The sequence below is a fragment of the Halobacillus sp. B23F22_1 genome, from assembly GCF_043497005.1.
In the GTDB taxonomy this organism is placed as follows: Bacteria; Bacillota; Bacilli; order Bacillales; family Halobacillaceae; genus Halobacillus_A.
This window is the reverse complement of record NZ_JBIEKE010000001.1, coordinates 1,325,747-1,383,417: the sequence shown is the minus strand read 5'-3', so window position 1 is coordinate 1,383,417 and position 57,671 is coordinate 1,325,747. Positions and strand designations below refer to the sequence as shown.

At 40.4% G+C, this 57,671-nt stretch carries 54 protein-coding genes and 1 tRNA gene (1 of these 55 cut by a window edge); 5 read left to right on the top strand and 50 right to left on the bottom strand.

Annotated elements, in window-relative coordinates; all coding sequences use genetic code 11:
* Both ptsP and ytzI read left to right on the top strand, forming a co-directional pair.
* Positions 1–1,465, top strand: partial view of a phosphoenolpyruvate--protein phosphotransferase gene (gene ptsP, locus ACGTNH_RS06970; protein WP_394585939.1) — the 3' portion only. Its footprint begins 254 nt before the window's first position; the window shows 1,465 of its 1,719 coding nt (coding positions 255–1,719); its start codon lies beyond the left edge, outside the window; it ends in the stop codon at positions 1,463–1,465.
* Positions 1,466–1,562: 97 nt separating this feature from the next.
* Positions 1,563–1,733: a YtzI protein gene (gene ytzI / locus ACGTNH_RS06965; protein ID WP_394585938.1), complete on the top strand. Its 171-nt coding sequence runs from the start codon at positions 1,563–1,565 to the stop codon at positions 1,731–1,733.
* A 5-nt stretch (positions 1,734–1,738) separates the two neighbouring features.
* Here the strand turns inward: ytzI and ACGTNH_RS06960 are convergent, their stop codons facing one another.
* The 11 genes from ACGTNH_RS06960 to ACGTNH_RS06910 form a co-directional block, all read right to left on the bottom strand.
* Positions 1,739–2,329, bottom strand: a complete 591-nt coding sequence (locus ACGTNH_RS06960) for a nitroreductase family protein (RefSeq protein ID WP_394585937.1) — start codon at positions 2,327–2,329, stop codon at positions 1,739–1,741.
* Positions 2,330–2,343: 14 nt separating this feature from the next.
* Positions 2,344–2,928 carry a YdcF family protein gene (locus ACGTNH_RS06955; protein WP_394585936.1) on the bottom strand — a complete coding sequence of 195 codons (585 nt, stop codon included), beginning with the start codon at positions 2,926–2,928 and terminating at the stop codon, positions 2,344–2,346.
* A 95-nt stretch (positions 2,929–3,023) separates the two neighbouring features.
* On the bottom strand, positions 3,024–4,310 hold the full coding sequence (eno, locus tag ACGTNH_RS06950; RefSeq protein ID WP_394585934.1) for a phosphopyruvate hydratase: 1,287 nt from the start codon (positions 4,308–4,310) through the stop codon (positions 3,024–3,026).
* 14 nt (positions 4,311–4,324) lie between these two features.
* Entirely contained in the window at positions 4,325–5,860 is a 1,536-nt protein-coding gene (gene gpmI / locus ACGTNH_RS06945) for a 2,3-bisphosphoglycerate-independent phosphoglycerate mutase (protein WP_394585933.1), read from the bottom strand.
* Positions 5,853–6,614, bottom strand: coding sequence for a triose-phosphate isomerase (gene tpiA / locus ACGTNH_RS06940; protein WP_394585932.1), 762 nt, complete (start codon positions 6,612–6,614; stop codon positions 5,853–5,855). The genes gpmI and tpiA overlap by 8 nt, the downstream gene beginning before the upstream one ends.
* A 20-nt stretch (positions 6,615–6,634) precedes the next feature.
* Complete coding sequence (locus tag ACGTNH_RS06935) at positions 6,635–7,816, bottom strand: phosphoglycerate kinase (protein ID WP_394585931.1); 1,182 nt, start codon at positions 7,814–7,816, stop codon at positions 6,635–6,637.
* A gap of 180 nt (positions 7,817–7,996) precedes the next feature.
* Complete coding sequence (gene gap / locus ACGTNH_RS06930) at positions 7,997–9,004, bottom strand: type I glyceraldehyde-3-phosphate dehydrogenase (protein WP_188378677.1); 1,008 nt, start codon at positions 9,002–9,004, stop codon at positions 7,997–7,999.
* A 35-nt stretch (positions 9,005–9,039) separates the two neighbouring features.
* Positions 9,040–10,068, bottom strand: a complete 1,029-nt coding sequence (locus ACGTNH_RS06925) for a sugar-binding transcriptional regulator (RefSeq protein WP_394585930.1) — start codon at positions 10,066–10,068, stop codon at positions 9,040–9,042.
* A gap of 153 nt (positions 10,069–10,221) precedes the next feature.
* On the bottom strand, positions 10,222–10,455 hold the full coding sequence (locus ACGTNH_RS06920) for a glutaredoxin family protein (protein ID WP_394585929.1): 234 nt from the start codon (positions 10,453–10,455) through the stop codon (positions 10,222–10,224).
* A gap of 577 nt (positions 10,456–11,032) precedes the next feature.
* Positions 11,033–11,260, bottom strand: coding sequence for a hypothetical protein (locus ACGTNH_RS06915; RefSeq protein ID WP_394585928.1), 228 nt, complete (start codon positions 11,258–11,260; stop codon positions 11,033–11,035).
* A gap of 248 nt (positions 11,261–11,508) precedes the next feature.
* Positions 11,509–11,584, bottom strand: a tRNA-Arg gene (locus ACGTNH_RS06910).
* A gap of 203 nt (positions 11,585–11,787) precedes the next feature.
* Between ACGTNH_RS06910 and clpP the strand changes: the two genes are divergently transcribed.
* The gene (clpP, locus tag ACGTNH_RS06905; protein WP_394585927.1) at positions 11,788–12,378 is read left to right on the top strand and encodes an ATP-dependent Clp endopeptidase proteolytic subunit ClpP; all 591 of its coding nucleotides are present in this window, start codon (positions 11,788–11,790) and stop codon (positions 12,376–12,378) included.
* 116 nt (positions 12,379–12,494) lie between these two features.
* On the opposite strand, the gene ACGTNH_RS06900 is transcribed toward clpP, so the two are convergent.
* The 33 genes from ACGTNH_RS06900 to ACGTNH_RS06740 all read right to left on the bottom strand — a co-directional run bounded on the left by ACGTNH_RS06900 (position 12,495) and on the right by ACGTNH_RS06740 (position 46,212).
* A complete protein-coding gene (locus ACGTNH_RS06900) occupies positions 12,495–12,749 on the bottom strand; it encodes an HPr family phosphocarrier protein (RefSeq protein ID WP_394585926.1) in 255 nt (84 codons plus the stop codon).
* A 129-nt stretch (positions 12,750–12,878) separates the two neighbouring features.
* Positions 12,879–13,835 carry a DNA-binding protein WhiA gene (gene whiA, locus ACGTNH_RS06895; protein WP_394585925.1) on the bottom strand — a complete coding sequence of 319 codons (957 nt, stop codon included), beginning with the start codon at positions 13,833–13,835 and terminating at the stop codon, positions 12,879–12,881.
* A gap of 21 nt (positions 13,836–13,856) precedes the next feature.
* Positions 13,857–14,810, bottom strand: a complete 954-nt coding sequence (gene mgfK, locus ACGTNH_RS06890) for a gluconeogenesis morphogenetic factor MgfK (protein WP_394585924.1) — start codon at positions 14,808–14,810, stop codon at positions 13,857–13,859.
* Positions 14,811–14,813: 3 nt separating this feature from the next.
* Complete coding sequence (gene rapZ, locus ACGTNH_RS06885; RefSeq protein WP_394585923.1) at positions 14,814–15,698, bottom strand: RNase adapter RapZ; 885 nt, start codon at positions 15,696–15,698, stop codon at positions 14,814–14,816.
* 16 nt (positions 15,699–15,714) lie between these two features.
* Positions 15,715–16,182 (bottom strand): 8-oxo-dGTP diphosphatase, encoded by a 468-nt coding sequence (locus ACGTNH_RS06880; protein WP_394585922.1) that lies wholly within the window; start codon positions 16,180–16,182, stop codon positions 15,715–15,717.
* Between the two features lie 233 nt (positions 16,183–16,415).
* Positions 16,416–17,366: a thioredoxin-disulfide reductase gene (trxB, locus tag ACGTNH_RS06875; protein WP_394585921.1), complete on the bottom strand. Its 951-nt coding sequence runs from the start codon at positions 17,364–17,366 to the stop codon at positions 16,416–16,418.
* An 80-nt stretch (positions 17,367–17,446) separates the two neighbouring features.
* Entirely contained in the window at positions 17,447–18,463 is a 1,017-nt protein-coding gene (locus ACGTNH_RS06870; protein WP_394585920.1) for a tetratricopeptide repeat protein, read from the bottom strand.
* A gap of 97 nt (positions 18,464–18,560) precedes the next feature.
* Positions 18,561–19,184 (bottom strand): bifunctional phosphoribosyl-AMP cyclohydrolase/phosphoribosyl-ATP diphosphatase HisIE, encoded by a 624-nt coding sequence (hisIE, locus tag ACGTNH_RS06865; protein WP_394585919.1) that lies wholly within the window; start codon positions 19,182–19,184, stop codon positions 18,561–18,563.
* Complete coding sequence (gene hisF / locus ACGTNH_RS06860) at positions 19,181–19,939, bottom strand: imidazole glycerol phosphate synthase subunit HisF (RefSeq protein WP_394585918.1); 759 nt, start codon at positions 19,937–19,939, stop codon at positions 19,181–19,183. The genes hisIE and hisF overlap by 4 nt, the downstream gene beginning before the upstream one ends.
* Positions 19,939–20,670: a 1-(5-phosphoribosyl)-5-[(5-phosphoribosylamino)methylideneamino]imidazole-4-carboxamide isomerase gene (hisA, locus tag ACGTNH_RS06855; RefSeq protein WP_394585916.1), complete on the bottom strand. Its 732-nt coding sequence runs from the start codon at positions 20,668–20,670 to the stop codon at positions 19,939–19,941. The genes hisF and hisA overlap by 1 nt, the downstream gene beginning before the upstream one ends.
* A 12-nt stretch (positions 20,671–20,682) precedes the next feature.
* Positions 20,683–21,312: an imidazole glycerol phosphate synthase subunit HisH gene (hisH, locus tag ACGTNH_RS06850; RefSeq protein WP_394585915.1), complete on the bottom strand. Its 630-nt coding sequence runs from the start codon at positions 21,310–21,312 to the stop codon at positions 20,683–20,685.
* Positions 21,313–21,906 (bottom strand): imidazoleglycerol-phosphate dehydratase HisB, encoded by a 594-nt coding sequence (gene hisB / locus ACGTNH_RS06845; protein WP_394585914.1) that lies wholly within the window; start codon positions 21,904–21,906, stop codon positions 21,313–21,315. It lies immediately after the preceding gene.
* Positions 21,903–23,177 (bottom strand): histidinol dehydrogenase, encoded by a 1,275-nt coding sequence (gene hisD, locus ACGTNH_RS06840; RefSeq protein WP_394585913.1) that lies wholly within the window; start codon positions 23,175–23,177, stop codon positions 21,903–21,905. Before hisD ends, hisB begins: the two co-directional genes overlap by 4 nt.
* Entirely contained in the window at positions 23,174–23,812 is a 639-nt protein-coding gene (gene hisG, locus ACGTNH_RS06835; RefSeq protein ID WP_394585912.1) for an ATP phosphoribosyltransferase, read from the bottom strand. Before hisG ends, hisD begins: the two co-directional genes overlap by 4 nt.
* Positions 23,805–24,989, bottom strand: a complete 1,185-nt coding sequence (locus ACGTNH_RS06830; RefSeq protein ID WP_394585911.1) for an ATP phosphoribosyltransferase regulatory subunit — start codon at positions 24,987–24,989, stop codon at positions 23,805–23,807. Before ACGTNH_RS06830 ends, hisG begins: the two co-directional genes overlap by 8 nt.
* 280 nt (positions 24,990–25,269) lie before the next feature.
* Positions 25,270–26,946 carry an acyl-CoA dehydrogenase family protein gene (locus tag ACGTNH_RS06825; RefSeq protein ID WP_394585910.1) on the bottom strand — a complete coding sequence of 559 codons (1,677 nt, stop codon included), beginning with the start codon at positions 26,944–26,946 and terminating at the stop codon, positions 25,270–25,272.
* A gap of 142 nt (positions 26,947–27,088) precedes the next feature.
* Positions 27,089–27,910, bottom strand: coding sequence for a hypothetical protein (locus tag ACGTNH_RS06820; protein WP_394585909.1), 822 nt, complete (start codon positions 27,908–27,910; stop codon positions 27,089–27,091).
* 89 nt (positions 27,911–27,999) lie between these two features.
* Positions 28,000–29,664, bottom strand: a complete 1,665-nt coding sequence (locus tag ACGTNH_RS06815; protein ID WP_394585908.1) for a glycerol-3-phosphate dehydrogenase/oxidase — start codon at positions 29,662–29,664, stop codon at positions 28,000–28,002.
* 221 nt (positions 29,665–29,885) lie between these two features.
* The gene (gene glpK / locus ACGTNH_RS06810; protein WP_394585907.1) at positions 29,886–31,385 is read right to left on the bottom strand and encodes a glycerol kinase GlpK; all 1,500 of its coding nucleotides are present in this window, start codon (positions 31,383–31,385) and stop codon (positions 29,886–29,888) included.
* A 26-nt stretch (positions 31,386–31,411) separates the two neighbouring features.
* Complete coding sequence (locus tag ACGTNH_RS06805) at positions 31,412–32,212, bottom strand: MIP/aquaporin family protein (RefSeq protein WP_394585906.1); 801 nt, start codon at positions 32,210–32,212, stop codon at positions 31,412–31,414.
* Between the two features lie 124 nt (positions 32,213–32,336).
* The gene (locus ACGTNH_RS06800) at positions 32,337–32,882 is read right to left on the bottom strand and encodes a glycerol-3-phosphate responsive antiterminator (RefSeq protein WP_394585905.1); all 546 of its coding nucleotides are present in this window, start codon (positions 32,880–32,882) and stop codon (positions 32,337–32,339) included.
* Positions 32,872–33,402: an acyltransferase gene (locus ACGTNH_RS06795; protein WP_394585904.1), complete on the bottom strand. Its 531-nt coding sequence runs from the start codon at positions 33,400–33,402 to the stop codon at positions 32,872–32,874. Before ACGTNH_RS06795 ends, ACGTNH_RS06800 begins: the two co-directional genes overlap by 11 nt.
* 4 nt (positions 33,403–33,406) lie before the next feature.
* Positions 33,407–34,045, bottom strand: a complete 639-nt coding sequence (gene ppaX, locus ACGTNH_RS06790; protein WP_394585903.1) for a pyrophosphatase PpaX — start codon at positions 34,043–34,045, stop codon at positions 33,407–33,409.
* The gene (locus tag ACGTNH_RS06785) at positions 34,035–34,979 is read right to left on the bottom strand and encodes a nucleoside recognition domain-containing protein (RefSeq protein ID WP_394585902.1); all 945 of its coding nucleotides are present in this window, start codon (positions 34,977–34,979) and stop codon (positions 34,035–34,037) included. Before ACGTNH_RS06785 ends, ppaX begins: the two co-directional genes overlap by 11 nt.
* Positions 34,980–34,992: 13 nt before the next feature.
* Positions 34,993–35,826 (bottom strand): prolipoprotein diacylglyceryl transferase, encoded by an 834-nt coding sequence (gene lgt, locus ACGTNH_RS06780; RefSeq protein WP_394585900.1) that lies wholly within the window; start codon positions 35,824–35,826, stop codon positions 34,993–34,995.
* Between the two features lie 13 nt (positions 35,827–35,839).
* Entirely contained in the window at positions 35,840–36,775 is a 936-nt protein-coding gene (hprK, locus tag ACGTNH_RS06775) for an HPr(Ser) kinase/phosphatase (protein WP_394585899.1), read from the bottom strand.
* A 109-nt stretch (positions 36,776–36,884) separates the two neighbouring features.
* Positions 36,885–37,229, bottom strand: coding sequence for a phage holin family protein (locus ACGTNH_RS06770; protein ID WP_394585898.1), 345 nt, complete (start codon positions 37,227–37,229; stop codon positions 36,885–36,887).
* A gap of 25 nt (positions 37,230–37,254) precedes the next feature.
* Positions 37,255–38,280 (bottom strand): DUF4097 family beta strand repeat-containing protein, encoded by a 1,026-nt coding sequence (locus ACGTNH_RS06765; protein WP_394585897.1) that lies wholly within the window; start codon positions 38,278–38,280, stop codon positions 37,255–37,257.
* A 128-nt stretch (positions 38,281–38,408) separates the two neighbouring features.
* Entirely contained in the window at positions 38,409–39,074 is a 666-nt protein-coding gene (gene bshB2 / locus ACGTNH_RS06760; RefSeq protein WP_394585896.1) for a bacillithiol biosynthesis deacetylase BshB2, read from the bottom strand.
* The gene (locus ACGTNH_RS06755; RefSeq protein WP_394585895.1) at positions 39,064–39,438 is read right to left on the bottom strand and encodes a YojF family protein; all 375 of its coding nucleotides are present in this window, start codon (positions 39,436–39,438) and stop codon (positions 39,064–39,066) included. Before ACGTNH_RS06755 ends, bshB2 begins: the two co-directional genes overlap by 11 nt.
* A 70-nt stretch (positions 39,439–39,508) precedes the next feature.
* Entirely contained in the window at positions 39,509–42,385 is a 2,877-nt protein-coding gene (gene uvrA, locus ACGTNH_RS06750) for an excinuclease ABC subunit UvrA (protein ID WP_394585894.1), read from the bottom strand.
* Between the two features lie 7 nt (positions 42,386–42,392).
* A complete protein-coding gene (gene uvrB, locus ACGTNH_RS06745; RefSeq protein WP_394585893.1) occupies positions 42,393–44,372 on the bottom strand; it encodes an excinuclease ABC subunit UvrB in 1,980 nt (659 codons plus the stop codon).
* Positions 44,373–44,628: 256 nt separating this feature from the next.
* Positions 44,629–46,212: a peptide chain release factor 3 gene (locus ACGTNH_RS06740; protein WP_394585892.1), complete on the bottom strand. Its 1,584-nt coding sequence runs from the start codon at positions 46,210–46,212 to the stop codon at positions 44,629–44,631.
* A gap of 298 nt (positions 46,213–46,510) precedes the next feature.
* On the opposite strand from ACGTNH_RS06740, the gene ACGTNH_RS06735 reads away from it, so the two are divergent.
* The gene (locus ACGTNH_RS06735) at positions 46,511–49,711 is read left to right on the top strand and encodes an SNF2 helicase associated domain-containing protein (RefSeq protein ID WP_394585891.1); all 3,201 of its coding nucleotides are present in this window, start codon (positions 46,511–46,513) and stop codon (positions 49,709–49,711) included.
* 46 nt (positions 49,712–49,757) lie between these two features.
* Here the strand turns inward: ACGTNH_RS06735 and ACGTNH_RS06730 are convergent, their stop codons facing one another.
* Positions 49,758–50,645 (bottom strand): COX15/CtaA family protein, encoded by an 888-nt coding sequence (locus ACGTNH_RS06730; protein ID WP_394585890.1) that lies wholly within the window; start codon positions 50,643–50,645, stop codon positions 49,758–49,760.
* A gap of 230 nt (positions 50,646–50,875) precedes the next feature.
* Here ACGTNH_RS06730 and ACGTNH_RS06725 point away from each other — a divergent pair, with 230 nt between their 5' ends.
* Entirely contained in the window at positions 50,876–51,526 is a 651-nt protein-coding gene (locus tag ACGTNH_RS06725; RefSeq protein WP_394585889.1) for a haloacid dehalogenase type II, read from the top strand.
* A gap of 328 nt (positions 51,527–51,854) precedes the next feature.
* Here the strand turns inward: ACGTNH_RS06725 and ACGTNH_RS06720 are convergent, their stop codons facing one another.
* From ACGTNH_RS06720 to ACGTNH_RS06700, 5 genes are all read right to left on the bottom strand, one after another.
* On the bottom strand, positions 51,855–52,700 hold the full coding sequence (locus tag ACGTNH_RS06720) for an ABC transporter ATP-binding protein (RefSeq protein WP_394585888.1): 846 nt from the start codon (positions 52,698–52,700) through the stop codon (positions 51,855–51,857).
* Between the two features lie 369 nt (positions 52,701–53,069).
* Entirely contained in the window at positions 53,070–54,251 is a 1,182-nt protein-coding gene (locus ACGTNH_RS06715; RefSeq protein WP_394585887.1) for a PDZ domain-containing protein, read from the bottom strand.
* Between the two features lie 87 nt (positions 54,252–54,338).
* Entirely contained in the window at positions 54,339–55,838 is a 1,500-nt protein-coding gene (locus tag ACGTNH_RS06710) for a S41 family peptidase (protein ID WP_394585886.1), read from the bottom strand.
* Positions 55,839–55,934: 96 nt separating this feature from the next.
* The gene (locus ACGTNH_RS06705) at positions 55,935–56,963 is read right to left on the bottom strand and encodes a CopD family protein (RefSeq protein ID WP_394585885.1); all 1,029 of its coding nucleotides are present in this window, start codon (positions 56,961–56,963) and stop codon (positions 55,935–55,937) included.
* Between the two features lie 116 nt (positions 56,964–57,079).
* Complete coding sequence (locus ACGTNH_RS06700) at positions 57,080–57,613, bottom strand: copper resistance CopC family protein (protein WP_394585884.1); 534 nt, start codon at positions 57,611–57,613, stop codon at positions 57,080–57,082.
* Positions 57,614–57,671 lie beyond the last annotated feature (58 nt).

Genomic DNA, 57,671 nt, shown 5'->3' with positions numbered 1-57,671 from the left:
TATTAAACCAATTGAAGACAAAATAAAAACAGATAACGTAAATGCAGAGGCAGCGTTAGACGAGACTGCAAATATGTTTATTGATATGTTTAAAGGGATGGACAATGAGTATATGCGTGAACGTGCGGCTGATATCCAGGATGTCACGAAACGCGTGATGGCTCACTTGCTTAATGTTACTTTTCCGGACCCTGCCCTCATCAACGAGGAAGTAGTTATCGTAGCAGATGACTTAACTCCTTCTGATACGGCACAACTTAACAAACAGTATGTAAAAGGATTTACGACCGACATCGGCGGACGTACTTCCCACTCTGCTATTATGGCTCGCTCTTTAGAAATTCCAGCTGTGGTTGGTACAAAAGAAGTGACAAGTCAAGCGGATAAAGATGTGTTGATCATCGTAGATGGAATTGATGGTGACGTTATTATTGATCCTTCTTCCGATGAAATTACAAAGTATGAACAGAAACAAGAAGAATTTGAAAAGAAAAAACAAGAATGGGCTAAGCTGAAAGATGAGACTACAGTTACGTCTGAAGGCGAACATGTAGAACTAGCTGCCAATATTGGTACTCCTGAAGATGTTGAAGGTGTATTAAATAATGGAGGCGAAGGCGTAGGCCTGTATCGTACAGAATTCCTTTATATGGGTAAAAATCAACTCCCAACAGAAGAAGAACAGTACGACGCTTATTCTTCTGTGCTAAAACAAATGGGAGACAAGCCCGTTGTCGTACGTACTTTAGACATTGGCGGGGACAAGGAATTAGACTATCTGGACCTTCCAAAAGAGATGAACCCGTTCTTAGGCTATCGAGCTATTCGTTTATGCCTTGAGCGTGATGACATTTTCCGCGTGCAGCTTCGGGCTCTTCTCCGAGCAAGTGTTCACGGCAACTTAAAAATCATGTTCCCAATGATTGCTACGTTAGAGGAATTTCGTGAAGCTAAAGCTATTCTAAACGAAGAGAAGCAGAAGCTTATCGACCAAGGGCAAGAAGTAGCTGAATCCTTTGAAGTAGGAATGATGGTTGAAATTCCGGCTACTGCCGTTATTGCCCGTCAATTTGCTAAAGAAGTTGATTTCTTTAGTATCGGTACAAATGATCTTATTCAATATACGATGGCAGCTGACCGTATGAACGAACAAGTTTCTTACTTATACCAGCCCTATAATCCTGCGATTCTAAGCTTAGTTAACAACGTTATTGAAGCAGCCCATGCTGAAGGAAAGTGGGCAGGAATGTGCGGAGAAATGGCGGGCGACGAAATCGCGATTCCTATTCTGCTAGGTTTAGGGTTGGATGAATTCAGCATGAGTGCCACATCGATTCTGCCGGCTCGCACACAGATTAAAGATCTTTCGAAGAAAGAACTGGCTTCTTTTAAAGATGAAATCCTTTCCATGGGTACATCAGAAGAAGTAGTTCAATTTGTAAAAGAAAAAACAAATCAGTCTTAAATAAAAGTTAGCGTAGCATGATACACTAACGATATAAAGAGAAGGAGGGTACATCCCTCCTTCTCTTTTAAAATCACCCGAAGAAAGAAGGAATAGCATGACTTTCACCATTGTAATGATTGTATGTATTGCTATAGTTTTGGGTATAGCGGGCGCTTTTTGGGCAGCCATATCAAAAGGTTATGACTACAAACATACAATTGATCCCCATCCTGACGATGCAAATAATAATGGAGAAAACCATACAAAAGAAGCTGAACACCAATAAAAGGCTCAGCTTCTTTTCGTAAAATGATCTTTTTGAAATACCAAAGGTACGGGATTCCTCGTTTTAGCTCCAGGTATGGAAGAAGGGTATCCCATCTGTAACACGCCTATTATCTTATGCCTCTTCTTATCGAGCCCTATATCGTCTATAAATGTCTCATCATGGATATAAGGACTAGACGTCCATAACACACCAATCCCCTTTTCCCAAGCTGCTAATTGTACATTTTGAATATAAGCGCATACTGCAGAAAAGTCTTCTTCATATCTATGCATATCTCGATCTTTCTCCATATATATCAGGGCATGATGAGGAATCTTCACCAGAAAATTTTTAATTCCCTCCATCATTTTAAAAGCTTTCTCTTTAGAATATCCCTCGGTAAACCCGCTTCTTTTATAACTTTTAATAACTTGTTCTGCAAAGTCCTCTCCCCCCTCTTTTTGAAATACCTTCACCATCCACGGCTGCTTCATCCGATGGGTGGGAGCCCAGCTCGCTAATTGAAAAATCTGCTTTAACTCTTCCTCTGTCACGATACTTTGTTGAAAATCGTGGATCGACCTTCTGCTTGTGATTGCTTCATAAAGCTCCAAATAAGACACCTCTATTAATCATTGAAAAGTTGAATAAATTGATCTGCTACATAATACATCCATTCTTCAAAGAAAAAAGGAAGTTTTGTTTCTAAAGATTGGTAAGCCGAATACCTAGTGGCCACTCCTTCTACAGCCATCCCTATGTCTTCAGCTAAACCCACCGCTCTTTTTAAATGATAGGTGTCGCTGACTAATAAGACAGATTGAATGTTTTGTTCCTGTATAATAACTTGGGTATTTTTTAAATTTTCTTCGGTCACCAGGGACTTGTCTTCTACAATAATGGCTTCTTCAGGAACTCCTTGTTCAACTGCATAATTCTTGCCTGCTTCCCCTTCAGAAGTCCTTGAACCATTTCCAGCTCCTCCAGTGACAATTAAATACTCCACCTGTTCTTTTTTATAAAGCTCAATACCTTGTTTCAGCCGCCCTTCAAAAACTGGACTAGGCGAACCATTCCACTGAGCAGCTCCTAAAACCACTGCTGCGTCTGCTTGAGCATCTAGGTTATCTTCTCCATAAGTCCAAATGGAGTATCCCGTATATCCTATATAAATAACTATACTCAATAAAATAAGTTGGATTGTTTTCTTCATGTTGTCATTCTCCCACATGTCTTCTATTTACAATCATACATGAAAAAACAAAAAAAAGCCTCCCTCGATTATACGAGAGAGACTTCATAAAGTAATTATTTATTAAGGTTGTAGAACGCTTGATTTCCAGCATAGTTTGCTGTTCCAAGCAGCTGGTCTTCAATACGCAGAAGCTGGTTATACTTCGCAACACGATCTGTACGTGATGGAGCACCAGTTTTAATTTGACCTGCGTTTGCAGCTACAGCGATATCTGCAATCGTGGCATCTTCAGTTTCACCAGAACGGTGGGAAATAACTGCCGTATACCCAGCACGTTTAGCCATTTCAATTGCTTCAAAGGTTTCAGTCAAGCTACCGATTTGGTTCACTTTAATCAAGATGGAGTTACCCACTCCCTCTTTAATCGCACGGCCTAACTTCTTAGTGTTAGTTACGAATAAGTCATCACCAACAAGCTGCACGCGGTCGCCAATGCGGTCAGTAAGAAGCTTTGTACCTTCCCAGTCATTTTCATCTAAGCCGTCTTCAATAGAAACGATCGGATACTTGTTCACAAGTTCTTCATACCAGTCCACCATTTCTTCAGAAGTACGCACAACACCTTCACCTTTAAGGTTATACTTACCGTCTTCATAGATTTCAGAAGAGGCTACGTCCATAGCAAGTCTAACTTCTTCATCTGGCTTGTATCCAGCTTCTTCAATCGCTTCAATAATAGTAGATAGAGCTTCTTCGTTTGAACCAAGATTTGGTGCAAATCCACCTTCGTCACCAACACCTGTGTTATATCCCTTAGATTTAAGCACTTTTTTCAAAGCATGGAAAATTTCCGCACCCATGCGAACGGCTTCTTTAAAAGTAGGAGCACCCACCGGCATAATCATAAATTCTTGAATATCTACGTTATTATCAGCGTGTTCTCCTCCATTTAAAATGTTCATCATTGGAGTTGGCAGTGTAGATGCTGTGAATCCTCCCAGATATTTGTAAAGAGGAAGATCTAGTACATCAGCTGCAGCGTGTGCTACGGCCATAGAGACACCAAGAATAGCGTTAGCTCCTAGTTCTCCTTTATTTTCAGTACCATCAAGTTCAATCATCATCTGATCAATAATGACTTGTTGAGTAACGTCCATTCCTAAAAGGTTAGGAGCAATTTTTTCATTTACGTTATCTACCGCTTTTTGAACACCTTTACCAAGGTAGCGATCTTTATCACCATCACGTAATTCTACTGCTTCATATTCGCCTGTAGAAGCACCACTTGGGACAAGGGCACTGCCGAAAGCTCCTGATTCTGTATAAACTTCAACTTCAACGGTTGGATTTCCACGAGAGTCTAATACTTCGCGTGCATAAACATCAGTAATATATGGCATAGTTTTTCTCTCCTTTATTTAATTAATGATTTTCCTGTCATCTCTTTAGGTTGTTGAACTTCTAATAGCTGTAACAGGGTAGGAGAAAGATCTCCTAAAATTCCACCTTCGCGTAATTCAACACCGTCTTTTGTTACAATTACCGGTACCGGATTGGTCGTGTGAGCGGTCATCGGATTCCCTTCTGAAGTCGTCACCTCATCAGAGTTTCCGTGATCTGCAGTAATGATGGTCTGTCCACCTTTTTCATGAATCTTATCAACAATCTTCCCTAAGCACTCATCCACGGTTTCAATCGCTTTGATCGTAGGCTCAAGCATTCCTGAATGACCTACCATATCCGGATTTGCAAAGTTTAAAATAATAGCATTGTGCTTCTCGGCGTCTAGTTCTTCTAACAAAGCATCGGTTACTTCGTATGCACTCATCTCTGGCTGCAGATCATAAGTGGCTACTTTAGGTGAATCAATAAGGATGCGCTCTTCCCCATCGAATTCCTCTTCACGACCGCCACTCATGAAGAAAGTAACATGTGGATATTTTTCAGTTTCAGCAATACGAAGCTGCTTCAATCCATTATTAGATAAAACTTCACCGATTGTGTTTTTTAAATCGTTTGGTGCAAAAGCTACTTTGCTGTTTACGGCATCACTGTATTGCGTCATGCCAACAAAATAAAGATTTTTTGGAGCTTCTTCACCACGCTCGAAATCTTCAAAATTATCATTGGCAAATGAGCGAGAGAGTTGAATTGCACGGTCAGGACGGAAATTATAGAACACAATGGCATCTTCATCTTCCATGTTACCAACCGCTTTACCATTTTCATCAGTTAAGACAAAAGGTTCTACAAATTCATCGTAAATTCCTTTTTCGTAAGATTCATCAATGGCTTGCAGTGGATCCATATAAGCAGGTCCTTTGCCATAAGCAATCGCATCATACGATTTCTTCACACGATCCCAGCGATTGTCCCGATCCATCGCAAAATAACGGCCTCCGATAGTAGCGAATTCCCCAAGTCCGATCTCATTCATTTTTTCCTGAGCTTCTTTAATATACTTTTTAGCTGATTGCTGATCTACGTCCCGACCATCCAAAAAGCCATGAACATAAACCTTCTCTACTCCATAATCTTTGGCCAGCTGAATAAGGGCATACATATGATTAATATGGCTGTGGATACCACCATCAGAAAGCAGTCCAAACACGTGAAAAGCTTTATTGTTGTCTTTAGCGTGCTGGACTGCTTTAACAAGTTCTTCATTCTTAGCAAACTCTTCTTCGCGAATCGACAGGTTAATTCGAGTTAAGCTTTGGTAAACTACTCGGCCTGCCCCAATGTTTAAATGCCCTACTTCGGAGTTACCCATTTGCCCTTCAGGTAAACCAACGGCTTCTCCACACGCTTTCAGCTGGGAATGAGGGTACTCATTCCAAAATCGGTCAAAATTAGGCGTATTAGCCTGCTTAACGGCATTTCCCATCTCCTCGTCACGAAGAGCGTATCCGTCAAGTATGATTAAAGCGGCTAAGTTCTGCTTACTCATGCTTACCTGCCTCCACTAATTTTAAGAAAGAATCAGCTTCAAGGCTCGCTCCGCCTACTAACGCTCCATCAATATCAGATTGTGTAAGAAGTTCATCTACGTTAGCTGGTTTTACGCTGCCGCCATACTGAAGACGTACTTCATCGGCTACTTCAGAACCATAGAAATCAATGAGTACACGGCGAATGTGCGTGCACACTTCATTTGCTTGCTCAGAAGTCGCTGTCCGTCCAGTGCCGATAGCCCAGATAGGTTCGTAAGCAACGATTACTTTAGAAGCCTGTTCATCTGATAAGCCTTCAAAAGCTTTTTTCACTTGACTTTCTACATGATCCATCGTTTGATTCGCTTCACGCTGTTCTAAAGATTCACCAACGCAGACAATAGGAGTTAAATTATGATTAAAAGCAGCGTGAACTTTTTTGTTTACTTCTTCATCTGTTTCTTTGAAAATTTCACGACGCTCGGAGTGTCCCAGCACGACATACTTAACTCCTAGTTCTTTCAACATCACAGGACTCACTTCACCTGTAAAAGCTCCACTTTCTTCAAAATGCATGTTTTGAGCACCAATTTCAAGAGAAGTTCCTTTTGTTTCTTCCACTAGCTTTTGTAAAAAAGGAAATGGGGCACAAACTACTGATTCAAACTGGTCTGAAGGTGGAACCTCGTTTTTTGCCGTTTGAATAAAATCTTCCGCTTCTGTGTGCGTTTTGTTCATTTTCCAGTTTCCTGCAATGACTTGTTTACGCATGATTTCATCACCTCTCCTAATTATTTATCGTTGAGTAATGCCACGCCTGGAAGTTCTTTACCTTCCATGAACTCCAGCGAGGCTCCGCCCCCTGTGGATACGTGATCCATGGCATCTGCATAGCCGAATTTCTCAACAGCAGCAGCTGAATCTCCGCCTCCAATTACAGTATAACCTTGAGTTTCAGAAAGTGCTTGAGCTACGTCTTTCGTTCCGTTAGCAAATGTTTCTAACTCAAAAACTCCCATTGGGCCATTCCAGATCACCAGCTTAGAATCATTAATGATCTTCGCGTACTTTTCACGCGTTTTCGGACCAATATCTAGAGCTTCCCAATCGGCTGGAATGTTGTCAATAGCTACTTCTTTTGTATTCGCTGAATCAGAAAAATCATCTGCAACGATGACATCCTCCGGCATGACAAAGTCCACACCTTTTTCTTCTGCTTTTTTCATATACTCTTTAGCTAAATCAATCTTGTCCTCTTCTAGTAAGGACTTACCGATTTCGTGACCTTGTGCTTTAACAAATGTATAAGCCAGTCCTCCACCAATAATTAAGTGATCGACTTTATCAATCAAGTTGTCAATTACGCCTATTTTATCTTTTACCTTAGCTCCACCAATGATCGCTGTAAAAGGACGGTCAGGATTAGAAAGGGCTTTTCCTAACACATTAATTTCTTTCTCTAATAGAAATCCAGCCACAGCAGGGATATGTTCGGCTACACCAGCTGTAGATGCATGGGCACGGTGAGCGGCTCCAAAAGCGTCATTCACATAGAGGTCAGCCATATCTGCAAAAGCTTTAGCTAAATCAGTATCGTTTTTCTCCTCACCAGGCTGGAAACGAACGTTCTCAATGAGCAGGATGTCTCCGTTTTCCATTTCAGAGAGGGCTTTGTTCACTTCGTCACCATACACCTCATCTGTCTTCGTTACTGTTTTGCCTACGTGCTCGCTTAAACGCTTAGCTACCGGATCGAGCCTTAGTTCCTCAACCACTTCACCTTTAGGTCGTCCAAGATGACTTGAAAGAATGACTTTTGCACCGTTACCAGTTAGATATTCAATGGTAGGGAGAGCCGCTTTAATTCTAGTATCATCTGTGACTTCTCCTCCGCTCATAGGGACGTTAAAGTCCACGCGGCAAAATACAGTTTTACCTTGTACTTCTACATCACGAATGGTTTGTTTATTCATAAATGACAACCTCCTCTTTTAATCAACTGCTTCCCTTATCCATTATGTACATTTCCACAATCAGCTTATATGGAAACGCATGAACAAGGATTTTGTTTTAAACATGGGTAAAGGAGGAGGACATGAGACCTCCTCCTTTTCCATAGATTTATCTAGTATGACCAATAAAAGGTATTTGTATTATAGGCCTTGCTTTTTAAGGAATGCAGCTAGATCTACACAACGATTAGAATAACCAAACTCGTTGTCATACCAAGAAACAACTTTAACCATGTTATTTTCAAGAGTAAGAGTAGACTGTCCGTCAATGACAGAAGAGTAAGTGCTGCCATTATAATCAGAAGAAACAAGAGCTTCGTCACTGTAACCAAGGATGCCTTTAAGTTCACCTTCAGCTTCAGCTTTAAGCGCTTCGTTTACTTGTTCAGCTGTAACATCTTGATCAAGTTCAGCCACTAAGTCAACGATAGAAACGTTTTTAGTTGGAACACGCATTGCCATACCAGTAAGGCGGCCTTCTAATTCAGGAAGAACTTTTGCTACTGCCTGGGCAGCACCTGTAGTTGTTGGAATGATATTTTCAGCAGCTGCACGAGCACGACGATAGTCTTTGTGTGGAAGATCAAGTATTTGCTGATCGTTCGTGTAAGAGTGAACTGTAGTCATCATACCGCGCTTAAGACCAAATTTGTCATTAAGAACTTTAGCGTATGGTGCTAGACAGTTTGTCGTACAAGACGCATTTGAAATAACATCATGCTCATCTTTGTTATAATCTTTTTCGTTAACACCCATCACAACTGTAAAGTCTTCACCTTTAGCTGGTGCAGAAATTACAACTTTCTTAGCTCCTGCTTCAAGGTGTTTTCTAGCGTCTTCACCTTGTGTGAAACGACCAGTAGATTCAATGACGACTTCTACGCCTAAGTCTCCCCATCCAAGCTGTGCGGGATCTTTCTCAGAAATTACTTTAATTTCTTTGCCGCCTACTACTAGGTTGTCCCCGTTAACAGTAACTTCTTGATCAAGTTTACCGTGAACAGTGTCATACTGCAGTAAGTGAGCCAGCATATTAGCATCTGTTAAATCGTTAACAGCTACTACTTCTACCTCTTCGTTATTTAGAGATGCACGGAAAACATTACGTCCAATACGGCCGAAACCGTTAATTCCTACTTTTACAGTCATTCAAAATTCCTCCTTGAATTTAATAAAAATTTATCTTAAAGGGACGAATCCCTTAAAAGCTCTTGAGCTGCTCCTTCATCTGTGATTAACACATTGCTCTGTCCTGGTTTGAAATAGGATTCAATAGCTTGAGCCTTCGTGTGACCGCCAGCTACAGCGATAATGTTTTTGGCATATTTCAAATCCTCAAGCTGCAACCCTACTGTTCGAACTTTATGAACAATTTCACCTTGTTGATTAAAATAATAGCCAAACGCCTCGCCTACTGCATGACTTTCTTGAATTTTTTCCATTTCACCTTTCGAAGTTTTCCTGCGTTCTGCCATTGTCACCGCATCACCTACACCATGTATGACAATATCAGCATTTCGAATCATATTGAGAATTTCTTTAATCGAAGGTTCTTCAATTATGGTCTTGTAGGAACTTTCACTTAAAGGGTCTGGAACGTATAAAAGACGATAATCCCCTCTTGCTTTATCAGCCATTTCAGCACAAATGGTGTTCGCTTGGTTTTCAACGCGTTCACCCAATCCGCCTCTGGCAGGGACGAACATACAATGTTCAGCATCTTTAAGCGGCGTCATTTTTTCCGCCACAGCTGCCATCGTCGTTCCACCCGTTATCGCAACAGTGTTATTCGACTTTAATTTACTTTGGAGAAATGTCACACAAGCTTTTCCCATTTCATGTTTTACCCAATCCAGCTCATCGCTATCCCCTGGAACTACTACGACATAATCTAAATTTAACTTTTCCCTTAAACGGTTTTCTAAAACCTTTATGCCCGTTACGTCTTTAATAAATGCAGAAAGCTGTTCAAGGATACTTTGACCCTCATAGGTTAAGTGCATCCCTCTAGATGTTATTTCTATAGCTCCCAGTTTATTTAGGTAATCCACTTCACTACGAACCGTTCGCTCAGCCAGTTCGATGTTTTCTGATAATGTCCTTCTTCCTACTGGCTGCATGAGCTGTATGTAGTGAAGCAATTGATAACGACGCTGCATGATTTCAAGAACATCAGGGAATAATCTTTTCTGTAGATCAATTAAAGCTCTCATCGTAATAGCTCCTTTAAAATTGGAAATACTTAGACCGGGGTAAATGCGTCCCAGGCAGTCATATTCTGTCCCACTAGGAGCAAAAAAATATTCTATTCACCTTTTATATTAACAGTGTGAAATTGGCGGCGCAAGTTATAAAATATCCTCAAATCAATGTAAACGCTCTCTTATAGCAGAAAGATCTATTTGACGATACTCAAGCTCTTGGCCATTAATATTCAGTACAGGGATTTCCACCAAATATTTTTGCTCCAGTTGTCTATTACCCTCTATATCGACTTCTTTAACATCAATTTCATAATTATTTTGTAAAATTTCAACTAGACTTCTGACTTCATCACACAAACAGCAATTCTGTTTTCCATAAAAAATGATTTTGTTCATTTCAAACCCCTTCTATAAATCATTTGTTTCTAGTGTAGCATGTATAAAAAAAGAAAAGCACGGGACAAAACTCAATAAAGCATTAAATAATCCGAATGATTTTGTAGAAATCATTCGGATTATTTATGTTAAAAAGAATTCAAACGATCGCTCCGTCAAATTCGCTTTCCGTGGGCACGGCCTCAGCTTCTTAAGAAAGCAATGAGCGCTTTCCTGCGGGATCTTCGCCTCGTGCAGTACTGAAGTGAACCCTAACATCGGACTCGCATAAAATTGTATTAAACGACTGCTTTCTCCGTGCCTTTGACCAGAATGAAAGCTTGAAACCTTCGTAATGTGAATACCCTTTTGCAAACACTGCTTTTATAAGGGCACAGCTTGAGTAAATGAATGCCCATGATCTATTTCGAAAAAGGATTTGAGGAAATGGCGAGACTCCTGCGGAAGATGAGAATCAGGTGTGAGCCCGGAGGGCTGATAAAACCCGAGGAGGCACACCATTCGCCCGCGGAAAGGGAGTCGTTTCCTCAAACCCTTTACACTCTATAAGATTTCTCTACAAGCTGAGAAGGACACGTTAAGATACGTGTCCTTCTTTGTCATAAAAACCATGTTCAATTTTATACTTTTTTGTATTCAAGAATTGAGATAGTTCTTCTTCGCTGTTAAGTCTTTCATGAGACCTTTTCAAAGAATCGAAATTGAAAGATAAATTTCGCTGATTCATCATATCATAGACATGTATTCTACGATCATCAGAAACTCTTTCAGTCGACATAATTTTAAATCGAAGAATGTTTGTCATAAAAACTCCTTTTTAGTTAAAAGCGTTCAGCAGTTCCTATTACATTCTCAACAGTAACACAGAATATCAAAATTATAAACCCTGCTACTATATTGAACAAACGAAAACAAGTAAGCCTTCATTGTTCAAACATTGTATAAGAAGTGTGTAACATATAACTTCCACAACGGGCACTACTATACAAGAATAGTAAATAACATAAAAAGAAAACCTGGCGCACAGCCAGGTGGAACTCCTTCTATAATAAGCGCGCCCGAGAGGATTCGAACCTCCGACTGACGTAGAACCGGAATCTACCGCTCTATCCAACTGAGCTACGGGCGCAAATAAAAGTGCAAAATCTATTATACTCACGAATGAGAAGAAAAGCAAGAAGCACATACGAATATTTATACGTTTATCCATGGTAATTTAGGGAAAGATGGTATAAGAAATATGTCAAAGGGTTTTGTTTGACCTTTTCTGACCTTAACTGTATTATAAAATTACATTCCATCATAAATGTATGATAATAAGGAGGAATTAGAATGAATTTAGTCCCTACAGTTATTGAACAAACGAACAGAGGAGAGCGTGCTTACGATATCTATTCACGCCTGCTTAAAGACCGTATTATTATGTTAGGTAGTCCGATTGACGACAATATCTCAAACTCTGTTGTGGCTCAACTGCTTTTCTTAGCCGCTGATGATCCTGACAAAGATATCTCTCTTTACATTAACTCACCCGGTGGTTCCATAACTTCCGGTATGGCGATTTATGATACAATGCAATTCATTAAGCCGGATGTTTCCACAATCTGCACAGGAATGGCTGCTTCCATGGGAGCTTTCTTATTAAATGCAGGTACTAAAGGGAAACGTTATGCACTTCCGAACAGTGAAGTTATGATTCATCAGCCTTTAGGCGGTACTCAAGGTCAAGCATCGGATATTGAAATTCATGCGAAACGCATTATCAAAATGCGTGAAAAGTTAAATCAAATCCTAGCTGAAAGAACCGGGCAGCCAATTGAAGTTATTGAGCGTGATACAGATCGGGACAATTTCATGTCAGCTCATGAAGCTGTGGAATATGGTTTAATTGATAAAGTAATGGAAAAAACGAACGAAAAATAATATGTATAATAAACCCCGCTGCCTAAAAGCAGCGGGTTTTTTTGAGAAAAAGCACACACAAAAATTATGAGATCGTTCCCCTTTTTAAATCTGTTCATTTTTTCACATAAGTAACCTTACGACTGCTTAACGAAATTAGTTAACTCTTTTAGGACTACTTCCTCATCTGAACCGTCCACGATTAACTTTATCTCTTCGCCTTGCCCTACAGCTAGACTCATTAACCCCATAATGCTTTTTGCGTTAATTCTTTTATTGTCTTTTTCAATAAATACGTCTGAAGTGTATCGGTTCGCCAGTTGGACAAATTGAGCCGCTGGTCTCGCTTGCAGTCCTGTAGTTAAATCGATTGTAATATTTTGTTCCTTCATCTATCATTTCTCCTTCCTAACATGCAATTAAGTATGGAAAGCGCATTCATGAATTTGAAATAAAGAACGCTACTCTTTAGAGTGCGTTCTTTATTGAAACTATTATAGCACGAATCAATGCGATTTACATTATTTTTGACTACTTTCTTGTATCTCTCCGCGTCGAACTTTATCAGCAAATTCATCAATTTTTCTTAAACGATGGTTAATTCCGGATTTACTGATTGGGGATCCAGACACAAGTTCGCCTAATTCTTTAAGCGATACTTCTTGATGGTCATAACGTAATCGGGCAATTTCCTGTAATTTATCTGGTAACGCCTCTAAACCGACCGTGCTTTTTATGAATTTTATGTTTTCGACTTGTCTGAAAGCAGCGCCGATCGTTTTATTTAAATTTGCCGTTTCACAATTCACCAGCCGGTTCACTGAATTTCTCATATCTCTAACAATTCGTACGTCTTCAAATTTAAATAGGGCTTGATGTGCACCTATATTACTTATAAGTTCTGTGATTTTTTCAGCTTCTTTCAAATACGTGATAAACCCTTTTTTACGTTCAAGAGTACGCGCATGGAGTCCGAAACTATTCATCAGCTTGCACAACGCTTCATTATGCTCATGATCAGAAGAATAGATCTCCAAATGATAAGAGGAAGTTTCCGGATTATTAACCGATCCACCTGCAAGAAACGCCCCTCTTAAGTATGCTCTTTTACAACAGGTAGTTTTTAAATACTTTTTCGGTATATCAGGGTTAATTGAAAGAGGACCTTTTAAAATTTCTAGATCATTTAGAACTTTTTCAGCATTATCTTTCATCCGGACGATGTACACATTATTCTTCTTGAGTCTCATTTTTTTTCGGACAAGCAATTCCACGGGATACGGATAAAGCTTCTTAATTAACGTATAAATTCTTCTGGCAATTGCAGCATTTTCCGTTTGGATATCCAATAGATAGCTTTGGTTAGATAGAGAGAAGGTTCCGTTCATCCGAACGAGCGCGGCAAGCTCAGATTCATTACAGCATTCATCCGCCTCTACATTGGTCAACTCTTTCTTTATCTCTGAAGCAAATGACATCACTGTTCACCCCCATTCTTTTTAAATCAATGAATACAGTAAATGAGCCAGTTTATTTGTATCATGACGAATCGTAGACTTATTACGATCTAAAATGTCTTCTTCTATAATCTCAATCCCCATCTTTTTCACACGATCGATATCATAGATGACGGGTTCTGCATTTTCTTCAGCGTAAATTCTCCTTACAGCAGGAGCAATCGGTTGATTATGAACAATAATGGAGTGAATCGTTCCTTTACCTACATGATCGTGCAACGCCTGCACGTGATCCCCGGCTGAATACCCCGATGTTTCTCCTTGCTGTGTCATTACATTACAAACATACGTCACTTTCGCTTTGGTAGTCCGTAATGCTTCTCTAATTTCTGGGACTATAATGTTCGGCATAATACTCGTGTATAAACTTCCCGGTGCAATAACTACTAAATCAGCTTCTTTAATCGCCATAGTTGCTTCAGGCAAAGGCTGGATGGGCAACGGACTGACAAATACACGTTTAATCTTTTTGTTTTGCTTAGGAATGTTTGATTCTCCTGAAACGATCGTACCATCTTCCATTTCTGCATGCAGATTCATCGAATGATTGGCAGTAGGATAAATATTACCACGGACATTTAGAACTTTAGATATCTCTTTTATTCCATTATAAAAATCCCCGGTCATGGAAGTCATAGCTGCCAGCAGCAGGTTACCCATAGAATGCCCAGATAGACCATTTCCATTTGCAAAGCGATGTTGAAACAAATCCAGAAGCATAGGCTCTGCGTCTGATAAAGCAGCAAGAACGTTACGAATATCTCCAGGAGCTGGTATTGCTAGTTCATTACGAAGTCTTCCAGAGCTTCCGCCATCATCTGCAACCGTAACTATGGCTGAAAGGTCAACAGGAAAATATTTAAGTCCCCGTAACAATACCGGCATCCCCGTTCCTCCGCCAATCACGACAACTCGCGGCTTTATTGAACGATTCATGAATTACAGACCCTTTCTTTTATCTATATCTCGATGGGTAACATGAGTTGTGAAGTCTTTTGAGAAATAATTAGAAAGATGTTCAGCTAACGTAACTGAACGATGCTGTCCACCCGTGCACCCAATAGCAACAACCAATTGACTTTTACCTTCTCTCCGATATTGAGGAAGCATAAACTGTAATAAATCCGTCAGTTTTTCCAGAAACTTTTGAGTATCCGACCATTTCAATACATAAGAAGATACTTCAGAATTCAAACCTGTCAAAGGCCGCATCTGCTCTACATAGTGTGGGTTAGGGAGAAAACGAACATCAAATACTAAATCAGCGTCGATTGGAACCCCATATTTAAAACCAAATGAAACCATTTGTACGGAGAACACTTGTTGTTCTTTTGCTTTATATTGATCTAAAATCCGATCCCTTAATTCTCGGGGTTTTAAACTGGTAGTATAGATGATGGTTTGAGCACGCCCTCGAAGCTCATCTAATAGTTTTCGTTCTTGGCGAATACCTTCCAGCGGCAGTCCTTCTTGTGCTAGAGGATGGGATCTCCTCGTTTCTTTATAACGAGATACCAGCGCTTGATCCTCAGCATCTAAGAACAAGACGTGAGCTTCCAGCCAGTCTTCTTTACTGACTTGATCAAGGGATTCAAATAAAGCATCAAAAAACTCTCTGCCACGTAAATCCATTACTAGAGCTACATTGCGAATATCATTTGTCGAATCCTTCATCAACTCTAGAAATTTCGGCAGCAGAGCCGGAGGTAAATTATCTACACAAAAGTACCCTAAATCCTCAAAGCTTTGAATGGCTACCGTCTTTCCTGCTCCTGACATTCCTGTAATGATCACTAACTGAGTGTTTTGCTCTTTTTCTAACATATTTTTCGCCCCCTGGTTACTTAGGTCGAGAAGGATCCATATCTTGATCGATTAATTTAAAATCAGTAGTATATACAAAAGTGCCATATATTTGATCTTCACTGTTTAAGATATGCTTAAAAATGTGACGATCTCCTTCAGCCATCGGCTTCTCTAAAACATCTTCCACATTTACCCACTCTAATTCCCCTTCCTCGCTGAACTCAAGAAGATCACCTTGAAAAGAAGTGGTTTGAAAAGTAAACATCATCCATTCTTGAACGGTTTCTCTGCCCTCTTTCATAATAAAAGTAAAAGAGCCTTTTAATTCAGGTTCAACAATATCTAATCCTGTTTCTTCCTTAAACTCTCTGATGACGGAATCTTTAATATTTTCTCCAGCTTCCATCTTTCCGCCAGGAACAACGTACCATCCTCGTCGCGGTTTTTTTAGCATTAACACTTGATTATTTATTCGTAAAATACAATTTGCAACACGTTGCACGATCTACTCACCTCATTAATCTCTCTCGACGACATCTTTATTTATTATACAATGAATACGTAAGGCGCCACAATGTTATGCTCCATGATATTTGGGCATAAAAAAAGTGCACAGGTGATAAACACCTGTGCCTAATAGAGATCTATCTATTAAAAGGGGGTCAATTAATCACTTTAAGTGTAACCCATAAATGTTTCGTTTGTGTTACAGAATCGTTAAGAAGCAGTTACTTTTTAGTTAACAACTTTTAACTCTTCCAACAGGTTTTCAATATAGTGTTGGACTGATTGTGCAGCAATACTTCCATCCCCTGTTGCTGTAACGATTTGACGCAGTTCTTTTTCACGGATATCCCCAGCTGCGAAAACACCAGGCACTTTAGTTTCCATGCGCTCATCCGTTTCGATATAGCCTTGCTCATTGGTAATTCCCAATGATTGAAATGGACCGCTGAGCGGGTTCATTCCAATATAGATGAACGTTCCGTTTGTTTTAAAGTCATATTCTTCATTCGTATTGTTGTTGTGCAGAGTAACACTGCCAACTTTGCCATTTTCTTCGTTAATCGTCTTCACTTCTGTATTCCAAATGAAGTTAATTTTATCGTTATCAAATGCTCGATCTTGAAGAATTTTTTGAGCTCGAAGCTCATCACGGCGGTGAACAATAGTAACTTTACTTGCAAATCGTGTTAAATAGACGCCTTCTTCAACAGCAGAATCTCCGCCACCTACTACAACTAATTCTTTATCGCGGAAGAATGCTCCATCACAAACAGCACAATAAGAAACGCCGCGGCCGCCCAATTCTTTTTCACCTTGGACACCTAATTCCTTATATTGCGCACCAGTGGTAATAATCACACTGCGGGCTTTGTATTCTTTTGCCCCAGCTTTTACAATCTTGTATTCTTTCCCATCTACGATTTCTTTAATATCTCCATAAGCATACTCAGCACCAAATTTTTTGGCATGTTCAAACATTTTATTAGAAAGATCAGGGCCGAGAATACTTTCAAATCCTGGGTAGTTCTCTACATCTTCTGTATTAGCCATTTGTCCGCCAGGCACCCCTCGCTCAATCATCAGAGTGTCCAGGTTCGCGCGTGACGTATAAACAGCAGCTGTCATCCCTGCCGGGCCAGCTCCTGCAATAATGACATCAAAAATACGATCTTCTGTCATGATGATCAACTCCTCACTTCACTCTACCTTAATTCTTCTCTTATCTTATTAAATTGTCGAAAAATCGTCCATTAATGTGCTTATTGATGAATCCACGGTCCGCCTTCTTCGCTTAAATGAGGAAATTGTTTACAGCCTTTCTCCCACAGCTGTAACGCACGAGAGGGCTTTCCTGTTTGATAAGAAGCGATACTGAACCATTTATAATAGCCTCTCCTGCCTACGACTATTTTATTTTTTAACCTACGAAAACGTTCAACGGCCTCTTTGTAATAACCTGCCCTCGTTAAAGTTTCAGCTACAGCTAACTTCTGCTGTTCGTGGAGGGGAAATACATTTCGAAGAGGCTCAATATGTTGAAAAGCGGCTTCACGCTGATCATTCAACAAATAAAAAGTTGCTAAATTGACGTGAGAATGTATATCTTTATCATCCGTTTCGAGCCATTTCTTTTCTAAATCAATTGCTTCCTCTTCATTTCCACTATTGAAAAGAGCATATGCATATTGATGTCTCGCTAACGTAAACTCAGGAAAAAGCTGCATCATTTCATGTAGAACAGGTATCGCTTCCTCCCATTCCTCATTCTCAAGGTGATAAAAAGCTGTTTCTTGATAAATGATCAACTCATCTTCATCTTCAAACGCATAATCATTTTCAGCTTCGTCCTCTTCTAATGAATCAAGCATTTCAATCAACTGAGATGCGGCTTCTTCAAAATCTCCCTCTTTTGCTCTTGCCATATACTTTTCTGCATATTTTTTAGCATCACTTAATAAGCCGAGATGCGCATAGTTATTAGCCATAAGATAATAACAATCGACATATTCCTCGCCAAAGTTCGCCACCACATCGCTTAGAACTTGGTTGGCGGCATGATAAGAGCCAACTTCCGTATAAACAACAGAAAGCTGGCAAGGATAGAGCGGTTCATCTGGTGATAATTCAATTGCTTTTTTTAACCATTTAACAGCCGAATCAAACCTTCTTTTTTTAAAGGCTTGAATGCCATATGAAAAATAGAAGTTACCCGTGGGTATAAACGGTATAATATTAGACTGTTTTTCTGTAATGGTTGGATTCGGTGATGTCGTCATGACTGTCCTCCTACTTCCATATCCGTACTCACTAATTATGCAGTATAACACAGAAAGTGATCTTGAAATAGGAGATTTTACTAATTTCTTAAGTTCCTTAGTTGTGGCGCTTTTCCAACACATCTAAAACTTGTTCCAAACTAACGCCTCGATCAGTCAATAGAAGAAGCAAATGGAATATTAGGTCGGCAGACTCCATCGATAATTCTTCTGAATCATCGTTTTTAGCAGCGATGATGACTTCACCTGCTTCTTCTCCAATTTTTTTAGCGATGCGATCGACACCTTCTTGAAAGAGCTGAGAGGTGTAAGAGCCTACAGGAAGGGTGGCTTTACGTTCAGCCAATACGTCACGGAGCTGGTCAATTATTGCATAAGGAGCTGGTTTGGGAGATGATTTTTCGTTGACAACAGATTCGCCAAAGCAGCTGTAATCGCCTTTATGACATGCAGGACCTGCAGGTGTTACTTGTACTAAAATTGCATCTTGATCACAATCATAGTGAAGGCTTTCTACTTTTTGAGTGTTTCCCGAAGTAGCACCTTTGTGCCACAACTCTTCGCGAGAACGACTATAAAAGACCGTTTCGCCTTTATCGAGGGTCATTTGTAAAGACTCTTTATTCATATAAGCTAAGGTAAGTACAGCTCTTGATTGAGCATCCTGGATAATAGCTGGAACTAACCCTTTTTCATCAAACTTAATTTCATCTATATTCATCGTACAATAACCCCTTTCGAACGCAGGTGATCCTTAACGTTCTCAATCGATGTCTCTTTATAATGGAAAATAGAAGCGGCTAAAGCCGCATCAGCATCTACTTTCTGGAAGACTTCAGTGAAATGTTCAGCCGAACCCGCTCCACCTGAAGCAATGACTGGAACAGTAACTACTTTTTGGACTGCTTGAAGAAGAGGTAAATCAAAGCCTGTTTTCTCACCATCTTGATTCATTGAAGTTAATAAAATCTCACCTGCACCTAATCGTACAGCTTCCTGTGCCCAGTCAGTTACAAGACGGTCTGTTGGTGTACGCCCTCCGTGTGTGTACACTCGCCATGTCCCTGCACCATCATCGTAGCGGGCATCTATTGCGACAACGATGCACTGAGCCCCAAAATAATCGGCACCTTCTTTAATCAACTCAGGCCTAAGCACAGCCGCTGAGTTTAAAGATACTTTATCCGCACCGTTACGAAGTGTTTCTTTCATATCTTCAAGCGTGCGAATACCCCCTCCAACAGTAAAAGGAATAGCTAATTCGGAAGCGACAGAACGAACGACATCGATCATGGTTTTTTTTCCTTCATGAGTAGCAGAAATATCTAGAAAAACAAGCTCATCGGCTCCTTGTTCATCATACACCTTTGCTAATTCTACAGGATCACCAGCATCTCTGATATCTACAAACTGTATGCCTTTAACTACACGCCCTTCTTTTACATCAAGACAAGGTATAATTCTTTTAGACAGCATTATCCTTCCTCCTCTTGAAGGGCTTCTGAAAGGTGAATCCTGTTCGTATATAAGGCTTTCCCAACAATAGAACCAATGATATTCTGTTCCTGATATTTTCTAAGTACTTTTAAGTCTTCAATTCCTTTGATTCCTCCGGAGGCAATGACATCTACACCCGTTTCTTTACCGAGTCTAACGATTTCCTCTACATTCGGTCCTTGCAGCATTCCATCTTTTGCTATATCTGTATAAACAAAAGTTCGGGCACCTGCTTCAGCCAGATCTTTCCCAAGGTCCACTGCTGTAGTTTCTGAACGCTCTAACCAGCCTTCAGTTGCTACATACCCGTCTCTGGCATCTAAACCAACAACAATTTGCTCTTTATATTTACTAAGAAGTTCTTTCGTTAAAGGTAAGTCCCGAATTGCTAATGAACCTATGATGACACGATCAATCCCGCGACTTAAATAATACTCAACGTCGGCTTCTGAACGGATGCCCCCGCCTATTTGCACTTTTACTTTGAGTTCTTTGGCTACTTTTACAACATGTTCTGCATTTTGCTTAGAACCTTCCTTCGCACCATCTAAGTCCACCATATGGATCCACGAAGCACCGCCCTCAGCAAACTCTTTTGCAACTTCAAACGGATTATCCCCGTATACAGTTTGCTTACTAAAGTCCCCTTGTTCCAACCTCACACATTGTCCATTTCTCATATCAATAGCTGGGAAGATTGTAAAGCTCATTCTGCATGCTCCTCACTGTTTAACCATTCTCTTACAAAAATTTTCTAATAATTGAATACCTGCACGTCCGCTTTTTTCAGGATGAAACTGGCTCGCCACTAGATTATTATTACCAACAATAGCGGGTACTGTTTTATGATAGTCTGCGGTAGCAAACAAAATATCTTCCGATTTTGTATCTACTACATAAGAGTGTACAAAATAAACATACTCTTCCCCGACATTCTGCATCAGGGAATGGCTCTTTCCATGCAGCTCCAGTTGATTCCAGCCCATGTGCGGCACCTTATATGTTTGTCCCTTTTCATCTTCACCGGAAAATCTTACTATTTTCCCAGGAAATAAACCGAGTCCATCTGTTAGTCCGCCTTCTTCACTTTGTTCAAATAACAGCTGCATGCCTAAACAAATCCCATAAATCGGAACTTGATTATCAACTTTCTGCTTAATAAAGTCGATGAATCCATGTTCTTTTAGAGCCTTCATCGCATCAGGGAAGGCACCGACTCCAGGTAAAATATATCCATCGCAGTTTAGGATTTCCTCCGGACGTTCTCCGATTGTATAAGGTACTTCCATCCGCTCCAATGCTTTTGAAACACTAAACAAATTCCCCATTCCATAGTCAATGATACCGATCATTTATAAACTTCCTTTCGTACTAGGCACTCCTTTAATTCTTGGATCTACTTGGGTTGCTTCATCTAATGCTCTTGCGAAAGCTTTAAACATAGCTTCAATAATATGATGGGTGTTATGACCATGATGCAGTACGATATGTAAGTTCATACGAGCTTCAACGGCCAGTTTCCAGAAGAATTCGTGAACGTTTTCCGTATCAAATGTACCTACCCGCCCTTTAGGAAGCTCAGCCCGCCATTCTAGATGGGGACGGTCACTTAGATCAACTGCTACAGTAACAAGAGTTTCATCCATAGGCAAAGTCATGGAACCGTAGCGTTTAATTCCATATTTATCACCTAGTGCTTCTCTTAATGCTTGGCCAAGTACTATGCCGATGTCTTCTGTAAGGTGGTGGTCATCTACTTCGACATCACCTTTACCGTTAACTGTTAAATCAAATAGTCCATGCTTAGTGAAAAGTTCAAGCATATGAGACACAAAAGGAACTTGCACATCAAGGGTTGATTTTCCTTCACCATCAATTGCAAACTCAAGCTCTATATCGGTTTCTCTCGTTTTTCTGCTTAGATTTGCCTTACGGGTATTTGTCATTCCCATCTTCCTTTCCGGATTTCAATTGCTCTCGCGTGTGCCTCCAACCCTTCAAGTCTTGCAAATTTTGCTATTTTATCACCGTGTTCCCGCAGGGCTTGGCCACTGTAAGAAATGACACTTGATTTTTTCACAAAGTCATCTACCGATAAGGGACTTGAAAAGCGAGCGGTTCCGCTTGTAGGTAATACATGGTTTGGACCAGCAAAGTAATCTCCTACGGGTTCACTGCTGTATGGTCCTAAGAAAATTGCTCCTGCATGTTTTACTTTTGCCATATCTTCAAATGGGTTCTCTGTTACAATTTCCAAATGCTCTGCTGCAATTTCATTAATCGTAGAAATCGCTTCTTCTTTAGTATGGCATAAAACGATCGCCCCATAATCTTCAATGCTGGACTTAGCTATTTCATAGCGGGGCAAAGTTTCCATCTGTGTGAAGACAGCCTGTTGCACATCTTTGGCCAGCTTTTCGCTTGTTGTCACAAGTACACTGGAAGAACGAGCATCGTGTTCCGCTTGCGACAGTAAATCTGCTGCTACTTCTTCTCCTCGCGCTGTATCATCAGCTAAGACCGCAATTTCACTTGGTCCTGCAATCATATCTATATCTACATCACCATAAACTTCACGTTTAGCCAGTGCTACAAATACATTACCTGGTCCAGTAATTTTATCTACGGCAGTCAGGGATTCTGTTCCATAAGCAAGAGCAGCAATGGCCTGTGCGCCTCCCACTTTATAAATTTCCGTAACGCCTAGAAGTCTGGCAGAAACTAAAACACCAGCCGGCACTCTGCCATCTGTTCCTGGGGGAGTAACCATGACGATACGTTCCACACCAGCAACTTGAGCCGGAATAACATTCATGAATACAGAAGAAGGATAGGCTGCCGTCCCCCCAGGGACATATATTCCGGCGGCATCCACAGGGGTAATTTTCTGCCCCAGGATTGAGCCGTCATTAGAAGTATGAAACCATGAATTGGATTGTTGCTTTTCATGAAATTCACGAATATTTGCAGCGGCCTCGCCTAATATTTTCACAAATTCTCCGTCTACCGATTCATAAGCTTCGTCAATCTCATCCTCTGTAATCTGCCACTGATCGAGTGAAACACCGTCAAATAATTCAGTAAATCTTTTAACGGCTGTGTTTCCCTCTGTCCGCACTTCTTGAATGATTTTTTTTACTGATTCACGTTGTTCCTCAGTACCTTGATCAAGCGTGCGTTTTAAATTGGTTACCTCATTTCTTTGAATGATTTTCATACACTTTCTGCCTCCACAGCTTTACTAAGTCCATCAACCATTTCGTCAATTTCTTTTCCTTTAAGACGGTAACTCACTGGATTAACAATAAGTCTTGAAGTTATGTCTGTTATCTTTTCATATTCTACAAGTCCATTTTCTTTTAACGTCCTTCCAGTAGAGACAATATCAACAATTCGATCGGTTAGTCCGATAATTGGGGCCAGTTCAATCGATCCATTTAGAGGGATAATTTCAATTTGCTCTCCCTGTTCACGGAAATAATCAGAAGCGATCTTAGGGTATTTTGTTGCAATCTTAGGTGCAATACGGCTAAGTGGCTGATTGGGAAGTCCAGCAACAGCTACGTAACAAGGACTGATTTTTAAATCTAGGACTTCATACACGTCCCGATCTTGTTCTAAAAGCACATCTTTCCCAGCTATTCCGATATCCGCCGCGCCATATTCAACATAAGTAACTACATCCATTGGCTTTGCCATCATCACTTGAATGTTCTGCTCTGGAAACTCAAGAATAAGCTTTCTAGATTCCTCTGCATCTGCAGATAAGTTATAACCCGCCTGCTGCATCAATTCAGCAGCTTCTTCATAAATACGACCTTTGGGCATAGCTATTATTAGAGGTTTACTCATTCCCTTCCCCCCCTTTAGAAGTAAGATCTTCAAATTCTTTTAACTGATCTTTAAATGCTTTAATATCAGGAATTTGATCAACATGCTGCAATAGGACGTGGAAGCCCTGCTGTCTTAGTTCACTTGCTCTCTTTATTCCTTGTGCATGTGTTTCTTCATCAACAATAATTCCCATTCGATTTTCTCCGTTTGAAAGATCACTCAGTGCCTCCACCAGTCGTTCTAAGTGAATCGCAAACCCAGTAGCTGAAGCATTCAACTGAAAAGATGGGAGTAATTTGTCATACCTACCACCGTTACATAGTAGTGCACCAAGATTAGGTGCGTACCCCTCAAATAAAATTCCAGTATAATAATTCATATGGCTGATCAAATTTAAATCAAAACGAATGTATTTTTCCACCCCATAATTACTAAGGAGCTTATAAAGCTGTTTCAACTCATTTACTGCCTGCATACATACTTGGTTACGCGCCAAGGATTTACTGGCTGTGAATACCTCTTCTCCTCCGCGGAGGTCCAGTAATGAAAGTAAAGCTTTTCGTTTATCTTGATTAAGTGCCAGCTGTTTCACTTCTTCTCGAAAACCTACATAATTTTTTCGATATAAATATTCCAGTAGCTGTTCTTTTGTTTCTTCATCATCCCCAAGTAAATCTTTAAAAAATGCTTTTACATAACCTATGTGCCCAATCGTAATGACAAAATTGTCTAATCCTGTTTGTTTTAAAGAGTCAACAAGAAGAGCAATTACTTCTGCATCTCCATATGAAGAATGATCACCTATTAACTCAGTACCTACTTGTTCAAACTGAGCAGGCTTTCCCCCTTCAGCTTGCTGAGCTCGAAATACCGGTCCGTCATATGCTAAGCGTAACGGATATTCTGCATCCTTCAGTTGAGAAGCTGCAACCCTGGCAATCGGTGCGGTCATATCAGGACGAAGAACAAGCGTATGCCCCTGCTGATCCAATAATTTAAACAACCGTTGTTCTTTTGTAGCGCTAACTTTTCCTACTGTTTCATGGTATTCAAGAAAAGGTGTATCCATAAAAGAATAGCCGTAAGATAAGATAGAGGTTTTTAGTTGTTCTCGAGCTTTTGATTTTTGGTTATAAAAAAAAGGAAGCGTATCGCGCATTCCTAGTGGTTTTTCAAACATAAGCCGTTTTGCCATGGTAGAATCCGTCCCTTCTCTCCGAAATCCTTTAGTCTGCTAATATGCTAACATGTTGAAGTCTAACCGTCAACGTTATAAAATTATTCTTCCCTATTTATAATAACAAAAACTCGTGGAACTTTTTCATCCGGGAAAGAGTCGGCCAAAACGATGAGTCCCACCACTTCCCATTCCCGGCTGTTCTTCAAAAAGAATTATTTTGGAGTCTGTAAAGAATTTCACCATCGCTCAAAAAATAATGTGCTAACAGAAAAGATCTTCGAACCAGAGTATTGCTTTACTCCGTTTGTTTTGGAGAATCAACCAGTGAAATGTCTAACACTTCTTCTACATATTTTAATGAGACAGGATCATCTATTCTCGTTTCATTAGGGAACGTATGAGCTATATAGACTTCCGCCACCATTCTTTTTCGTTGGTTTTCAGAAGCTCTAGCTAAGGCATGCACCCCTTCATAAAGATCTGCAAGCTTTTTAGCTATTGTTTTACTGTAGAAAGTTTGCTTATCTTGAGAAAGAGTGAGCACTTTGTCTATAAAACCTTTCGTCTCGTCTAATGATTTTTGTACCACCTGTTTCTCTTCAGGCAGAATACTTATTTTATCTAAATCACTTTCGAGCTGCGTGCAGAATAGAGTATGGGCATTATACTTTGTAAGCAGGCGGATCACTTCAAGGCCCAAAATGTTGGAGGTCCCTTCCCAGACGGTTAACACTTGGGCGTCGCGCAACAGCCTCGGAGTCACAAAGTCTTCTATATACCCATTGCCCCCATGCATTTCAATCGATTCATGGGCAAAATGTATCGATTGATCCGCAGTCTCCTTCTTTAAAATCGCTATAAGAAGTCGTAATAAGACTTGATCTTTCTTACTTACTTGTGATGGCATACGGGCCACACGATCAAAGGTTTCAATCATTTTAAATACGGCACTTGTCTCTACTTCCTGTTTGGCTCGCATGCGAACTAAAGTATCTTTCACCATAGGATAATGGATAAGAGAATGACCAAAGGCTTTTCGTTCAATTGCATAAGACTTTGCTTCCAAATACGCCCGACGCATAATTCCTATAGAAGCCACTGCATTACAAACCCTGGAGAGATTTAAGGCTTCCATCATATAATAAAAACCGTTTTCCGCTTCTCCAATTAAATGCCCCATTGCTCCATCGAACTCAACCTCTGCTGACGGCACGGCTCTGACCCCTAACTTATCTTTTAATCGCCTAATAGAGATCTTGTTTAATTCGCCATCTTCTGTCCGCCAGGGCACTAAAAATAAACTCAATCCTTTTGTACCTTGGTTTGCACCCTCTAATCGAGCCAGAACCATCGCCACACCGCACATGCCTGCGTTACTCGCAAAATATTTTTCTCCGTAAATACGATAGGCTCCATTTTCTTCTACAGCCTTCACTTCATTCGCTCCTACATCTGATCCCCCTTGCCGTTCTGTTAAAAAAGTAGCTCCCTCATAAAGCTCTAAATCCCCTGTAGCGGTGACGTGAGGAAGATATGATTCTTTGATTTTTTCGCTAGCGTAGTGATCAATTAAATAAGCTGCTGCCATCGTTAATGTAACGGGGCAGTAAAATCCTGGTTCAGCTTGAGAAAGCAAATAACCTTGAGCGAATGAGTAAAGGTAATTCCCTTTTCTATTAAGTTCAGGAATCGGCTTATGTAAATATCCTACAATTCCTTCTCGGTAAGTTTCTTCAACCGTTTTTTGATAGCCCTCATTCACCCAAACTTCTGAAATATCTTCTCCCATTTTATTGTATTTGATGAGTCTCGGCTGCCCTTCACGATCAGTATGGATCGCCCGCTGATCTATTTCCCCTGCACACATTCCGCCAAATATTTCAAGCTGTTGATTTGCCCAGTTAAACATTTGACGGTCCAATTTTTCACGTAACATAACTTGTAAATCATTGTCTTCTTTGTAAAAGTTCATTTAATCCCTCCTACGCCTGGTGCGTATGATATTGAACCAGTATTTATTTAAATTTTCTAACAATTAAATCTTATCATTAACCTTTATGTAAAGGTCAAGTTAATTTCCACATAAAAAAACTATGGCAAAAGAGCCATAGTCGCTAAACACTAGTATTGGTTTGAAGTAAAAAGAGAAAGGCAATTAATGATTGGGGTACATTTTTACGGTTTTTCCACTCGACTAGATAACCCGGCATACGATCGAAACGCTCGGCTGCTTCTGTTGGAATCGCATCGCGTTTAATGATTGCCCACAATTGGTCGTGATGATCTCTAATCTCAAAATGACCGATAAATGCATCTCCTTCTGCTTTCCAGCGCATTTTGCTGCCCTCAATGTATTGAAAAACGCTTCGCCCTGTGCCTTTTAGTTTCTCCTGGGTTGTATAAGCTAAGTAAGGCCCGTCTGGCCGTTGAACATAGCCTCTCCAAGTAAAACCTCCTTTTTTCACAATTTTATAGGCGTCCATTCCATCTTCATCTTTAAGAATATAGGAAACTGGGAATATTGATCCGCTAGAAAAAAAAGAAATAAACGGACGAAATATTTTCATATCTAAGTGGCGGTTTTGTTTAATTTCAGTGTAAACTTCTCCATCCATATCATATAAACATGCATGAAAAATTGATGCAGCTTGGTGACCAATATACATACGTTCGGGAAATCTTTCAAAAGCAGCATCGTTCTTGTCTCTTATAAAGCCAAGAGAACGATCTGCCAGAATTAAATCTTCCCACCCACTTCGAAACACTGCAATTCCCGCTAGTCCAAAAGCAATACTATAAATAGAATTAAATAAAAAAGCTTCAAATCCAATAAAAAAGATGGACCCGACAAAGAAAAGCATTACAGCTATTAGTATGCTTCCTGTGATTACCTGTCTCACTCCATCTTTTCTTATTAGTTCCTGTACACTAACCATTTTTCAGCCACCTTAACAAATTATGGATATATTTAGTGTATCGCAAAAAAACGAACCCCTCAATAAGGAGTTCGCTTAGAGCATATTATTTAAACTTTTACTGGTTCAACAGCTTCATTTAATAATTTATCCATTTCCTCGGTGTACGATGATTTTTGCGCATCTGTCCATTTCAATTCTTTAGCCATATAATCAATGACTGACTGTTTGTGCTCATGCACGTAAGAAATGTTGAAGAAGAGAGCGGCTGTACGGCGAACAAAGAAATCTACAGGTTTATACACGTTTTCATATTCTAATCCCATTTTCAGTTGAGCAAATACAACTCGATCAATAAGTGCTGCAGCAGCTTCTGTCTTGTTATCTTTAAATAATTGGTAAAGTGTATCGACATTTTTTCCATACAAATCCACTAGCTCTGACGCTTTTTCATTTGTTAAACCTAAAGATTCTCCAATTTTCACTCTTTCATCTTTAAAAGCTTTGAAGCCTTCAGAACCCTTTACTTCCCCACCTGAGATCGGCATATGCTTTGTTTCTGAATCTGAATAACGAATGCCATACTCTTCAGCCAATTGATCTCGAACGAGATCCACAGCGGTCTGTGACATTTTACGATACCCGGTCAGCTTACCACCTGCCATGGAAATCAAACCGGAATCAGATATAAATATTTCGTCTTTACGAGATATTTCTGATGGATCTTTACCATCTTCATGGATGAGAGGACGAACCCCTGCCCAGCTGGATTCTACATCCTCAGCTGTTACGTCTACAGATGGAAACATCATATAAATCGCATCTAAAATATAATCACGATCTACTGTAGTCATTGTAGGATGAGCAATTTCTTCCTCATAAGGTGTATCTGTCGTCCCAACATAAGTTTTGCCGTCGCGAGGAATAGCAAAAATCATTCGTCCATCTGGAGTATCAAAGTAAACCGCCTGTTGTAATGGGAAAACGGATTGATCAAAAACAAGGTGGACCCCTTTGGTTAACTGCAGGGTTTTCCCTTTTTTAGATCCATCGATTTCACGAAGTTCATCCACCCACGGACCTCCTGCGTTTACAACGCGTTTAGCATTAACTTTATACGTTTCCCCACTGACTGTATCTTCTACGACAGCTCCTTCAACTTTTCCTAAATCATTATAAATAAAGTCTTTTACTTTTGCATAATTAAGTGAAGCCGCACCATGTTCTACGGCTTTTTTCATAACTTCTAAAGTTAAACGGGCGTCATCTGTTTTATATTCAACGTAAATTCCTGAGCCTTTCAGTCCTTCTTTCTTCACTAATGGCTCACGATCGATCGTTTCTTTAGCACTAAGCATGGTACGTCTTTCTTTCTTTTTGACGCCAGCCAGATAATCATAGACTCTAAGTCCAAGACTCGTCGTAAATGGTCCGAAGTTACCTCCTTCGTGAAAAGGGAGCATCATATACTCAGGTGTCGTAACGTGTGGCCCATTCTCGTACACAATTTCTCGCTCTTTTCCTACTTCAGCTACCATTTTAACTTCAAATTGTTTTAAATATCTTAATCCGCCATGAACAAGCTTAGTCGATCGACTGGATGTGCCTGACGCATAATCCTGCATTTCAACAACAGCAGTTTTCATTCCACGGCTTGCAGCATCAAGAGCAATTCCTGAGCCCGTTATTCCGCCACCGATCACAAGCACGTCCCAGTCTTCTTGGGCGAGCTTATTGAATTGTTCGTTCCGGTTGTAGTTAGAAAATGTCTTCATGTTACCTCTCCTTTTTATTCAATCGGTTTTATTTAGGGCGTCTGATAACTTTATTCCCTATTCATACATTGTTTATGTGTAAGAATGAGCATTAAACGAAAAAAAGAGACCACGAACATCTTTGCAACGTCAATTACAAAGCATCGTGGTCTCTCCTCATCTCCGACCTAAATCTATTAACTTATCTTTAGTATATCAAACCATATTTTCAAAATCCATAGTTAAGAATCGTTTTTAAATACTTTTGTAGCCTCTACTGCTTTCTGCCACCCTTTGTAAAGCTTGTTGCTCTCTTCTTCATTCATTTCAGGATCAAATTCCTTGTCTAGTTTCCATTGTTTTGCAATTTCTTCTCGGTCATTCCAAAAACCAACGGCTAAGCCAGCGAGGTAAGCTGCGCCTAATGCTGTAGTTTCATTGACTCGTGGGCGTTCTACTGAAGTATTTAATAAATCACTCTGGAACTGCATAAGCAAGTTGTTCTTAACTGCTCCGCCGTCAACACGAAGCTTTTTTAATTCTAATCCAGAATCCTCAACCATAGCATCAACAACATCCTTCGCTTGATATGCGAGGGATTCTAATGTCGCTCGAATAAAATGAGCTTTTTTTGTTCCTCTTGTTAATCCGAAGACGGCGCCCCGGGCTTCACTATCCCAATATGGTGTACCTAAGCCTACAAAGGCGGGTACCACATAAACGCCTTCGGTCGTATCTACTTGACTAGCAATTTCTTCACTCTCGGCGGAAGACTCAATCATCTTCAATCCATCGCGGAGCCATTGAATCGCTGAACCGGACACGAAAATGCTCCCTTCCAGAGCATACTCAACTTTACCGTCAACTCCCCATGCAAGAGTAGTCAATAATCCGTTATCAGAACGAACCGCTTCTTCCCCGGTGTTCATGAGCATAAAGCCTCCGGTGCCATAAGTGTTCTTTGCCATTCCTTTTTCAAAACAAGCCTGACCGAACAATGCAGCCTGCTGGTCTCCTGCAATCCCTGCAATCGGAATTTGACTTCCGAAGAAATGATAATCAACGGTATGCCCATAAACTTCAGAAGAGGGCTTCACTTCTGGCAGCATACTTTCAGGAACTCCTAAAATGTCCAGCAGTTCTTTGTCCCATTTTAAATCATAAATGTTATACATTAAGGTTCTTGAGGCATTCGAATAATCCGTAACATGCTTCTTTTTGCCTGTTAACTTATAAACAAGCCACGTATCGATAGTTCCAAACATGAGATCGCCTTTGTCCGCTTTCTCCTTTGCACCATCTACATTGTCTAGAATCCATTTCACTTTAGTTCCAGCAAAATAAGGATCAAGCAGCAGCCCTGTTTTATCACGGAAGGTATCGTTATATCCCTGTTCACGAAGCTGATTACAAATAGATTGAGTTTGGCGTGACTGCCAAACGATCGCTTTATAAATAGGTTTCCCAGTGTGTCGATCCCAAACCACGGTTGTTTCTCTTTGGTTCGTTATTCCAATTCCTTCGATTTGGTCTGCTTCTACGTCAGCACGCATAAGTACATCGGCTATACAACCTAACACTGAAGTCCAAATTTCATTAGCGTCATGCTCTACCCAGCCTGGTTTAGGAAAGTACTGTTCAAATTCTTTTTGGGCTGTTTCTATAATAGCTCCTTCATGATCAAATAGAATAGCTCGAGAACTCGTTGTTCCCTGGTCAATCGATAAGATATATTTTTCCATAATTACGTCCTCCTCAACTATATTTATTACGCGCTTTGTTCTTTACTTAATTCAATCTTCATTGATGTTAGTAAAATTGCAGCAATGATAACCGTCATGATCCAAAATGGAAGATTTGGAGCTGCTTCGAAAACAGCTTGGTAAAATAACCCCCCATACACTCCGCCAATAACGGGGCCTAACACAGGAATCCATGAATAACCCCAGTTGGAATCTCCTTTTCCAGGGATAGGTAAAATAGCATGTGCTATTCGAGGCCCCAGGTCCCGGGCAGGGTTTATCGCATACCCCGTCGTTGAACCAAGTGACATACCAATGGCGACAATGAGCAATCCGACAATTAAAGGATTAAGACCATCTGTGAATTCGTTAGCTCCAATAAATAAAATACCCATTACTAGTATAAAAGTGCCTACTATTTCACTTACTAAATTTGATACGGGACTATCAATGGCAGGGTCAGTGGAGAAAATAGACAATTTCGCCATCGGATCCTCCGTTCCAGCCCAGTGAGGCAGGTAATGAAAAAACACAATTACCGCACCAACAAATGCTCCAGTCATTTGCGCAGCAATATACATAGGTACCTTTGCCCATTCGAAATCTCCAACAGTTGCCAATCCAAGGGTAACAGCTGGATTAATGTGTGCTCCTGTAACATCTCCTACTGCATACACACCCATAGCCACCGCCAGTCCCCAGGCAATCGTGATTAATACCCAGTTCCCGTCAGCTTTTGTATGCTTTAAATTTGCTCCAGCAATAACACCGCCACCGAGGATAATAAGAATCATCGTCCCAATTAACTCACCCATGAACTCTGTCATGTTATATATCCCCTTTCTGGCATACTCAATAAAAAACACACAAGTTAAAATAGCACGTTGCTACTTTTATTTGTGTGGATCTTGAATTTCTCACGAACGATTCATATTAGCCTTTCTTATATTATTAAAAATTCCAAAGCTCTGCCCGTGATGTAGATACTGCAGAAGCACCTGATTGTATAGCCTCTTTCGTTTCTATTTCCGTTCGAATTAATCCGCCTGCAATAACTGGAACTCCAATTTGATCCTTAATCTCTTTTATCATTCCCGGAACAATTCCAGGCAAAACTTCAACGTAATCCGGCTTTACTTTTTTTATAATCGAAACATTGTGCTCCACAGCTTGACTGTCAATAAGAAATAACCTCTGCACTGAAGTAAGCTTATACTTCTTAGCTTGTTGAATGACATGGGAACGCGTTGATATGACTCCATCTGGCTTTACTACTCTTCCAAGAAACTCCATACCATAGTCATCCGCCTTTAAACCTTGTATTAAATCTACGTGCACCCACACTTTTTTCCCAGCCTTTTGTCCTGCACGAACGACTTTATGAAGCAGACCCAGCCGACTTTCTAAGATAATAATATATTCAGTAGAGGTTTGAAGTAGTTTTTCAAAATCTTTCATATTTTTGACGGCAGGCAGTACCGTTTGATTAAGACTCACTAACTTCACCCTCCTTCTTCATTCGTTTTTCCATTTCTTCTTTCGTGTAAATTAAATTCATAGGGTTTCCTCCTACGAATGTGCCTGGTGGTACATCTTTATGGACGAGTGTTCCTGCAGAAATAACAGCGCCATCCCCAATTTTCACTCCAGGTAAAATAGTCGAATTCGCACCAATTAATACTTCGCTGCCGATTTCTACTTTACCTAGACGATATTCACGAATCAAATATTCGTGAGCAAGAATGGTGGTGTTATAACCTATCACCGAATTACGCCCTACTGAAATTTTTTCAGGAAACATAATATCTACCATTACCATTAGGGCAAATGCGGTTTGATCTCCCACCTTCATTCCTAAAAAACGACGGTACATTCCATTTTTCACTTGTAAAAATGGAGTGTACCTCGCTAATTGAATGACAATGAAATTTTTGACCACTTTTAAGAAAGGTACCGTTTTATAAATATGCCAGAGAGAATTTGCACCATGCACGTGGTATCGTTTTGTCCGCCGCATTGAGTTATCCTCCTACAATATCAAGCAGGTCGTTCATATGAGAGAGCATAAAATCCGGTTCAAGTTCTTCTAAAACTTCTCGTCCTTTAATCGTCCAGGCTACTCCAGCAGTAAGCGTTCCTGCGTTTTTACCACCTTCAATGTCATGCGTATTATCGCCGACCATAAGAGTTTGTTCTGGAAGCCCGTTTAATTGATTCATAGCCTTTAACACCGGTTCAGGATCAGGCTTGGCATGCTTTACGTCATCAAGTGTGACGACCACTTCAAATAAACCGTCGAGACCTGTTAATTCCAGTCCCATCTGTACAGTATGGCGCATTTTAGTTGTTACAATACCTAATCGATATCCTTCCGACTTTAGTTCCTTTATTGTATTTACCACTCCATCATAGGCAGTGACAAATTGATCGTGGTTGGCGACGTTATGCTCGCGGTAAGTAGTAACCATGGCCTCCACTTGACCCGCATTTACTTTTGCTAAGCTGTCACGTAAAGGAGGGCCTATAAAATTTAAAATCTCTTCTCGCGTATATGGACGGGCGGCATATTGCTTCACTGTATGAGTAAAGGAAGCAATAATCAATTCATTCGTGTCAATTAACGTACCATCCAAATCAAACAAAATTGTTTTAATACTCATGACTTAAGCTTCTCCTCTTCTCTCGCTGCGCTCTATTCCAGACGAATCCGACTGCAGCTGTTAATAAAATAGCTGTAAGTAAACGAATAGCAAGTAATGGCCAAATAGGAATCCCTAATGGAATAAAGATTAATGTATCTTCTACTACGGCATGACAAGATACTAAGAAGATCATAGCAAGAAACATATCCTTTTTTGAAACTCCATCTTCTTCCACTGCTTGAATCATTAAACCTGCTCCATAAGCAAGGCCAATGGTCAGGCCTGCAGCTAATGTCATGGAGGTGTTGCGCTCCATTCCGAGAAAACGTGTAGCTGGGGCAAGCCATTCCGAAAAGCGGTCAAGCCAGCCTTTTTCTCTTAGGTACTGCATAGCCACCATCAACGGAATTACGATCAAAGCCAGCTGAATAATTCCCATGGCAGCAGTTTGCAAGCCTTGCGATATAATTTCCACCCAGCCTTCTGGTACAGTTTGTCGTTCAGGTGCAAATCCATATTTCGCCTGCTCCTGTCCCCCGCTCCACGCTAAGTTAATAAAAAGCGCGGATAGGAAAGCTAAACCAATGCGAACACCAATAACAAGCCACCAGCTTACTCCAACTTTTTTAGCAACTGTTGATTCAATAATAAGGTTGTGAGAAAACGATAACATTACCGCTAAAATAAATACTTCTTTAACTGTAAAATCGAAAGAGATAATAGCAGCAATTCCAGCGTACAAGTTTAAAAAGTTGCCAAGTACTAAAGGAACGGCTGCCTCCCCGGAAAGACCAAGCAGTCCCATAACTGGCTCTAGCTGTTTCATCACCCAGGGTAATACGGGAGTGAACTGAAGGATGGTTACAATTAACGTAACTGGGAAGATGACCTTACCCAGTGTCCAGGTTAATTGCATCCCCTTTTTCAGTCCTTCAATAAAAATAGACTGCATACTTGATCCCTCCTTACTTCACTTTTTTGCCGTTATAATATTTATTAGCCAATCCAACTTTTCTGCGATAAATCATGACTGCGACGGCCACTACGATGAGTAATATAGAAATGAATTGGGCTGTACGTATTTCACCAAATAAATATAAGCTGTCCGTTCGTAATCCTTCTACATAGAAACGGCCTATCGAATACCAAATAATATAGCTTAGGAATACTTCTCCACGCCTAGGGTTGAATTTATGACGCAGAACGAGTAATAAAAAGAATCCTAAAATGTTCCACAATGATTCGTATAAAAAGGTTGGGTGATATACCGTCCCGTCTATACACATTTGCTGGTTAATAAAATTGGGCAGGTACTGCATATAATTATTATAAAATGATTCAGATACAGGTCCGCCGTGAGCTTCCTGGTTCATAAAGTTGCCCCATCGTCCAATAGCCTGACCTAGAATAATACTAGGTGCTGCTATATCAGCAATCATCCAAAAAGACAGCCCTTTAACCTTCGTGTAGAAATAAGCGGTGAGGAATGAACCAATTAATGCTCCGTGAATGGCAATACCGCCCTCCCATATAGCAAAAACCTTCCACCATGGCTCTCCTACATATCGATCCCACTCAAATATGACGTAGTAAAGCCTGGCACACAAAATAGCGATAGGAATTGCGTATACGACGATATCAACCATGTAATCTTTCTTAAGACCGAGCCTTTCTGTTTCTCTAGTTGCAATCAGCAGGCCCAAAAATGCTCCTGTGGCGATGATAACGCCGTACCAGTAGATAGATAGAGGGCCCAGCTGTAATAAGACTCGATCCAGCGATTCAGGTGTACAAGCCAAGTTAACTCTCTCCTTACTCTTCTATTGTTTGATCTTCATCGATCACTTTTGTCAACCGTTCTGAAAACTCTTCAGCTGCATTTACGCCCATTCGTTTTAATCGGAAGTTCATAGCAGCTACTTCTATAATTACTGCTAAGTTACGCCCTGGACGTACAGGTATGGTGGCCTTGGGAATCTCAGCATCCATAATTCTCATCGTTTCCTCTTCTAAGCCCAATCGATCGTATTGTTTCGTCTTATCCCATATTTCAAGGTTAATCACTAAGGTAATTCGCTTGAAACTTCTTACTGCCCCTGCGCCAAATAAGGTCATTACATTGATAATCCCTAATCCGCGGATCTCAAGTAAGTGTTCAATCAGCGGGGGGCTGTTTCCAATCAACGTATCATAATCTTCTTGTCGAATTTCAACGCTATCATCTGCGACAAGTCGGTGTCCCCTTTTTACAAGCTCTAACGCCGTTTCACTCTTACCTACACCACTTTGACCTGTAATGAGCACGCCTATACCATAAATATCAACTAACACTCCATGAATCGCTGTAAAAGGCGCAAACTTCGATTCTAAGAAGTTTGTTAAACGACTAATGACGCGTGTAGTCTTATAAGGAGAGCGCATGAGAGGAACAGCTGCCTCTTTTGCAGCAACAGCTAGCTCTTCAGGAATATCCATTCCCCTCGTAATTACTATTCCTGGAGTGATATCCGTGCATAACTGTTCAGCCCGATGTTTCCTTTGTTCATGAGTCAGCTCATTAAAATAGGATAGTTCTGTCTTTCCAAGCAATTGCAGGCGATCTTTAGGGTAAAATTTGAAGTACCCCGTCATTTCAACACCCGGGCGAGAAATATCGCTCATATGTATTTCACGATGCACCCCATCTTCACCTGCTACTAATTCCAGTTCGAACCGTTCCAACAAATGCTCTGTTCTTACCTTGCTCATGGTAAAACCTCCTCGAAATCGTAACTTCACTGTCCCTTATTGTAGCACGTTTTAATAAAATCTTGGACAGAAAAAATCCTGCAGGGTTTGGATCTCCTGCAGGGCTTCTTTAATCTTTTATCATTTTGTTTAACAACAGGTTAATAAAAGAAATTACCAACGCTGCTAAGATGGTCATTCCAAACCCATCAATTTCAAACATTGAGCCTAACAAACCATCTGTCATGGCTAAGGTAATTGCATTAACGACGAGCAAAAATAACCCTAGCGTTATTACTGTAATCGGTAAAGTTAAAAGTACTAATATCGGCCGTACAATAGCGTTTAAAATCGATAAGATTAAGGCCGCAATGAGTGCTCCGCCGAATCCCTCAATTTCTACAGAGGCAAAAACAAAACTTACAAAGATAATCGCAACTGCGTTGACCAATATATGGAGCAACCAATTTTTCAACAGAATCCCTTCCTTTTCCAGTAAATCAGGTTGTCGTATCTTTTACTGTCACAGATCCTGTTTTCGTATCTGCTTCAAAATGATACACCTGTTCAAAATGATCACGAGCTTCAAACACAAGCTCTTTACTGATCACTTCTTTTTTATTACTGAGAATTTTATAGTTTTCTATATCACAATGCAGACTTCCCATGGACGTGCTGATCTTTCCATCAATTCTCTTATTCTCTGGCAGACTGACATTTATCTGGCCCGTTGTCGTTTTAAAGAAACCGGTGTGAGCGGCTTCTCCATCATTATTGACTGTAATACTTCCAGTGACTGCTGAAGCATCCGCTTTGCCAAATTTACCGTCGAGTTTAACTGAGCCATTGATCGTGTCAGCTTCGCAAAAATCAAACTCACTTTCAGTAATCGTTACGGAGCCGTTACCCGTTTCCAGCTTACATGATTCACCTTTGGATCTTTTCACTCGTAAAGAACCATTAGTGGTTTTCAAATGAAAGTGATCTGACTGAATGTCATGAGAGGTAATCGTTCCATTGGATAATTTTGTTTTGATAAATTCATAACGTTTTTGAGGCAGATACAGTTTGACAAACGTTTTAATTTTCTTCGATGGATTTGCAAAACGTAAAATATTATTTGTCACATCAAACTGACCATCAGCTAAAAATTGTTCTTTAGCCTCCTTTTCATTCGTTGCCTGGTACACTTTGACATGACACTCTGCTTGAGCATAACTCTCTGACCAGGGCTCCAAATGCAAAGAACCATTTGCAATAGAAATATCTAAATCATGAAAAGGTTCACCTGACGTCTCAAGGTGGTATTGAAATTCAACGGCTTCACCAAATGAAAGATCAAAGTCAGCGTTTTTAATTTTTTCTAAAGCTTCACCAACGAAGTCTTTAAACCCGTATTTCTTCCCTGCTGATTTATCCTCTTCACCTTTAGAATATTCAACTGCTTTAAGAAGTTTCTCTCCTTCTTCTGCAGATATCGTTCCGGTCTCAATCATTTTAAGTATTTTCATTCTTTCTTCGCTCATAAACGAATCGCTCCTTTATCTTTGTTATTCCCTGGCTATAGCAGATAAAAACTATTATATTTATTAGATTTATAAAAAAAGACACCTCGATGATAAGCATTGTTCAACAAGGTGTCTTCATTCGTAGGTTAAGTTTGAAACGTCCAGCGGTAAAACCGTTCTGTTTTTAAACGCTGATACTGTTCTGAAGATTGATCATGACTCTCAATGAGTTTCATCATCCCGTCTGCCTGGGATAAATGAGCACGAATCGCTGCCACTTTTTCATCCCAATAGGGGGAGACATCAAAGATAAAATCAGGCTCACCCAAATTTTCTTCATGATGATTGCTGATAGCATGCATCCATATTTCCGGCCTATATCCCGGCTCAATCATCTCGACCGCCTTTACTACAGCGGCACCAAGTGCATCGTGATCCGGATGCACTCCATAACCTGGGTAATGGGTTATGATTGTTGTCGCGCCATAATCTAAAATACGGTCTTTAAGATGTTGGGCCAATTCATTTATTGGTTCAAACTCTAACGTTTTATCACGATAACCTAAGAGTTCAACATCGATATCAAGCTGTTTAGCAGCTTCTTGAAGCTCTTTTTGACGGTAAGTGTAAAGCGTCTCACGATTGGCAAATACAGGGCTGCCCATGTTTCGCCCCATTTCACCGAGGGTTCCACAGAGATAGGTAACAGGCACTCCTTCACTGCGAAACTTAGAAATGGTCCCTGAAGCACCGAACGATTCATCATCAGGGTGCGGGAAAATGACCAGTATTTGTTTTTGTTTAGCCTTCATCTTCTTCAGCCTCATGGGTAAAGGGTTTTTCGCTGATTTCCAAAGCAACCATCAAGCGGCCTTCCCGGTCATGTCCTGCCATGAGTAAGCGCCCATCATCATCAATTTCGAAATCACTGACGCCTTCAGCATAAACCCATCCCAGGTCCAGCTTTAAACCTACTCGATAGGATCCGCCTGTGCTTACAATTTTTCCATGTTGATACTTCACGTGTGCATTTCGAATAAATGCGCCTACATTATAAGCTTTCTCATCAAAATGGCTGGCATATGCCCCATTAGTTGTTTCTAAGTGAATATACACATCTTTATTCGCAAACTGATTAATGTATTCCTGTACGACAGATTGTTCAATTGCTTTCATTTTCAAAAATTCCTCCCGTTAAACGTCTCTTGTTTAACGATACTTAATTCGCAGAGCCGCGTCAAAGCATCTACTTGCTGGAAACTTTTTCTTTAGACTTCACTTTATCTTTCATTCGCTTCTGATCACGCTCTAGGATTGGTTTTAAATACTTGCCTGTGTATGAACTTTTTTCTTCAGCAACTTCCTCCGGTGTTCCTGTGGCTATGATTTGACCGCCCTTTTCCCCGCCTTCAGGGCCTAAGTCAATAATATGATCGGCTTCTTTAATCACGTCAAGGCTGTGTTCAATAATGAGAACCGAATCGCCGTTATCCACAAGCCGCTGCAACACGTTTAATAATCGAGAAATATCGTCTACATGAAGTCCTGTCGTTGGTTCGTCTAAAATATAAAATGACTTTCCATTAGAACGACGGTGCAGTTCACTCGCAAGCTTAACACGCTGCGCTTCACCTCCAGAGAGGGTAGTAGCCGGCTGACCAAGTTTAATATATTCAAGACCTACGTCAGCTACTGTTTGCAGCTTCCTTTTAATTTTAGGAATGTTCGCGAAGAAGTCCAATGCTTCCTCAATTGTCATTCCTAAAACTTCCGATATATTTTTGCCTTTATATTTTACTTCAAGCGTTTCCCGATTATAACGTTTCCCGTCACAAACTTCACACGGAACATAAACATCGGGCAGAAAATGCATCTCAATTTTGATGATGCCATCACCGCGACAAGCCTCACACCGGCCGCCTTTTACATTAAAGCTGAAACGACCTTTCTTGTAGCCGCGGATCTTCGCTTCATTAGTTTGAGCGAAAACATCTCTAATATCATCAAAAACACCTGTATAAGTGGCTGGATTAGAACGAGGCGTTCGGCCGATCGGAGACTGGTCAATATCGATTACCTTCTCTAATTGCTGAATACCCTGGATCTCTTTATGCTTCCCGGGCTTTTGTTTCCCATTGTGAAGTTTCATTGATAAAGATTTATACAAGATATCATTGATAAGCGTACTTTTTCCCGACCCTGAGACTCCAGTAACAGCTGTAAATAAACCAAGTGGAATTTTAGCATTTACTTTCTTTAAATTATTTTCTTCCGCTTGTTTAATAGTGAGATAACGTCCATCAGCCTTGCGTCGTTGTGCCGGCAAAGGAATAAACTTTTTACCAGATAAATATTGACCTGTTAGTGATTTATTGCTTCTCATCACCTGCTTTGGGGTACCTTGGGTAACAATTTCCCCACCATGCGCTCCTGCTCCAGGACCAATATCAATAAGGTAATCCGCTGCCAACATCGTATCTTCATCGTGTTCAACAACGATTAGAGTATTATCTAAATCACGCATTCTCTTAAGCGTATTTATTAAACGGTCATTATCTCTTTGATGAAGCCCAATGGATGGCTCATCAAGAACGTAAAGAACGCCAGTCAAAGCAGATCCAATTTGTGTAGCCAGACGAATTCGCTGAGCTTCGCCCCCAGATAGCGTTCCTGCCGACCGGGATAAGGTTAAATAATCAAGTCCGACATTTGCTAAAAAGCTTAATCGCTCGCATATCTCTTTTAAAATCATTTTCGCAATGGTTTGTTCTTTTTCCGTCAGTTCAAGGGACTCAAAAAATTCCTTTGCTTCTGTTACAGAGGCTTCCGTGGATTCCCCAATATGTTTTCCACCAACTAAGACAGCTAACGCTTCTTCATTTAAGCGGTTGCCTTTACATTTTGGACAAGGTTTCTGAGCCATATATTTTTCCATTTGTTCCCGTATATAATCAGACCCCGTTTCACGGTAGCGTCTTGAGATATTAGGAATAACACCTTCAAAGAAAATTTCATTTTCACGGACTTTTCCAAAATCGTTCTCATAACGAAACTGAACCTTCTCGTCCCCGCTGCCGTACAGCACACGATCCAGCTGTTCTTTTGGAAGCTCATTGACCGGTTTATTCATATCAATATCGTAGTGGTTAGCTACGCTTTGAAGAAGTTGAGGATAGTACTGCGAGCTAGTAGGCTCCCACGCGGCAATAGCATGCTCTTTCAAAGATAAGTTCCAGTCTGGAATCACAAGATCGAGATCAACCTCAAGCTGAGTACCAAGACCATCACAGCGGTTGCAAGCTCCATATGGACTGTTAAATGAAAACATGCGCGGTTCAAGTTCGCCTATTGAAAAACCGCAAATCGGACAGGCATGATGCTCACTAAACATGAGCTCTTCCCCATCAATAATGTCCACAAGTACGTGACCTGAGCCGAGGTTAAGAGCTGTTTCTAAAGAATCAGAAAGACGGCCTTCAACCCCCTCCTTTACTACTATACGGTCCACAACCACTTCAATCGAGTGCTTCTTATTTTTCTCAAGCTTTATTTCCTCGGAAATCTCTCGCATTTCGCCATCCACTCGAAGACGAATGTACCCTTCTTTTTGAAGCTGATCAAAAACTTTTACATGCTCCCCTTTGCGTCCTGAGACAACAGGAGCTAGTATTTGCATTTTCGTACGCTCTGGATATTCTTTGATTTGATCTACCATTTGCTGTACAGTTTGTGAACTGATTTCGATGCCGTGATTTGGGCAATTCGGCCGCCCCACCCGTGCGTAAAGAAGACGCAAATAGTCGTAAATCTCAGTGACTGTCCCCACTGTTGAGCGAGGATTTTTACTTGTCGTCTTCTGATCAATTGAAATTGCAGGTGATAATCCTTCAATCGAATCTACGTCGGGCTTGTCCATCTGACCGAGAAATTGGCGTGCATATGCACTTAGTGATTCAACGTAACGGCGCTGCCCTTCGGCGTAAATCGTATCGAAGGCTAAAGAAGATTTCCCTGAGCCAGAAAGACCTGTCATCACGACTAGTTTGTTTTTAGGAATATCAATATCGACATTTTTCAAATTATGCGCCCTTGCGCCTTTTATACTTATGTTCTTACTGGCCATAAGGTCATCATCCTTCCGCTTTTAATTCAAGAATAACATCGCGTAACTCTGCTGCTCGTTCAAAATCTAAGTCTTTCGCAGCTTGTTTCATTTCCGTTTCTAAATTGTCTACTAATTCAAGACGCTCTTTCTTCGTCATTTCTGAAGGCTTTTTCTCAGTGCCGTATGCTTCGTCTTCTTCTGCGACGGTAGTGGCTTGAATTAGATCACGTACTTCTTTTTTAATCGTTTTTGGTGTTATTCCATGCTCTTCATTATATGCAATTTGCTTTTCCCGGCGTCGATACGTTTCATCGATAGCATATTGCATGGAGGCTGTTGTTTTATCAGCATACATGATGACTCGTCCATTTTCATTACGAGCCGCCCGCCCTATAGTCTGGATAAGGGAGCGGTCAGAACGAAGGAATCCTTCTTTGTCTGCATCTAAAATGGTAACAAGGGAAACTTCAGGAATATCTAAGCCCTCTCTTAATAAGTTAATGCCGATGAGCACGTTATACTTTCCTAAACGTAAATCCCGAATAATTTCAATTCGCTCCATTGTATTAATTTCAGAATGAAGATACGCTACTTTGATCCCAATCTCTTTCAAATAATCAGTAAGATCTTCTGACATTTTTTTCGTCAATGTTGTAACTAGCACTCGTTCATTACGCTCTTGCCGTTTATTAATCTCTCCAATCAAGTCATCAATTTGACCATGAATTGGCCGGATCTCGATTTCAGGATCAAGCAGCCCGGTAGGACGAATAATTTGTTCCGTCATTTTCGGCGTGTGTTCAAGCTCGTAAGGTCCGGGAGTAGCTGACACATAGGTGATAAAATCTATATGCTTTTCAAATTCTTCAAAGCGTAAAGGACGGTTATCGAGTGCAGACGGAAGTCTGAAGCCATGGTCTACCAATACTTGTTTTCTCGCCTGGTCTCCGTTATACATACCACGAATTTGCGGTAAGGTTACGTGAGACTCATCGACCATAATTAAAGAGTCTTCTGGAAAATAATCCATTAATGTATAAGGGGTGGCTCCTTTTTCCCTAAAGGTTAAATGACGGGAATAGTTCTCAATTCCTGAACAGAAGCCCATCTCCTTCATCATCTCCAAATCATAATTGGTACGCTGTTCAAGACGCTGGGCTTCTAAAAGTTTGTTTTCATCTTTTAACTCCTTTACCCGCTCGTGCATTTCTTTTTCAATATTTTTAATCGCTTTTTGCAGCTTGGCTTCACGAGTCACGAAGTGCGAAGCCGGAAAAATGGCTACGTGATCACGTTCTCCTACAATTTCTCCTGTTAACACATCAATCTCGCGAATCCGATCAATTTCATCTCCAAAAAATTCTACGCGAATCGCATGCTCTTCTCTTGAAGCAACAATGATTTCAACAGAGTCTCCGCGCACACGAAACGTACCACGCTGAAAATCAATATCGTTACGAGCGTATTGAATATCAACTAAGGAGCGCAGCAACTCATCCCGATCTTTTTCCATTCCTGGTCGAAGAGATAAAACCTGGCTGCTATATTCTTCCGGGGAACCTAAACCATATATACATGAAACACTAGCAACAATGATGACATCATTTCTTTCAAATAAAGAGGTTGTTGCTGAGTGACGGAGTTTATCAATCTCGTCATTTATATTTGAATCTTTTTCAATAAATGTATCGGTTTGAGGCACGTAAGCTTCAGGCTGATAATAATCATAAAAGCTCACAAAATACTCTACCGCATTGTTTGGGAAAAATTCTTTGAATTCACTATATAACTGTCCTGCTAATGTTTTATTATGAGCGATTATTAACGTCGGTTTGTTGATTTGCTCAATGACATTAGACATCGTAAATGTTTTTCCTGTGCCTGTAGCACCAAGCAATGTTTGATGCTTCTGGCCGTTTTGAATTCCTTTTACGAGTTCTTCTATTGCTTTAGGCTGATCGCCCTGGGGTTCGTATTCAGAAACTAATTCAAATTGATTGTCCATCCCACAATCCTCCGTTCTACATTAGTTCTCCAATAGTTTACCACAATATTTTACCATTCTAACATGAAACGAACAAACATTCGTGTTCGGCTGCTTTGGAAAGTTTTTCATGACGTTTTAAAAGCTGTACAGAGTGGTTGAAAAGAGATTTATGAACTTACCTTAAAAATTACTACGACCTTTATTTTACAAGCGAGATAGAAAAATAAGCAGAAAAAAGCCTAAGGACATCACAATCCTTAGGCTTCACATTATATTACTCGTACGATTGATCATACTTGTTCACTTCAAATAGATCAATTAATTCAACATCTTCATGCTTATCTTGGAACCAACGAAGAGAAAAGTCATTCTTAAATAATACTAACGGCTTCTGTTCACGATCAAGTACAAGCATATTTCGGTCATCAAACATGGATTCATCCACCTGATCTTCGGGCAGCCATCGTGGAATACGTTCCCCTATTGATGTTAACTCTATCTCAACATTATATTCATTTTTCATACGGTATTCGAAAACTTCATATTGAAGTTCCCCGACGGCACCAATAATATAGTCTTCAAAGTGATAATGTTTAAACAGTTGGATCGCACCTTCTTGAACGAGCTGCTCAAGACCTTTTTTAAACTGCTTAGATTTCATAACGTTTTTCGCCGTTACTTTTTTGAAAAGCTCAGGTGGGAATTGTGGCAGTTCATCATACTCAAAGTTCTGTTTACCTGTCACAATGGTATCACCAATCCGGTACACGTTTGGGTCATAAATGCCTATGATATCTCCCGCATACCCTTCTTCTACAGTCCCACGGGAAGAAGCGACAAACTGCTGGGACTGAGCAAGCTTAAATGCTTTGCCCGTTCTGGACAGCGTAACGTTCATTCTTCGTTCAAATTTCCCTGAGCAAATACGTACAAAGGCAATTCGATCACGGTGCTGGGGATTCATATTGGCTTGAATCTTGAAAATAAAACCTGAAAATTCTTCATGTTCAGGTGAAACAACCCCCTCGGTTGAACGACGAGGAGCCGGTTCAGGAGCGTAGCGTATAAACGTATTAAAAAACGTCTCTACTCCAAAAGGTGCTAATGCACTACCGAAGAAAACCGGGGTTTGGTCTCCTTTCATCACTTTATTGAGATCAAAGCCATCTCCAGCTTCGTCAACGAGCATCAGTTCATCCTCAGCCTCTTGATACGTAGGATCTTCCGTCAGATCAGGGTGTTGATCAAGCTCGGAAAAAGGAATATATGTCTCTTCCTCATTTCCTGTATAGCGAACAAATTGATCGTTTTCTCGATCAAATACACCCATAAAACGTTTTCCCATTCCAACCGGCCAAGTCATCGGATAAGTTTCAATATTTAAGGTGGATTCGATTTCTTCCATCAGCTCTAGTGGCTCTCGGCCTTCGCGGTCCATTTTATTAATAAATGTAAAAATAGGAATACCACGCATTTTACAAACCTTAAATAACTTCAAGGTCTGTGCCTCAATTCCTTTGGTACCATCAATCACCATGACTACGCTGTCCACTGCTGTCAGTGTACGGTACGTATCTTCACTGAAATCCTCGTGTCCCGGTGTATCAAGTATATTGACCTGGTATCCTTGATAAGGAAAATTCATTACACTTGAGGTTACGGAAATTCCACGTTGTTTTTCAATCTCCATCCAGTCTGAGGTAGCAAACTTACCAGACTTTTTCCCTTTCACCGTGCCTGCTGAACGAATCAAGTTACCAAATAGAAGCATTTTCTCTGTCATTGTTGTTTTACCAGCATCGGGGTGGGAAATAATAGCGAAAGTCCGGCGCTTTTTCGTTTCATCTTGTATTGTCATCGTCATATCCTCCAGTTCTTAAATTAAGTCGATTCAAATATTGGGCAGGATATACGTTTTACATCGGCATGTTCACTCCATAACAAAAGCCGCTCAGGCAAACGAGCGGCTACTCGAATTTTAAAACTCTCTAACTTGAAAGTTAGCATAATACAGCATTAAAATCAATAAAGGAAAACCTACATTCACCCCTTTCGTATGCTTTATTAGTGATCAGGGAAAAATAGCAAATATTAAGGAAGAAATATAGACCCCTCTCCTGTTATAATGAAAAAAAAGAGAAGTTAGGATGCCAGCTATGCAGTCATACCTTTTACAACCTAGTGATATAAAAAAAATAACAGGGCAAACCTTTTACACACGAGGCGAGCAATACTTCAAGCAAGGTAAAGTCTACGGACTCACCCATAATAGCGCCATTCGTTCCTGGCGCGCTGTCGTGACGGGTACTCATGATTATGAAGTACGCGTTTTCTTTTTTGAAGATGAGGATCTCGAAGCCCGTTGTGAATGCCCTGCCTATGAAACTTATTATAGCTGCAAGCATATTGCAGCTGTTCTTTGTGCAATTAGAGAAAGAGCGATTATCGAATCGTCTCCTAAGCTTAAAGAGGAAAAAGATGATAATTCCGCTCCAAACGTAGATACTCAAATTGACCGTGTCTTTGCTATGCGGTTATTTGAGACATTTAGAGATCGGCAAGAAAATAGGTATAACGATTCTCACAAAACTACGCTTAACGTTCAGTACTATGTACATGTTCAATCCTGGCTTGGGAGTAAAAGCCTTGGTATAGAGATAAAGCTGGGAGAAGGCTATGCTTACGTGATTAAAGACATTAGAGAGCTCCTACAGCACATCCAACAAGAAAAACCCTATCAAATTTCGAAAAAGTTTACGTATGATCCCGCTGAGCATACATTTGAAGAAATCGACAAAAAAATTATTGATAACCTGTACCATAGTTATGAGCAGGAGTTATTTTATGATCGACATTGGAGTGCTGGAGAACAGCGGATCTTAACACTTCCTCCTTCTTTAACCGCAAGTTTATTAAGAGATTTACAAACCCGGTTTTGTGAAGTAATCGAACGCGGTCAATCGAAAGGTCAGCTAGAGATGAAAGAAGCGTTTCCTAACCTGAATTTTTACGTTTCAGAAGAACGGGGACGCTATCACCTTCACATGAACCAATTGAAGCAATATGAATATTTAAAAGACTATCATTTATTACATGAAGAAGGTATATTTTATCCTATTTCGCCTGATAAGGAAGAAGTTATCCAAACCTTGCATGCCCTATTACCTTACAATTCAAATGGAAACCATACCGTCAGCCAGGTCGACATGGAAGGAATTGTATCTTATGTACTTCCTGAATTGGAATCCATTGCTAAAATATCTTTAGATGAAAAAGCTCAATCCAAAATTATTCAAGAAGATCTTAAGGCGAAAGTGTATCTCGATTTTGAACAATGGGCATTAACCATAGATGTGAAGTTTATTTACGGTGAGCACGTTCTCCAGCCTTTTAACAACCAAGAATCGAAGCAGCACATCATTCAGCGAGACCGAAAAACCGAACAAGCGATCATCCATATCATAGAGCAGGCTGAATTCAAGTTTGATGGTGAGACGGTCTACCTTGAAGATGATGATGCTTTACATCTTTTTTTAACCGACTACCTTCCTGAATTGAATCAGCTGGCCGAAGTGTATACTTCGAATTCCGTTAAATCACTTATGTTGGACCAGGACCGCGAACTTGTCCCTTCCGTAGATATAAATAGTGATGGAAGCTGGCTAGATATTCGTTTTGGCATAGATGGAATTTCTGAAGATGACGTAACAAATGCCTTACGCGCTGCAATTGAACGTAAACGTTACTATCGACTATCAGACGGTGCCTTGCTTTCTCTGACCAGCGAGTCATTCGAAAGGTTTCAAAATTTCGCGGATGAACTTGATTTATCCGCTTCGGATGTAGATCATTCAGGTCTTCAAGTTTCAAAAGCACGCAGCTTACAAGTAAATGACTCTTTATCTTTGCACGAAGAAGAAAAGAATGAACGTTTTACAAAATTAGTCCAGCGCCTGCAGTCTCCACAGTCCTTTAACATTGAGCCTTCACCAGCATTAGATGCTGATTTACGCGACTACCAGCTGACTGGATTTCGTTGGTTAAAAACATTGTCCACTTACGGACTTGGCGGTGTGTTAGCAGATGATATGGGGTTAGGAAAAACCGTTCAAAGCATCGCTTTTCTTTTATATGAGAAAGAAAATAATCAGCTCGACCGTCCTGCGCTCATCATAACACCTGCTTCTCTTGTATATAACTGGAAGAAAGAAATGGAAAAATTTGCACCTTCTCTCAGCGTTCAAGTAATTTCAGGAGATCCGGTAACGCGTAAAGAGAAACTACAAGAGAATGTCGATATATTTATTACTTCTTATCCGCTTCTGCGACAGGATATTGGCTTATATGAAGAAAAGAAATTTCATGCCATGTTTTTAGATGAAGCACAAGCGATTAAAAATGAGACAACAAAAACCTCTCAAGCTGTAAGAACCGTAAAAGCTGAACACCGCTTTGCATTAAGCGGGACCCCAATAGAGAACTCACTAAATGAGCTATGGTCTCTATTTCGAACAATTATGCCTGGTTTCTACTCGAGTAAAAAGAAATTTCTACAAATGAAGCCCGAGAAAATTGCTCGAATGACGAGACCCTTTATATTAAGACGTATGAAAACCGAAGTCCTAGAGGAACTGCCTAATAAAATTGAAACTGTACAGTATTCAGAGTTGACTCGAAACCAGAAAGAAGTCTATTTGGCTTACTTGGAGAAAATACAATCTGAAGTAAACGAAACGATAGCTACAAAAGGGTTACAACGAGGAAAACTGGAAATTTTAGCAGGATTAACACGCCTTCGTCAAATTTGCTGCCATCCGCAACTTTTCTTAGAGAACTATGAAGGAGAATCGGGAAAACTTGAACAGTTAAAAGAACTCACGAGTGAATTAAAAGCGGGGGGACACCGTGTATTAATCTTCTCTCAGTTCTCCAGTATGCTCAAGATTCTCCACGACGAACTAACGGTTAGCGGGATGAGCGCTTTCTATTTGGACGGCGGTACTAAAAGTGAACAACGAGTTGAAATGGTGGACCGTTTTAACAATGGGGAAAAAGATGCCTTCTTTATCTCCTTAAAAGCCGGGGGTACTGGATTAAACTTAACTGGAGCGGACACCGTAATTCTTTATGACTTGTGGTGGAATCCGGCGATTGAAGAACAAGCGGCGGGCCGTGCTCACCGAATTGGTCAAGAAAAAGTGGTTCAAGTGATCCGCATGATTTCAGAAGGTACGATAGAGGAAAGAATCTTTCAATTACAGCAGAAGAAACGTGACCTTGTAGATCAAATCATCCAACCAGGTGAATCCATGCTTACTTCCTTAAGTGAAGATGAGATTCGTGAATTGTTCCAATAAAATCAAAAACAGCCTTTAGGGGATATATCCGCTAAAGGCTGTTTTTTTAAGCTGTGATGGTTTTTTTCTGAAGTTTGAACCAGTAGCCTCCTAGAATCATTGCTCCGATAACCATCGTCATTGTAGAAATGATCATATGAATCGAGGAAGCCAGAACGACGTTTCCTGTAATGACGATTACAAAACCGACCACCGCATTGAGTAAAATCGTGATGAGATACGCCCAAGCGAGTAACTTGTGATACTTAAATTTCGTTGCGTAAATCACGTACCATAACGCGGCTACAAAGATAACAACTGTTGCCACCCAATGCAGCGAGTAAATCATGTTCGCAATAGACTCACTTCGGATCAAGTACTCAGCAGCCGGTATATCCAGCAGAACATTACTGGCACGGCTATGCTTGAAGAAAGCCCCTAAGATAACTTGAGCTACATAAACCACAAAACCAATCACAAAGGCTCGATAGCTCATACTAACTGTGGACCAACTCACCTGGTTTAACTCTATTTTCGTTTCATGCAAACTATAACTAAGTAATACGAGAATAACCAGCAATACTTGACTGAACGTAACATCCAGCGTAGTAAATCCAGGCGGCGTTCCCAGCAGTACATTTAGCCCTCCAACAGCTGATTGAAATACAAGCATTCCTAAGCTCAAAATAGCAAGAACTAATATAGTCTTTCTTTTTCTATGCTTTTTAATAGCTCCTATTGCGTTAATAAATGTTAATAGCGCTAATAAAGGAACCATTAAGCGATGTGAATATTCGATAATTATATGGTAATCGGTGAGATCAGGAATAATCTGACCATTACAAACGGGCCAGGTCGTACCACACGCATCCCCAGAATCTGTAGCTACTACAAGATTGCCAAGGATAAGAGCTATAAATGTGATGACCGTAGTGAGAATTGAGAATTTCTTCATCGTCTTACCCTTCCTATATCTGAAATCATTACATAAAAATCTTTCTATCAAATCATATCACGAAATAGTGGGATTATAAGGCTTTAGCCTCTGAAATTTTTGTGAACATATTGAACTTATAGTAACAAAACCATGTTCTAGTTTACTCTTCTTTTCTTGGGAAGTCATCAATGAACGGTTTATTTCATACGAACTAAGGGAAAATTTAAGACCTAGAGGAGGGTTTAGCGATGAATTATAAAGCTTTTGTGTTTGATGCCTACGGTACACTGTTTGATGTTCACTCTGTAGCACAAGCTATTCAAAAACATTTTCCCAATAAAGGCAGCCAAATTAGTGAAGTTTGGCGAAGCAGTCAGGTTCACTATTTTATGGTTCGCCAATTAATTGGAGGTTATGTGCCTTTTGATGAATTAACGAGATGGGCGTTATATGATGCTCTATCTAAGAATGATGTAGAACCACACGAAGAAACCATCTCCACATTAATGAAACAGTATGAACATTTATCTCCGTTTGAAGAAGTTCGTGATCTGCAAAAACATTACCCACACCATAACCTGACGATCTTTTCAAATGGGACCAAATCCATGCTTGAGCCGCTTCTTGAAAATAATCAGCTTAGTCACTTTTTTTCTTTGTTAAGCGCAGATGAGCCTAAAGTATACAAGCCTCACCGTGAGGCCTATGCGTACGCTCAAAAGCAGTTGAATGTAGGAAAAGAAGAAATCCTCTTTTTCTCTAGTAACCCTTGGGATATAGCGGGTGCCACACAATTCGGCTTTCACACGGCTTGGGTGAACCGACAAAACCAGAAGTGGCCTGAGTTAGGAATCAAACCTTCTTATATAATAAAAGACTTGAATGAAATTCCTGAGTAAGCATAATGAAAGAGTCTGGAACGAAACTAAATAAAGCATAGTATAATTCGAAGAAGAAAGGATTTTACATCGCTTTCCTACGGGATCTTCGGCTCGTGCTGTTCCAAAAGGAGTCTGCGTATTTTGACTACGCTAATGGAGAAAGGAATAACCTTCGTAATGTGATTTTTGCAAACGCTGCTTTCATGAGGGCACACCATTCACCCGAGGAAAGGGAGTCGTTTTCCTCAAACCCTTTACACTCCTCTAACGCAAGGAATTTTACACTCTTTAAAGGTTCTCTACAAGCTGAAAAACCCCTCACAAAATAGTGAAGGGTTTTCTATGATCAGCTAACTGTTTGGGTTTGTTGCTGGCTTTGAGCTTCGGCTTGAGCCTGCTTAATTAAACAGCGGCCTTTTCCGTGGGGAATACACATTGGCGTGCCAAACAGCGGGTCTTGACGTACGTCACAATTCATTTCGAATACATGCTGCATTAAGCCACATGTCACAACTTCTTCAGGCTTCCCTTGGGCATAAACCTCTTTATCCTTCACAGCTACAATATGATCCGCATAACGGCAAGCAAGATTAATATCGTGAAGAACCATAACAACCGTGCGTCCATTGTCCTGGTTCAAATCAAACAACAAGTCAAGAATATCAATTTGATGAGTCATATCAAGGTAAGTCGTCGGCTCATCCAACAAAATGAGATCTGTATTTTGAGCAAGTGTCATAGCGATCCAGGCACGTTGACGCTGGCCGCCAGATAGAGAATCAACCGAACGATCTTTTAATTCTGTTAAGTTTGTATCATACAGCGCTTTTGTAACCGCTTCTTCATCTTCAACTGACCACCGTTTTGCCCAGCTCTGATAAGGATATCGACCTTGCTTAACAAGTTGATAAACTGTCAGTCCTTCAGGCGTTGTTGGACTTTGCGGAAGAATAGCCATTTTTTTAGCCACATCTTTTGTACGCATTTTAGAGATATCTGCACTATCCAGGATTACTTCTCCGGATTTAGGTTTCAGCAAGCGGGCTAGTGAGCGTAACAGTGTGGACTTTCCACAGCCGTTCCCCCCAATTAACACCGTTACTTTGCCTTTAGGTATTTGTATATCTAATGAGTCAATAATTACTTGATCCCCATATCCTAACGTCAGATTGTTGGCCAATAGTGACTCCATCTGCTCTCTCTCCTTTACTAACAAACCGATTGCCTGTTGGTGTAAGTATAAGTTCATTTATATTCGAATTGCTTATGTGTAAGAATGTTAAGTTTCAACTCTCTTTAGTTTAGAAGGTAATTTTAGTTGTGTCAATGAATTTGAGAATCATTTTCAGTAAAAAAAGTATTATTTCATTAAATTTTCAAAAAAATAACCGGGAGGCAAGCATTGCTATCCTCCGTTTGATAGCTTAGAATTCCTGAAATTTAAAGACAAAACGGTTGTATGGAGATAAATCTCATACAGACCGTTTTGGCAAAGAAAGACCACACGCAATTATTTCTGCCTAAGCTTCTTTGCCAGCTTAAGAACGCGAGTATCATTATCTTATTGTGCCATTGATTCATAGGACACTTCTTGTACAAATAACAACCCTAATTCATGATGATCACCTTCATACATCGCTCTTTGTTCATAACGGTTTTCTCCTCTAAAATCCCTAACTTCAACCTTTGTCAGCGTGCGATTCGTTTGGAGCGCTTCATAAAATTCATGTACAGAAGCAACAGGTATGCCATTCACTCTGACAATCAGTTCACCCGGGAGTAGATCCATTTCATCCGCAGGACTTCCTGGAATTGTACCGAGGATACGCACTCCACGCTGATCCTGAGTAAAGTAAGGTTTACTTTTCTCTCTGCTCTTATGAAATGTATAGATAAATAATCTTCCTATAACAGCAATGATCACCGCAGCGATAGCTAAAACGGGTAAAAAAATACTGGCTGCAGCAAAAAGTAAAGAGAGCATAGCCAAACCATTTGTTTGCTTCCCTAATGTAATTGCTGCCAACTTTGGAGACTGAGCACGTGCGACCCATTCATAACCGAGCAATAAAGGGAATAAGACGAACCCATAAGAACCATCTCCTACGCTAAACATAGGCCACCAAGGAGCAAAAGGTTCGATCATCCCAGCTGGGAAGAGCGAAACCATAGGAATGACTGCCAGCTTTTTCACTCGATGCTGGCCGATCTTTTTCCCTCGTTGACTGACAATCCGTTCTGGGAAGGTTCGTCTGGAGGAGGTTTGTGTTAGGAAAATTCCTTCCACTAACAATAGCAAACTCATCAAAATAGCCGTCGCTGATAATGATACAGATGTTAATACAGATACCATTTCTGCTGGCAGCACCCCTGCTGGAAGAAAAGGCAGAAGCCAAAGCAATAAAACTGACAAACCTACCGTATACACCGGAGATAGTAGTTTTAAATGAAACGGCAGACTTAACACAATCGTTATGACCGCAACTAGTAATAAATAGTAATAGGGCAGCACGACACCAATTCCAATAGCAAATACTGTTAAGAAAAATCCAGCAGCCAGTGAAACTTTCCACGTACTTCGCCCTTCTGTAAAAATATCATATACACGGGTGCCAAAGCGTTTTCTTTCTTGCTTCATCCGACGAATTGATATGACAAATAATAATAACAGCGACCAATAAAGTAACGGCTGTATCCCGAGCCTTACTAAACCTTGTATTGCTTCCTGTAACCAAATATCCACAAACGTTCTTCCCTTCTTCATTCTCTCGAAAAAATCCGCAGTCCCTGGACTACGGATTACATTCGAGAAAAGTCATTCAATTCCTGCTTAATTGAACAAGACTTCTAATGCTTTATCCATCTGTCGATCATTTTCTCCACTACGAACTTCTTCTACAATTAATTCTTGGAGTTTCCCTCCGGTTTCTTCATCCACTTCACCCGTCTGACTCAGGCCTTCGTCAGACTGAAACTCTGAAACCGCAGCTTCGGTTTCTTCACTGAAGTATCCGTCTGTACGACCAGGTTGATAGCCTAGTCCTTGCAGCATCACTTGAACATTTTCCACTTGCTCTTTATTATCATCAAACTTCAATGTCTCTTCTATTTCAACTGGGTTAGTATAGAAGTATTCCGGCTGTTCAACCTCTACAGTAGGTTCAATCCCTTTTTCATGAATCCAATTTCCTTCAGGGGTTAACCACTTATAAAGGGTTAATTTAATTGTACTGCCGTCACCCATTGGGATCGTCTGTTGAACAGTACCTTTTCCAAAGCTTTTCGTTCCAACAATATCATATCCTCCAGCTTCATTCATAGCGGCTGCTAGAATTTCAGAAGCAGAAGCACTTCCTTCGTCTTGTAAGACCGTAATTGGGTAGTCCTTCGATTCTTTTAATTCTGAGTAATACTCGGATTTCTCTCCTTGACTATCTTCTACTTGAACATAAGGTTGATCATCCGTAATAAACTGGTCAAGAATCTCCTGAACATCTGTGAAGAGTCCTCCTGGATTTCCTCGAACATCAATAACAAGTCCTTCAATTCCTTCACCTTCAAGCTCAGTTAAAGCTTCTTCAAATTCGGTTGAGGTTTTTTCAGAAAAGGAGGTGATTTCAATAACACCTGCTTTTTTGCCGTCAATTTCTTTTGTATCGGTGTAAACAGTTTCCAGTGGTATATCATCTCTAACTAATTCTACAGTTAAGGGGTCACTTGAACCAGGGCGTTCAATCGTTAACACAACCTCTGATCCTTTTTCGCCGCGAATTTTAGATACCGCATCATATAAGTCCAGACCTTCTACACTTTCTCCATCAACCTCAAGTATTTGATCATTTGGCTTGAGTCCAGCTTCTTCGGCAGGAGATCCTTTAATGGGTGCTACTACTGTCACTTTCTCATTTACCATACTGACCTCTGCTCCAATCCCTTGGAAAGAGGATTCGATCGACTGGTCAAACTCTTCCATCGTTTCTTTATCCATATAAGTACTATAAGGGTCATCTAACGTATCAAGCATACCTTCAATAGCGCCTTCTATGAGCTGGTTTTTATCCGCTTCAATTAACGAATTCTCTTGTATAACGCTAAAGGCCTGTTCTACTTTTTCTATGTCTGCGCCCCCCGACAATCCTTCTATAAATTCTTTTTGTTCATCTTCTGATAAATCAGCAAAATTTTCTGCATCTTGGTCAGCATTGGCAGTTTGATCGGAATTTTCATTAGCTGTTGTTCCGAAGTATTGTATTCCGACATACGACCCGGCGGCCCCTAAAAGAACGGCAAGCACCACTATGATCGCGACGAAACGCGCCCTTACATTCATCGCATTCACCCTTCTGTGTAAAATATTTCTACTAGATGATTCTATACTAGCAAAAAAAGCACCACACCGTAAATGTGCGATGCTCTTTTTATTAACTTATGCCACAATTTTTATGACATGTCCCAAACTGGATAACGAACTCTCTAAAACAGGCGTTCTCCCTGCGCTCTCTACACTATTCATAAGCCCGATATATAAACTTATAACAGCAATTCCGCTCATAATCAGCGCTCCTGCAGCGGATTCCTGTCTGGAAAATAAAAGATAGGTAAAAAGGAAAAACAAACCTGCAAGCACCATAAAAAACAACCCTATAATACTTGGGCTCAGCGACAATTCTTCTCCTATATTTACTGACATAAATGTTTGAAAAAGAATGGAAGTTTCTTCTCTATTTAAGGCCTGCTCTATATTATGAGGCGGCTCTTTTTCACTCATAAAACCTGTCAAGCTGAAAATAGTTAAAATAATAATACTCTCAGCTCGCCACCATTTTTTCGGCGAAAAAGAAGGGGAGGTTTCTACTTTCTTTCTGATCAGAAAACCATTAATAAAAGCAAAAAGAAGAAGAGCTAAAAATAAAAGCTGCTTCAATAGCAAAGCCTGCCCATATGGTAATATCCATGACTGGACTATACTTTCAGTTAAACTGAAGCTCATAAACAAACCAGTAAATGTAAGCATGACTACACATCCAATGGCGATAAAGGTATACCATTCTACAAAAGCATCCCAATTCTTTTCATTTTTTGAGAACCAGCTTACTACCAATAAAATTCCAGCCCATGAGCAGATAGCTAAAAGGTGAACAATATGCGCTAAAGCTCCCGGGTAGCTGGACATATTGGCAGCATGACCTACAACACCTTGTGTCAAAATCATGCCAAGAACTAAAAACAAACTGGTGGTAAAGGCAGCCGGTCGGCTTTTCACTGTCGCTATTACACCTATATAGAGAAGACTGAAAAAAGTGAGCGTTACCCACGCTCGACCAGTCTCCAATTCTTTCAAAACATAGAAGAAGCTGGATAGATAACTTTCTTCTTGATACATATGAATATTTAACGTTAAAGCAATGATTGGAAAAAGAGATAATATCGGCAATAAAGCTCCAATAATTATCAAATCTTTTCTCGATAATGTTACCTCTATTCTATTATTATGAGGGATGAGGAAAAGAATGCTGCTCCCTAAGATAAGTGCAAAACAAACATACAACAAGCCATTACTTAAGGCGTAGATCATGATTTCTTACGAGTGAATACGAAAACTAAGGCAGCTACAGCAAGTAATGATACAGCAAGTACAGGCATCAGCCAGGAGTTTGAACTATTTTCTTCTGCTGCACCCAGGGTTTCTTCCTCAGCTGACTCTTCTGATTCTGATTCAGCCGTCTCTTCATTTTCTTCAGCATCCTGCTCGACTTCCTCATAGGAAAAAGAAAACTCTTCTTCCATAACATGGCCGTCTTCACCGACAATACTGTAAAACACTTCTATTTCCCCGCTTTCCAATTCTTCCGGCAACGGCACTTCAATAACTTCATCGCTTGAATGGTTTACGTCTTCTACTGTAATTTCATTACCTGATTCATCGGTAACGGTGATTTCATTCGGCTGCTGTACCGGCGAATCAAATATTAAGGTAATGACTGGATCATCACCAGGCACCTGCTCCCCAGCTTCAGGATCGGAGTTTTCTAAGTGTGTATGAGCGCCTGCACTTAAAGGATAAGCAAACATAAATGCAAGAAAAACAATGGATATATACTTCATAAGACACCTCTCTATAATTTTATAGGAAAATTTACGATAGTAGTTCTAAGTTGGACTT

Bases quoted from the DNA above. Each gene is read 5' to 3' on its own strand.
- ytzI (WP_394585938.1), top strand. From the start codon at position 1,563: ATGACTTTCACCATTGTAATGATTGTATGTATTGCTATAGTTTTGGGT.
- ACGTNH_RS06955 (WP_394585936.1), bottom strand. From the start codon at position 2,928: ATGAAGAAAACAATCCAACTTATTTTATTGAGTATAGTTATTTATATA.
- eno (WP_394585934.1), bottom strand. From the start codon at position 4,310: ATGCCATATATTACTGATGTTTATGCACGCGAAGTATTAGACTCTCGT.
- gpmI (WP_394585933.1), bottom strand. From the start codon at position 5,860: ATGAGTAAGCAGAACTTAGCCGCTTTAATCATACTTGACGGATACGCT.
- tpiA (WP_394585932.1), bottom strand. From the start codon at position 6,614: ATGCGTAAACAAGTCATTGCAGGAAACTGGAAAATGAACAAAACGCAC.
- ACGTNH_RS06935 (WP_394585931.1), bottom strand. From the start codon at position 7,816: ATGAATAAACAAACCATTCGTGATGTAGAAGTACAAGGTAAAACTGTA.
- gap (WP_188378677.1), bottom strand. From the start codon at position 9,004: ATGACTGTAAAAGTAGGAATTAACGGTTTCGGCCGTATTGGACGTAAT.
- ACGTNH_RS06925 (WP_394585930.1), bottom strand. From the start codon at position 10,068: ATGAGAGCTTTAATTGATCTACAGAAAAGATTATTCCCTGATGTTCTT.
- ACGTNH_RS06920 (WP_394585929.1), bottom strand. From the start codon at position 10,455: ATGAACAAAATCATTTTTTATGGAAAACAGAATTGCTGTTTGTGTGAT.
- ACGTNH_RS06915 (WP_394585928.1), bottom strand. From the start codon at position 11,260: ATGACAAACATTCTTCGATTTAAAATTATGTCGACTGAAAGAGTTTCT.
- clpP (WP_394585927.1), top strand. From the start codon at position 11,788: ATGAATTTAGTCCCTACAGTTATTGAACAAACGAACAGAGGAGAGCGT.
- ACGTNH_RS06900 (WP_394585926.1), bottom strand. From the start codon at position 12,749: ATGAAGGAACAAAATATTACAATCGATTTAACTACAGGACTGCAAGCG.
- whiA (WP_394585925.1), bottom strand. From the start codon at position 13,835: ATGTCATTTGCTTCAGAGATAAAGAAAGAGTTGACCAATGTAGAGGCG.
- mgfK (WP_394585924.1), bottom strand. From the start codon at position 14,810: ATGAATCGTTCAATAAAGCCGCGAGTTGTCGTGATTGGCGGAGGAACG.
- rapZ (WP_394585923.1), bottom strand. From the start codon at position 15,698: ATGTTAGAAAAAGAGCAAAACACTCAGTTAGTGATCATTACAGGAATG.
- trxB (WP_394585921.1), bottom strand. From the start codon at position 17,366: ATGACAGAAGATCGTATTTTTGATGTCATTATTGCAGGAGCTGGCCCG.
- ACGTNH_RS06870 (WP_394585920.1), bottom strand. From the start codon at position 18,463: ATGACGACATCACCGAATCCAACCATTACAGAAAAACAGTCTAATATT.
- hisIE (WP_394585919.1), bottom strand. From the start codon at position 19,184: ATGAATATAGATGAAATTAAGTTTGATGAAAAAGGGTTAGTTCCAGCT.
- hisF (WP_394585918.1), bottom strand. From the start codon at position 19,939: ATGCTGTCTAAAAGAATTATACCTTGTCTTGATGTAAAAGAAGGGCGT.
- hisA (WP_394585916.1), bottom strand. From the start codon at position 20,670: ATGAGCTTTACAATCTTCCCAGCTATTGATATGAGAAATGGACAATGT.
- hisH (WP_394585915.1), bottom strand. From the start codon at position 21,312: ATGATCGGTATCATTGACTATGGAATGGGGAATTTGTTTAGTGTTTCA.
- hisB (WP_394585914.1), bottom strand. From the start codon at position 21,906: ATGACAAATACCCGTAAGGCAAATCTAAGCAGAAAAACGAGAGAAACC.
- hisD (WP_394585913.1), bottom strand. From the start codon at position 23,177: ATGAAAATCATTCAAAGAAATGAGGTAACCAATTTAAAACGCACGCTT.
- hisG (WP_394585912.1), bottom strand. From the start codon at position 23,812: ATGAGTAAACCTCTAATAATAGCTATGCCCAAAGGTCGTATTTATGAA.
- ACGTNH_RS06830 (WP_394585911.1), bottom strand. From the start codon at position 24,989: ATGGCAAAACGGCTTATGTTTGAAAAACCACTAGGAATGCGCGATACG.
- ACGTNH_RS06825 (WP_394585910.1), bottom strand. From the start codon at position 26,946: ATGAACTTTTACAAAGAAGACAATGATTTACAAGTTATGTTACGTGAA.
- ACGTNH_RS06820 (WP_394585909.1), bottom strand. From the start codon at position 27,910: ATGGTTAGTGTACAGGAACTAATAAGAAAAGATGGAGTGAGACAGGTA.
- ACGTNH_RS06815 (WP_394585908.1), bottom strand. From the start codon at position 29,664: ATGAAGACATTTTCTAACTACAACCGGAACGAACAATTCAATAAGCTC.
- glpK (WP_394585907.1), bottom strand. From the start codon at position 31,385: ATGGAAAAATATATCTTATCGATTGACCAGGGAACAACGAGTTCTCGA.
- ACGTNH_RS06805 (WP_394585906.1), bottom strand. From the start codon at position 32,212: ATGACAGAGTTCATGGGTGAGTTAATTGGGACGATGATTCTTATTATC.
- ACGTNH_RS06795 (WP_394585904.1), bottom strand. From the start codon at position 33,402: ATGCGGCGGACAAAACGATACCACGTGCATGGTGCAAATTCTCTCTGG.
- ppaX (WP_394585903.1), bottom strand. From the start codon at position 34,045: ATGAGTATTAAAACAATTTTGTTTGATTTGGATGGTACGTTAATTGAC.
- ACGTNH_RS06785 (WP_394585902.1), bottom strand. From the start codon at position 34,979: ATGCAGTCTATTTTTATTGAAGGACTGAAAAAGGGGATGCAATTAACC.
- hprK (WP_394585899.1), bottom strand. From the start codon at position 36,775: ATGAGCAAGGTAAGAACAGAGCATTTGTTGGAACGGTTCGAACTGGAA.
- ACGTNH_RS06765 (WP_394585897.1), bottom strand. From the start codon at position 38,280: ATGAGCGAAGAAAGAATGAAAATACTTAAAATGATTGAGACCGGAACG.
- bshB2 (WP_394585896.1), bottom strand. From the start codon at position 39,074: ATGAAGGCTAAACAAAAACAAATACTGGTCATTTTCCCGCACCCTGAT.
- ACGTNH_RS06755 (WP_394585895.1), bottom strand. From the start codon at position 39,438: ATGAAAGCAATTGAACAATCTGTCGTACAGGAATACATTAATCAGTTT.
- uvrA (WP_394585894.1), bottom strand. From the start codon at position 42,385: ATGGCCAGTAAGAACATAAGTATAAAAGGCGCAAGGGCGCATAATTTG.
- uvrB (WP_394585893.1), bottom strand. From the start codon at position 44,372: ATGGACAATCAATTTGAATTAGTTTCTGAATACGAACCCCAGGGCGAT.
- ACGTNH_RS06740 (WP_394585892.1), bottom strand. From the start codon at position 46,212: ATGACAATACAAGATGAAACGAAAAAGCGCCGGACTTTCGCTATTATT.
- ACGTNH_RS06735 (WP_394585891.1), top strand. From the start codon at position 46,511: ATGCAGTCATACCTTTTACAACCTAGTGATATAAAAAAAATAACAGGG.
- ACGTNH_RS06730 (WP_394585890.1), bottom strand. From the start codon at position 50,645: ATGAAGAAATTCTCAATTCTCACTACGGTCATCACATTTATAGCTCTT.
- ACGTNH_RS06725 (WP_394585889.1), top strand. From the start codon at position 50,876: ATGAATTATAAAGCTTTTGTGTTTGATGCCTACGGTACACTGTTTGAT.
- ACGTNH_RS06720 (WP_394585888.1), bottom strand. From the start codon at position 52,700: ATGGAGTCACTATTGGCCAACAATCTGACGTTAGGATATGGGGATCAA.
- ACGTNH_RS06710 (WP_394585886.1), bottom strand. From the start codon at position 55,838: ATGAATGTAAGGGCGCGTTTCGTCGCGATCATAGTGGTGCTTGCCGTT.
- ACGTNH_RS06700 (WP_394585884.1), bottom strand. From the start codon at position 57,613: ATGAAGTATATATCCATTGTTTTTCTTGCATTTATGTTTGCTTATCCT.